We start from the raw sequence: 55,790 nt of genomic DNA, 5'->3' as shown, positions 1-55,790 counted from the left end.
CAGTGTTCCAGATCGGCCGCCCGGCGTACCCGCTCCGACAGCCGCGCCCACCGGTTGCCCCGCTCACCGCGGCAGAGCGCGGCGTTCCAGGTCTCCGCGTCGTGCATCATCGGCGCCAGCAGCCAAGGCAGTGACGCGCCCACGAGCAGGTGGTCGCAGTCCTTCCGGTCGGCCAGCAGCTGGTCGGCGAGCCAGCGCGCCTCGTCCTCGTCGTGCATCGCCCGTTTCTGCTCCTCCAGCACGCGCCCCGCCCTGCTGTCGACCATCACCAGCCGCGTACGGCCGAAGTCGCGCCGGTAGCTCCACCGCACCCTCGCCGGGTCGGCGTCCGCGTCGGCGGCGAACCGGCGCAGCACCTCCGTCCCGTCCGGGGCGTCGCGGACCGCCGCGTACAGGGGGTCGGCGTCCAGTTCGTCGGGGGAGAGGTTGCCCAGGTGCTGGTGGACCCAGTACGACATCAGCCCGCTGAGGATCCGTTCGCGCCACCAGCCTTCCCGGCGCATGTCGGCCACCCAGGAGGCGCTGGTGTTCCAGTCGTCGATCACGTCGTGGTCGTCGAAGATCATGCAGCTGGGGACGGTGGACAGCAGCCAGCGCACGCCCGGATCGAGCCAGGACTCGTAGTAGAGGTGGGTGTACTCCTCGTAGTCCGCGACCTGCGCCCCCGGTGCCTCGCGGAGGTCCCGGCGCGTAGCCAGCCAGCGGCGGGTGTCCTTCGACGTCTCGTCCGCGTACACCTGGTCGCCCAGGAGGAGCAGCACGTCGGGACGTTCGGCGCCGGGGTCTTCCGCCAGGCGGGTGGCCAGGGTGTCGAGGGCGTCCGGGCCGACCGGGTCGTGTCCGCCCGCGGGAGGCGCCGCCCAGCGGCAGGACCCGAACGAGACGCGCACCTCGTCGGCGCCCGGCCGGGGCGTGCTGATGGTGCTGGCCGGGTAGCGGCGGCGGCCGGGAGCGGTCGGGGGCCACACCGGGTGGCCGTCGAGCAGGACCTCGTACGGGGTGGTGGAGCCGGGGGTCAGGCCGGTGACGGGGACCAGCGCGTAGTGGTGTCCGGCGACCTGGAAGGTCCGGGTGCGCCCTCCGGCGCCGTCCTCGCACCGCACCTCGGCCGTGCAGGGCCGGTCGGCCTCGACCCAGACGGTCGCCCGGTCGCCCCGGTCCCAGTCGACATGCCGCAGGAGTGGTCCCAACCGCAGTCCGGCTGTCATGCCCGGCCTCCTCCTTCGACTCCGTGGACGCCGCCTCCGCCGACCCGCCCGTTACTTCCGTACGGTACGGGGCGGCGGAGGGGGAAGGAACCTGGCGGGCGGCTCAGCAGCCGTTGAGCACGGACTGCAGGGCGCCCTTCTCGGCGGAGTCCACGCTCAGGTTCCAGTGGTGCTTCACGTGCACCCACATCCGGGCGTACGTGCAGCGGTACGCGGTGCGTGACGGCATCCACTCGGCGGGGTCGAGGTCGCCCTTGGCCTGGTTCACGTTGTCGGTGACCGCGATGAGCTGCGGGCGGGAGAGGTCGTTGGCGAAGGCCTGGCGCTGCGAGGTGCTCCAGCCGCTGGCGCCGGAGCGCCAGGCCTCGGAGAGGGCGACGACGTGGTCGATGTCGACGTCCGACGCCGCGTACCAGGTGGCGCCGTCGTACGGGGAGTACCAACTCCCGCTGACCGCCGCGCAGCCGGAGTCCTGGACGACGTTGACGCCGTCGCGCTTGAGGACCACTTCGCGGGTGTTGCAACTGCCCGACTGGGTGATCCAGTGCGGGAACAGGTCACGGCTGTAGCCGCTGGAGGAACCTTCCGCCCTCACCGGGAGCTGGCCCAGGTACGTGCGGGCGGTGGCGGCGCTGACGGGGGTGGGCGGGGCGGCCTGGGCGGCGGGGGCGGTGGCCAGGACGCCGGTGGCGGTGAGGGCGGCGGATGCGGCGAGGACGGCTATTCGACGCGCGTAGACACCGGACATGGGTAACTCCCTTGTGATGTGGGGGCGGTGGCCGCTGCCCGGTCGGGCTGCTCGGCCATCGTGGCGGCGCCAGGTTGCCCCGGGGGATGCGCCGGGTTACAGAGTGACGACATGTGCACGTCACATCAAGGGTTGTGCCCGGTTTCTGACGTCCCGGCACCTGCCTTGCCCGGCTTTAGGGTTGACGTGTGCTGCTGCCCGTCAATGTCACGTTCGCGGCTGTTCTCGCCGTCCTGCTCGCCGTCGCCGCCACCGTCGCGGCGCTCGCCCACCTCCGGCCCCCGCGCGAGATCGTCACCGCCGGAGTGCGGGCGGCCGCGCAACTCGCCGCCGTGTCACTGGTCATCGGGTGGGTCGTCCGCTCCGTGCCGCTGCTGCTCGCCTTCCTGCTGCTCATGTATGCCGTCGCCGTCCGCACCGCCGGGCGCCGTGTCACGGCCAACGGCACCTGGTGGTGGGCGGCCGTGCCCATCGCCGCCGGGGTCGTCCCCGTCGTCGGCGCGCTGCTGCTGACCGGGCTCGTCCCGCCGAAGGGCATCGCGCTGGTCCCCGTGACCGGCATCCTCATCGGCGGGGCGCTCACCGCGACGGTGCTCGGCGGGCGGCGCGCCCTGGACGAGCTCGGCACCCGGCACGGCGAGGTGGAGGCGGGGCTCGCGCTCGGGCTGCCGGAGCGCGACGCACGGCTGGAGGTGGCCAGGGAGGCGGCGGCGGACGCCCTGCTGCCGGGCCTCGACCAGACCAGGACGGTGGGGCTGGTCACGCTGCCGGGCGCGTTCGTCGGGATGCTGCTGGGCGGGGCGTCGCCGCTGGAGGCCGGGGCGGTGCAGCTGTTCGTGCTGGTGGGGCTGATGGCCGTGCAGGGCGTGGCGGTCGCGGCGGTGCTGGAGCTGGTCGCGCGGGGCAGGCTGCACCGGCGCGAGGGGCGGCCACGCCGATCACGTACCCTGGACGGAGCAGAAGGGGAGTAGCTCTTCGCCGGAACGTCGACATACTGCTGGGCCTCGCGCCCGGCCGGCGCCCGGAGGCACGCCGTACGGCGCGCCAGCGAGACCTTCGGCAACAGCAGTGCCATGCCCCCATCCATGGTGCCGCCGTGCCGGAGCGAGCGACCCCCGAACGCCTCCTCTCGGTACGGCGGGACCCGACCGATCGAGGAATCCAATCCCGTGCTCAGCCTCACGATCATGGCGATCACCTTCGGCGTCGTCTTCCTCGCCGAGCTTCCCGACAAGACCGCTCTCGCCGGCCTCATGCTGGGCACCCGGTACCGCGCGTCCTACGTCTTCGCCGGTGTCGCCGCCGCCTTCGCCGTCCACGTCGCGCTCGCGGTGGCCGCGGGCAGCGTCCTGACCCTCCTTCCGCAGCGGCTGCTCCAGGCGCTGGTCGGCGTGCTGTTCCTGGCGGGCGCGGCCCTCCTGCTGCTGAAGAAGGGCGACGAGGACGAGGAGAACATCAAGGCCCCGGCCGACCAGTCCTTCTGGAAGGTCTCCGGGGCGGGTTTCATGCTGATCCTGGTCGCGGAGTTCGGCGACCTGACACAGATCATGACCGCGAACCTCGCCGCCCGCTACGACAACCCGCTCTCCGTGGGCCTCGGCGCCGTGCTCGCACTGTGGGCGGTCGCCGGTATCGGCATCCTGGGCGGCCGGACGCTCATGAAGTACGTGCCGCTGCGGCTGATCACCAGGATCGCCGCCTGCCTGATGCTGGCGCTGGCGGGCTTCAGCCTCTACGAGGCGCTGGCGGCGTGACGCCTAGGCGGTGATGTGGAGGTGGATCGCGCCACCGGCGCCGTCCGCCTCCACGCGCACGTGCGTCAGGTCCGGTACGTGTACGTCGGGGTCGAACGCGCCCGCGCGCGGTCCGACGCCCACCACCCGCATGCCCGCGGCGCGCCCGGCCCGGACACCGGCCTCGGAGTCCTCGAACACCACGCACTCCGCCGGGTCGAAGCCCAGCTCGGCCGCGCCCTTCAGGAACCCTTCCGGGTCGGGCTTGCTGGCGCCCACCCGCTCGGCGGTCACGCGCACCTCCGGCACGCGCAGCCCGGCCGCCCCCATGCGGGCCCGGGTGAGCGGTTCGTCGGCCGAGGTGACCAGGGCGTGGGGCAGTGCGGCGATGGCGGCCAGGAAGGCGGGTGCCCCGTCGATCGGTACGACGCCGTCCAGGTCGGCGGTCTCCTCGGCGAGCATCACGCGGTTGTCGGCGTGGTTCTCCTCCATGGGGCGGTCCGGGAGGAGGACGGCCATGGTGGCGTACCCCTGGCGGCCATGGACCACCTTGAGGGCCTCCGCCGGGTCGAGCCCGTGCCGTATCGCCCAGCGGCGCCAGCAGCGCTCCACCACGGCGTCGGAGTTCACGAGCGTGCCGTCCATGTCGAGCAGGAGGGCCCGGGCGGTCAGGACGGTGGGGGCGGCCGGCATCGGCGAATCTCCACGGGGAGAGGGAGGTGGGGGTACGAAGTGGCCCGCCCGCCGGTCAGGGTATACGGGCGGGACCACTTTGTTCCTCCACGATACAAAATGGATCCCTCAAGCGCCAGTCCCTCCCCGGGGCGGGCGGCGGCCTTGCGCCGGGGGCGGACGGGCGGTGCCGCTGAGGCGGCGGAAGGGCGGTGACCGGTGGGGTGGTCGACGGGGGAGTGCGCGGCCGGTGGGGGCGGCGGGATGCGGGTGCGCGCGCGGGACGCGGACGCAGGGCGGTGGTCGGGCGCGGTGCGGTGCGGTGCGGGGGTTCGCGCGGCCGGGGCCGGGGCCGGGGGTTCGGGGCGGGTGGGGCCGGGAGCGGCCCCGTGCCCCGTGTCTTGGTCCGGCGTCGCCGGGTGACCGCCCGACCCCGCCGGGCCCGAGGGCCCGGAGGCCGTGTGGTCAGCGGCCCGACGTCTCGGACTCCAGCCACTGGCGGGTCTCCGGCCCGTACACGCCCCAGCCGTCGCGCCAGAGGTCGCGGGCCTCCTGGTACTGGCCCACGCCCCACTCCACGTCCTGGTTGTAGCGCCCGTGCATCGGCCCGTCGTACAGGCCGGCCTGCCGCAGCCTGTGCTGGAGCTCCGTGACCTCCGGGCCCCGGTCGCCGCGCCGCAGCGTGGCCTGCTCCTCGGGGGACGGCTCCGGGCTCGGCACCCGGCTCACGCCGGGCGAGGGCGACGGCCCCACCGACGGGCCCTTCGAGGGGGCCGAGGGCGTCGACGCCGTCACCGTCGCCGTACCCGGCACGGCGACGGCCAGGGACGCGGAAACGGTCACCGAGGCGGACGGAGCGGCCGACGGCGAGGTCGAGGCGGACACGGAGGCCGACGCCGGGACCGACGGGGTCCCCGACTGGGACGGCGACGCCGGCCCGGACGCCCGCTGAGGGCCTTCCGGCTCCCCGCTCGGCCAGCCCGGCGTGCTCGGCGCCAGGTCGGGCAGCACCCGGTCCACCTCGCCGTCCCCGCCGAACATCCCGCCCGCGAAGCCCGCCACGCCCACGACGGCGACGACCGCCGCCATGGCGCCCACGACGGCGTACGGCCGGCGCGCACGGCTCCGGGACCGCGCCGCCGCCCGGAGCTGCGCCCGGGTGCCGGCCCGTGCGCCGTGCGGCGGCCCCACCGTCTCCAGCGGCACCAGCTCCGGCTCCAGCGGTACGTAGAGCGGCATCGTGGACGGCGGTGGCGGCGCGGCGTGCGGCGGCGGCATCGTGGACGGCGGTGGCGGCGCGGCGTGCGGCGGCGGGGTGGACGGCGGCGCGGTGTGCGTCGGCACGGCGGAGACGGCCGGCTCCGGCCCCCAGCCGGCCTCCGCGTCGTGCAGGTTCACGTACGGACGTATCCCCAGCGTCTCCTCCGTGGAGGCGCATCCGCAGTCGCCGTCGCACTCAGGACAGACCTGTCCCGTCAATGTGGGCCCCTCCCCTTGAACTGCGAGCGATTATGCAGCCCCCCGGGCCCCCCGGAGGACCACACTCCGTTCCCTCCTGCCCGCTCGGCGGGCCGTATCAGGACGAAGCGCCCAGGATGGGATGTGGAAACGAGGGGTACGCGTCCGACCCGCCGCCCGCCCGCGCGATGACGGCGCGCGAGATGACGAGGGAGAAACCATGGCGCAGGAAGCGACCACCCCGGCCACCGGCCCCGCCCCCGGACAGGGACAGAACCGGCGTACCGTCCTGGTCGCCATCGGCGCCCTGCTGCTCGGCATGCTCCTGGCGGCACTCGACCAGACCATCGTTTCCACCGCCCTGCCGACGATCGTCAGCGAACTGGGCGGCATGGACCACCTGTCCTGGGTCGTCACCGCCTACATGCTCGCCTCGACCGCCGGCACGCCCCTGTGGGGGAAGCTCGGCGACCAGTACGGCCGCAAGAAGCTCTTCCAGACCGCCATCGTCATCTTCCTCATCGGCTCCGCGCTGTGCGGCATCGCGCAGAACATGCCGCAACTCATCGCCTTCCGCGCCGTCCAGGGCCTCGGCGGCGGCGGCCTGATGGTGCTGTCCATGGCGATCGTCGGCGACCTCGTCTCCCCGCGCGAGCGCGGCAAGTACCAGGGCCTGTTCGGCGCCGTCTTCGGCGCCACCAGCATCCTCGGGCCGCTCCTGGGCGGGCTGTTCACCGAGCACCTCTCCTGGCGCTGGGTGTTCTACATCAACCTGCCCATCGGCGTCGTCGCGCTCTTCGTCATCGCCGCGGTGCTCCACATCCCCGTGCGCGCCACCCGCCACACCATCGACTACCTGGGCACCTTCCTCATCGCCGCCGTCGCCACCTGCCTCGTCCTCGTGGCGTCCCTCGGCGGCACCACCTGGGCCTGGGGCTCGGCGCAGATCATCGGCCTCGCCGCCCTCGGCGCCGTGCTGCTCGTCTGGTTCGTGTACGCCGAACGGCGGGCCGCCGAGCCCGTACTGCCGCTGAAGCTGTTCCGGGTCCGCACCTTCACCCTCGTGTCGGTCATCAGCTTCGTCATCGGCTTCGCGATGTTCGGCGCGATGACCTACCTGCCGACGTTCCTCCAGGTCGTCAGGGGAGTCACCCCGACCATGTCCGGGGTGCACATGCTGCCGATGGTGCTCGGCATGCTGATCACCTCCACCGGCTCCGGCCAGATCGTCAGCCGCACCGGCCGCTGGAAGGTGTTCCCCGTCGTCGGCACCGCCGTCACCGCCGTCGGTCTGCTCCTCCTGCACCGGATGAAGGTGTCCAGCTCCGACTGGGAGATGAGCCTGTACTTCTTCGTCTTCGGCGCGGGACTCGGCCTCGTCATGCAGGTCCTGGTGCTGGTGGTGCAGAACGCCGTCCCGTACGAGGACCTCGGCGTCGCCACGTCCGGCGCCACCTTCTTCCGCTCCATCGGCGCGTCCTTCGGCGTGGCCGTCTTCGGCACCGTCTTCACCAACCGGCTCACCGGCAAACTGGGCGAGGCCCTCGCCGGCCGGGAGCCGCCGCCGGGAGCCGGGGCCGAGCAACTCGCCGCCGACCCCCGCGCCATCGCCGCTCTGCCGCCCGGACTGCGGCCTGCCGTACTGGAGGCGTACGCGACCTCCATCACGGACGTCTTCCTGTACGCCGCGCCGGTCGTCGCCCTCGCCTTCCTCATCGCCCTGCTCCTGAAGGAGGACCGGCTGCGCGGCGCGGTCACCGCCCCCGACCCCAGCCAGACCGTCGCCTCCAACCCCGTCGAACGCTCCTCGTACGACGAGTGCGCCCGCGCGCTGTCGGTGCTCGGGTCCCGCGAGGGGCGCAAGGAGGTCTACGAGAGGATCACCGCCCGCGCCGGGCTCGACCTGCTCCCCGCCGCCAGCTGGCTGCTGCTGCGGGTCCGCCGCCACGGCACGGTGGAGCCCGGGCGGCTCGCCGACACCACGCCCGTACCGCTGAGGTTCATCACCCAGGCGGCCCGGCAGCTGGAGGAACGGCGTCTGGTGCGCCGCGAGGGCGTCCAGCTGATGCTGACCGATCAGGGCGTGGAGGTGGCCGTGCGACTCGCGCACGCCCGGGAGGAGTCGCTCGCGGAACTGCTCGGCGACTGGTGGGGGCCGGAACGTCCGACCGACCTGGTGCAGTTGGTCGAGGAGCTGACGGCCGAGCTGTGCGGCTCCCAGCAGGAACGGCCGCGTTCCGTGGAGGTGCGCCGGAACCACTCGCTCTAGCGGGCGGTCCCGTCGGTGGCCCGGTCGTCGGTCCGCAGCTCCTTGCCGTACCAGATCTCCATGTACGGGCCCTCGCAGTACGCCGGGATCTCGCGGTACCCACTGCGGACGTACAGGGCGCGCGCCTCCACCAGGTCCAGGCGGGTGTTGAGCACCATGTGCCGGGCGCCCAGCCCGACGGCGGCCGTCTCCAGGGCGTCCATCAGGAGGGCGGCGCCGCCGGTGCCGCGGAAGGCGTGCCGGACGAAGACCCGGGTGAGTTCGGCCCGTTCGCCGTCGAGCATCAGCACCCCGCCGCAGGCGGCTGGCTTCCCGCCCTTGTGTCCGACCACGAACTCGCCGGTGGGCGGGGAGAGCCGCTCCAGCCGGTCGTTGAGGATTCCCTCGTCGATCTCCTCCGCCCTGATGGGCCGCCGGTAGTAGCGGCTCGCCACGTCGTAGTAGTAGTCGACCCGGAGGGCGGTGGCGTCGGGTGTGTCGTAACGCTCGGGGAGGACGGTCCATTCGGTGCTCATGGGGCGTCTCTATCCGAAGGGCCCGTCGTTTGGCCAACGTGTTTGCGGCAACACGGGCGTCGAACAGACACGAAGAGAGCCCGACCCCTGGATCGAGGGAAGACAGTCATGTCCACTGTCCTGATCGTCGTCGCCCTGGTCGTCGTCTTCGCCGCCGTGGTCGCCGCGGTCCTGTATGCCGGACCCGGCAGGGGAGCCGGCCGGCGCGGGCGCGGATTGAAGCGGCGTTTCGGCCCCGAGTACGAGCGGACCGTCGCCCGGCACGACGGCGACACCAAGGCCGCGGAACGAGAACTCGCCGAACGCGTCCGGCTCCACGGCGACCTGCGGCCGCGTCCGCTGTCCCCTGAGGCCCGCGAACAGTACGTGGCCCTCTGGGCCGGCCTTCAGGAGCAGTTCGTCGACGCGCCGCGCCAGGCCGTCTCCGAGGCGGACCGGCTGCTGGGCAAGCTGGCCGAGGACCGCGGTTTCCCGGCGGCCTCCGCCTACGAGGAGCAGGTCGCCGCTCTGTCCGTGCACCACGCCGACCACGTCGACGGCTACCGCCGAGTGCACCGCACCGCCCACATGGACGGCCGCGACCAGACCGCTGGCACCGAGGAACTGCGTGCCGCGATGGTCGACGCGCGGCGGCTCTTCGAGGAGCTCGTCACCGAGCACGCCGAGGACCACGCCCGCCACGCCCCGCGCCGCCGGGCCGACCGCGGCAACCGGCTCCACGCGCCGTGGCCGAAGGGAAGTGGTGCCTGATGGCCCCGCAGACGCCGGCCCCGCAGCACGACAACGGTGACCCGAACGCCGACCCGTACGGGGCGAAGACCGGCACCACACCCGGTGCCGGTCCGGGCGCCACGCCCGGTACGTCGTACCGGGTCGCCCCGCTGAACGAAGCCGCCGCGAGGCCGGGGGCATCCGCGCCGGCCACCGGCCCGGGCACCGGCCACGGGCTCGGCGCCCCGACCGGGGCGCCCGCCCCCGGCGACCGGGGTACGGCCCCCGGCGCGCCCCCCGGCACCGGCGCCGCGACCGGAGACGGGGCTCCCGGCAGGCCGGGCACCGCGCGGGAACCCGGCGCACAGGCCGGAACAGCCGCCACGCACGAACCGCACGCACCCGGCGTGCCCGGCGCATCCGGCGTGCCGGGCACGCCGGTCACCGCTCACACCGCCGGAGACCGCACCGGGAACGGTGGGTCCGCCGGGCCCGGGACCGGGGCCACCGGGTCCGAGTCCGGGTCCGGTGCTCGCGGGGCCGCGACCGGGACGGGCGACGTGGCCGGGGTCTCCGCGCCGCTGGTGCCGGACGGGGCCCGTGAGGACCTCGCCCGGCGCATGCAGCAGGCGCTCACCGGGTTCGTCGACAGCCCGCACCAGTCCGTGAAGGAGGCCGCGGCGGTGCTGGACGCGGCCGCCGACGAGCTCACTGCCGCCCTGGCCGACCACCGCCGCGCCCTGCGCGCCGACTGGGACGAGGAAGGGCGCGCGGACGGCGAGGAGCCGGACACGGAGCGGCTGCGTGTCACGCTGCAGGCGTACCGTGCCATGGCCGAGCGCCTGTTGCGGGTGTGACGGCGGCCGGTCAGGCCGCCACTCGGGCCAGCAGCATCCCGTCGTAACCCTTGCCGCCGACCGTCTGGAGCGCCGTCGCGTCCAGTCGCGGGTCCCGCGCGACGAGGTCGTACAGCTCACGCGTGGCGATCACCGCCGGGTCCGTCGAGGACTCGTCGGTGATCGCGCCGCCGCGCACCACGTTGTCGACGACGATCAGGCTGCCCGGCCGGGTGAGCCGCAGCGCCCACTCCACGTACCGGGGGTTGTTCGGCTTGTCGGCGTCGATGAAGACCAGGTCGAACGGGCCGGCGTCTTCCTCGGCCAGCTTCGGCAGCGTGTCCAGGGCCGCGCCCGTCCGCACCTCGGCCACCTCGGCCAGTCCCGCGCGGGCGAGGTTCGCGCGGGCGACGCCCGCGCGGTCCGGGTCGTACTCCAGCGAGATCAGCCTGCCGTCCTGCGGGAGCGCGCGGGCCAGCCACATGGTGCTGTAACCGGCGAGCGTGCCGATCTCCAGGACCGTACGGGCGCCCTGCACACGGGCCAGCAGATGCAGGAACTTGCCCTGGGGCGGCGACACGCCGATCGCCGGCAGCCCCGCCGCGTCACTGTCGGCGAGCGCTGCGGTCAGCGCTTCGTCGGCGGGCGCCAGCATGTCGGTGAGGTAGTCGTCCACGGCGGTCCAGCGTTCTTGGCTCATGCGACCGAACGTACGCGACACCCTCGCCCGCCGAACCGCACGTCCAGGACGTGTTCACCGGCGCCGAGCGAGGGCGGCGATGCGGCCGGGCACCGGCGCGCGGTGCCGGCACATCCGGGTCTCAGGATGCGGGTGGCCCGTGGGGCGACAGCGACCTGGACCCCGACGGCGCCCAGGGCGTCCACGGCGCCCAGGGCGTCCACGGTGCCCAGGGCGTCCACGGCGCCCACGGAGGCGCGAGGGTCCGCGAAGGCCCCGGTGAGCGGGGCTCACCGGGGCCTTCGTCGTCATGCGGGGACGGCTCAGTACCAGCCGTTGGACTGCCAGAAGTTCCACGCGCCGCACGGGCTGCCGTAGCGGTCGTTCATGTAGTCCAGGCCCCACTCGATCTGCGTGGCGGGGTTGGTCTTCCAGTCCGATCCGGCCGACGACATCTTCGAGGCCGGCAGGGCCTGCACCAGGCCGTAGGCGCCGGACGAGGCGTTCGTGGCGGTCGGGTTCCAGCCGGACTCGTGCTCCACGATCTTGCTGAAGCACTGGTACTGGCCCGCCGGGACCATCTTCTTCGCGATGTCCTGCGCGGAGGCGGCCGAGGCCGGAGCGGTGGTGCCCAGCACGGCGCCGGTGGCACCGAGCAGCACGGCGGCGCCGGCGGCGACGGACTTGGGACGGGCGGAGAAACGGCTGACGAACGAGCGGAACACGTAAGCGACCTAACGTCGGGGACATGGGGAGCCGCACGGGCAGGCCGGAACCACGCCAGGGGCGGGGGAACGGGGCTGCCAGGGGCGCTGCGATGCGAGCTGCGCCCGGCGACATCACCAGAGAAGCAGGGCGGTTCGGCCGCGGCAAGGACCCCCGTTACTACGCGGGGCCGGAGACGGGCTCATCGTCGCTCCCTGCCCCGGCGGCGATCAGTGCACGTCGGCACGGGGGACACCGGGCCCCCCGGCTGTCCGTTTCAGCCCACTATCTTCCGTCGTATGTGACCTACGTCCTGTGGGGCGCCTCACCCTCACGGGCTGCTTTCAGGCCTTCTCGGTGCCTTCGAATGTGACCTGGGCCTCGAAGGCCGCCCTATGGGTTGCCCGGCGCAAGGCCCTCAGCACTGTCGATCCAATGGTCATCACCAGGACCACGGTGAGGACGGCCCGCCCCAGGTCCCAGCCGAGCGAGGTCGCCGCGCAGTACGCCAGGAACCTGACCAGGTTCTCGTACACCGGGTCACCGGGGTGGAAGGAGATCCCGCTGCCCATGCCCTGCAGGGTGACCCACCCCTGGAGGTTCATCACGGTCCCGTACGCGAACGCCGCCACCGCCCCGTACAGCGACAGCATCAGCAGCTCGCCCCGGCCCCGCAGCGCCACCGGCCCCGGCAACAGGCCCGCGCCCATGGTGAACCAGCCCATCGACAGCATCTGGAACGGCATCCACGGGCCCACCCCACCGGTCAGCAGCGCCGACGCGAACATCGTCACCGCGCCCAGCACGAAACCGAACCCGGGGCCGAGGACCCGGCCGCTCAGCACCATCAGGAAGAACATCGGCTCCAGGCCCGCCGTGCCCGCGCCCAGCGGGCGCAGCGCCGCCCCGACCGCGGCCAGCACGCCCAGCATCGCCACCGCCTTGGCGTCCATGCCGCAGTCGGCGATCGTCGCCACCACCACGGCCACCAGCAGCGGCAGCACCACGGCCAGCAGCCACGGCGCGTCCTGGGAGCGGCCGGCCAGGACGGACGTACCGTCCGCCAGGAGCGGCCAGCCGAAGGCGACCACCCCTATGGCGCTGATCAGTACGAGCGCGGCCACCGAGCGGGGCCCCAGACGCACCGGACGGACGGCGCTCACAGGGCCGCCTCCACCTGCGGGACGGTCAGCCACGGCTGCGGCGCCAGGATCTTCGCCACCTGCGGGGCGAAGGCGGGGGAGGAGACGACCACCTCATGGGTCGGCCCGTCCGCGACGACCTCCCCGTCGGCGAGGACGACCACCCGGTGCGCCAGCTCGGCCGCCAGCTCCACGTCGTGCGTCGCCATGACGATGGCGTGCCCGTCGGCGGCCAGACCCCTGAGGACACCGACCAGCCGGCCCTTCGCGGCGTAGTCCAGCCCCCGGGTCGGCTCGTCGAGGAGCAGCAGCGGAGGCCGTGCGGTCAGCACCACCGACAGGGCCAGGGCGAGCCGCTGCCCCTCCGACAGGTCCCGGGGATGGGTGTCGTCCCCCACACCGGGCAGCAACTCCGACACCAGCGCCCGGCAGGCCCCGGGCGCGGCGCCCGCGTCGGCGTCGGCCACCGCGCACTCGGCCGCCACGGTGTCGGCGTACAGCAGGTCGCGCGGTTCCTGCGGGACCAGCCCGACGTGCCGGATCAGCTCACGCGGCGCCGTACGGTGCGGCGCCCGGCCGCCCACGAGGACGCTGCCCGACGCCGGTCCGACCAGCCCGACCAGCGCCCCGAGCAGGGTGGACTTGCCGGCCCCGTTGCGCCCCATGAGCGCCACGGTCTCCCCGGCGCACACCCCGACGCCCACGTCCCGCAGCGCCTCGACCTTGCCGCGCCGCACGGAGAGGCCGCGGGTCTCGGCCACCGTCGGCCCGGCACCCCGCTCGGGCGGCGCGGCCGCACCGCGCACGAGGCGGCTCAGCACCGCCCGCACACCTGACGGGGCCACCCGGGCGCCCCCCACGGCGGCCGGCCCACCGCCCGCGGGCGCGGCGGGAGCGGGAGCGGCGGCGGGAGCGGGAGCGGCGGCGGGCGGAACGGCGGCGGGAGCGGGAGCGAGCCCCGCCAGCCGGTCCCGCAGCCCGCCCGCACGGCGCCGGGCGTCACGGACCGACAGCGGCAGCGGGTCCCAGCCCGCCAGCCGCCCCAGGGCGACCACCGGCGGGTGCACGGGGGACACCGCCATGACATCGGCGGGAGGACCGACGACGACCGGGGCGCCGGGCGCCGGCAGGAGAGCGACCCGGTCGGCGTACTGCACCACCCGCTCCAGGCGGTGCTCCGCCAGCAGGACCGTGGTGCCCAGGTCGTGGACGAGCCGCTGGAGGACCGCGAGGACCTCCTCCGCCGCCGCCGGATCGAGCGCCGACGTCGGCTCGTCGAGCACCAGCACCTTCGGGTGCGGGGTCAGCACGGAGCCGATCGCCACCCGCTGCCGCTGGCCGCCCGAGAGCGTGGCGATCGGACGGTCCCGCAGGGCGGCGAGGCCCAGCAGGTCCAGCGTCTCCTCCACCCGGCGCCGCATCACCGCGGGCGCGAGCCCCAGCGACTCCATGCCGTACGCCAGCTCGTCCTCCACCGTGTCCGTGACGAAGTGCGCGAGCGGGTCCTGGCCCACGGTGCCGACCACGTCCGCCAGCTCACGCGGCCTGTGGGTGCGGGTGTCGCGGCCGTCGACGGTGACCCGGCCGCGCAGGACGCCGCCCGTGAAGTGCGGCACCAGGCCCGACACCGCGTTCAGCAGGGTCGACTTGCCCACCCCGGACGGACCCACCAGCAGCACCAGTTCACCCTCCGGAACGGTGAGGTCGACGCCGTCCAGCGTGGGCGCCCCGGCGCCGGCGTACGTCACCGTCACGTTCTCGAACCGGATCACACGGACTCCTTCGGCAGTGGGGCCACGAACGCGGGCAGCAGGCCCACAAGAACGGAGAGCGCCGGCCACAGCGGCAGCTCGGGCGCGGCGAGCGGGACGACACCCGGGTGGAGCGCCGCCGCGTCGGCGGCGACCATCAGCACGGCGACCACCACGCCCGAAGCCGCCACCAGCCAGGACCTCGCGTCCCACCGGTCGGGCCGGTAGCGGGTGCGCACCGAACGGCGACCGCCCAGCCGCAGCCCCGCCAGCGCCATGGCCACCCCCACCGCGACGAGCGGCACCGCGTACGAGCCCCCCGCGGCGGTCAGCAGGCCGTAGGCGCCGACGCACACGCCCAGCAGCCCGCCCAGCGTCAGGACGGTGGTGGTGTGCCGTACCGCGCGCGGCACCGGCGCCGTCCGCCCGTACCCCCGCGCGTCCATCGACGCGGCGACCGCCACCGACCGCTCCAGCGCGCCCTCCAGCACCGGCAGCCCCACCTGGAGCACCGCCTTCACCCCGCCCGTCGGCCGTCCCCGCAGCCGCCGGGCGGTCCGCAACCGCGCCACGTCGGCGACCATGTTCGGCGCGAACGTCATCGCGACGACCACCGCGACCCCGACCTCGTACAGCGCGCCGGGCAGCGACTTCAGCAGCCGCGCCGGGTTGGCGAGCGCGTTGGCGGCGCCCACGCAGATCAGCAGCGTGGCCAGCTTCGCCCCGTCGTACAGCGCGAACACCAGTTGCTCGGCCGTCACCCGGCCCCCGATCCGCACGCCCCGCGCCCAGTCGGGCAGCGGCACTTCGGGGAGCGTGACCAGCACGCGCGTACCGGGAATGGGGGAACCGAGGAACACCGAGAAGACCAGCCGGATCACCAGGACCGCCAGGCCCAGCTTCACGAACGCCCCGTACGAGCGGGCCCACGGCGCGTCGGTGCGGCGGGCCGCCACCACGTACCCGGCGACACCGACCAGCAGGCACAGCAGCAGGGGGTTGGTCGTACGGGACGCGGCGGCGGCCAGGCCCAGGGCCCACAGCCACCAGGCGCCCGCGTGCACGGCGTTGGAGCGGTTCGCCTCGGGAGCGCGCGGGTTCAGCGGGTTCATCGGCGACGGCGGCGGGCCTGCCACACGGCGGCGGCGCCCAGGACCGTGACGGCGGCCACTCCGGCGACCACCCCGACGGACGGCCCCGGTTCGGGGTCCGTGACGGGGCGGGACCCGGACGAAGGTGCCGGGGACGGTGCCGGGGACGTGGCCGGGCCCGGTCCGCCGGGAGCCGACGACACCCGCTCCCCGCAGCCCGTCCTCGGGTAGCCGGCGATCGCGCACAGCAGCGCCTGGCTGTCGTACCGCAGCGGCTTCGCCACCGCCGCGAGGGCCTCCGCGCCGGTCGCGTCGGTCCGTACCCGCGCGCACGCCGTCCGCGGCGCGGGCGGCGGGCCGGTGCCCTCGGCCGCGTCCGCGACCGTACCGAAGTCGATGACGACGGCGACCCGCTTGGTGCCGTCCTCCGCGGGTGTCGCCCCGCAGATCGCGGCGAAATCGGGTGCCCGGCGAGGCTGTTGGGCGTCCTGCGAATCGGCGCTCACGGCGAACCGGTAACCGTTGACGTCACCGTCGGCGGGCCGGGCGGTGGCCGGCCCCAGCGTGGCGTACGTCCACCCGCCGCCCCCGCTCTCCCAGAACGACCAGTAGCGGTAGCCGGCCGCCCCGGCCGTCCCGGGGAGGCCGAGCAGCACGGCGCAGACCGTGAGGAGCAGGACCGGGAACCGTGCGCGCGTCACGGCTGCCGGTTCCGCTTGCGGCCGCTGAGCAGGAAGCCGATGCCCGCGCCGGCCACCAGGAGGATGGCGACGGCCGGCCAGACGTCGAAGCCCGGGTCCTCCTCCTCGGTCCTGTCCTCCGGCCTCTCCTCCAGGGGCAGCGACTTCGGCGCCGGTCCGGTCGCGTTGAGCCGCTGTACGAGGTCGACGCCGCCGAAGTCGCGGGCGTCCGCGCCCACCGCGTGGGCGGCGAGGACGAGCTGGGCGTAGGCGGCGGGGCCGCTCTCCTCGGCCCAGGCCGCGGAGTTCCGCTTCAGCCACTCCAGGGCGCGGGTCGCCGTGTCGATGTGCCCGGCCGCGCCGAGGGCGATGACGGCGTCGGCCGTGTTGCCGAAGTCCGGCCGGGGCGCGGTGGTGGCGGCGCCCGGCATCGGCGGCAGATCGAGGTGGCCGGTGCCCGCCAGGGTGCCGACCAGATGGGCGGCGCCGTTGCGGGCGGCACGCTCCACACTCGGTTTGTCCCCTGCCGCGCAGGTCGGCTTCTGCTCCGGCCTCGCCCCCCGCGTCTGGAGGTCCTTGCCGAGCCCGGCGAGCACGGCGGCGGCGGTGGCGTCGTCGTTCGCGACGAGCGCGCCGGTCTTCGCGTCGGGCTGGTAGGCGAAGGCGCCCGCGCCCGCCTTGGCGTCGCAGGGGATCGCGAGGCCGAGCAGCGTGTCGTAGGGCGTCTTGCCGCCGCTGGACCGGATGTCGCCGGGCCGGTGGCCGGTCGCGGCGAGGGCGCTGACGACGATCGACGTGGAGTTGGCGTCGCTGGGCGCGCCGGGGTTGTAGCCCCAGCCGCCGTCCTCGTTCTGCACGCCCTTCAGCCAGGCGGCGCCCGCGCCCATGGCCTTGCTGACCGGGTCGGTGCCGGGCTCGGCGGCCTCCGGCTTGTCGACGCCGGACAGGGCCTGGACGGCGACGGCGGTGGCGTTGGTGTCCAGCGGTGTCTTCGGGTCGCAGGTCCTGGCCGGATCGGGGCGGTAGGAGGCGAAGCCGCCGCTGTCGCACTGCTGGTCCAGCAGCCAGTCCACCGCCTTGCGGTTCGGTTCGACGCCCGCCACCTGCTGGGCCATGAAGGCGAGCGACTGCCGCCACACACCGTCGTAGGCCGGGTCCTTGGTGCCGTACAGACCGGCCGGGACGACGGGGGAGGGGGCCGGTGACGGCGCCGCGTGGGCGGCCGGGGAACCGCCGGACAGCAGGACGGCGGCCGCGGCGAGCGCGGCGGCGCCGTGGCGTACGCGAACGGTGGTCATGGCTTGGGGCGGCCTCTCCTGCGGGGGCCGGGCACCGGCACGCGAAAAGGCACCAGGCTCCGGCCCCGTATTCCTCGACGGTGCCGGCCACCGGGCGCTGGGTCCCGATGACGCGAGCCGAACACGTGCTCGTGCGGGGCATTCCGGCTCACCGCCGGACGGCGGTCTCACGGCTGCGTGGTCAGCGCCGGATTCGCACCGGCTTCCCCCCGTACGGGCATGATGACGACGCGCTCACTCTACCGGCGGGTCAGGACGGCTCACACGCGACGTACGTCACGGGGCCGCTGCCCGGGTATGGCCCCGGCGCGCCCCGGTGAGCGGCTCGCCGGACGCGATCTCCCGGTCGGGCAGGGCGGGCCGCGCGGGGGGTGCGGCGGACCCGCCGGGCGGCGCGGACCGACCGGAGCGGGCGATGCGCGGAGCGGGGCGAGGGGCCGGGACGGACGCCGACGAGGGGCCCTGGCGGCGGTGGAGGGGCCCCGGGGAGGCGGCCGCCCCGCCCGGCGAAGCGCCGAATGAGCGGCGAAGGGACGGCACGCGGAGCCCGTCGTCGCGCGGGCCGGCCCTTCCTCTGCGAAGCTCGATCCTGATCACGGGGGCATGGGGCCCGCGTGCACAGCGGATTGGGGTATTCGTGCGCAAGGCGATTGCGGTGTCCCCTGCTCGAGCGAAGTCGGGAGGTTGGGGGAGGGCGGCCGCGGCCGCCGGTGTGGTGCTGCTGGTCGCGGGCTGCGGCGGCGGTTCCGACAAGGAGACGGGGACCCCCGCGCCCCCGTCCGGCGCCACGGCCCCGGTGGGGGCGGGTGCGGAGGCCGAGGCCGGTGGCGGCCCGGACGCCGCCGCGGTGACCGAGGAGATCTCGGCCGCGGCCACGGCTGCGGGCTTCACCGAGGAGCCCTCCGACGAGGACGTGCCCCCGGCCCTCAAGCCCTGCATGGTCTCCTGGCAGGTCGACGACGAGAAGGTCACCGACTCCGAGAAGTCCTACGACGACACGGTCGCGGCGCTCGCCAGGAGCGGCTGGAAGGAGTCGCAGAAGTTCGACCACAAGGGCTCGGTCATCACGTCGCTGGACAAGGGCGGCTGGACGGTGAAGGCGAGCCACCACGGTCAGGGCGGCTTTCTGACGGTCTCGTTCGTCGCCACCGACAACGGACCGGAATGCGAGAAGCTCTTCAAGGAAGACCTGGAGAAGAACAAGAACGCGCGGTAACCGTCCGCCGCGCCGACCGGTCAGACCGAGCCGGACGCCCCGGCCCCGGCCGCGTCTCCGTACCCCGCCCCGTCTCCGTGCCCGGCCTCGCTTCCGGCCCCGGCAGCGGCGCCGGGCGTGTCCGGGGACGTCAGGTCGATCAGGCGGCACACCGTCTCGATGTCGGTCCGCACCTGGGCGATCGACGCCCGTCCGGACAGCCAGGTGATCAGTGCCGAGTGCCAGGTGTGCTCGATCACCCGCACGGCGGAGAGCTGCTGCGGCGTCGGGCGCTCCAGCCCCGTCGCCTCCAGGATGATCGCCGTCGTCTGCCGCGAGACGGTGTCCACCTCCGGGCTCACGCCGCGGTCCGCGAACGTCAGTGCCCGCACCATCGCGTCCGCGAGGTGCGGCTCGCGCTGGAGGGCGCGGAAGGCGCGCATCAGGGTCTCGGCGACCCGCTCCGAGGCGGCCTCACCGGCCGGGGGCCGCTTGCGCAGCGTCGTGTGCAGGTGGTCCAGCTGGTCCTGCATGGTGGCGACCAGCAGATGGATCTTGGACGGGAAGTACCGGTACAGCGTGCCCAGGGCGACCCCCGCCGCCTCGGCGACCTCGCGCATCTGGACCGCGTCGAAGCCGCCCCGGCCGGCCAGCTGCGCGCTGGCGTGGAGGATTCGGCGGCGGCGCGCCTCCTGGCGCTCGGTGAGCGGTGGCGACGCCGGTCTGACTTCCGCTGTCATGGGTCCCGTTCCGTTGTTCCGTTCCATGGCGTGCCGGTGTGCGGGCGTGCTGGTGTGCGGGCCGCCCGGTCGGCGTGCGGACGGGCCGGTACCGCCGGGCGCCCGCCGTGTCGTGAATCACCCGGAGCGGCCCTCACAGCGGCGCTACCTGCCGGTAGATTCGAAGCTCCTTGAACCACCAAGTCTGAAACTTGTTCTAGATTAGCGCGACCGGTTACGCTCCGGCGAAACGCAAGGCAGAAGGGGGCCGCGAGTGACCGCTGAGGCCATAGAGGCAGGCCCCCGCGGCGGTGGCACCGAGGGCGGTGACGCCCCGCTGCGCATCGCGCTCCTCACGTACAAGGGCAACCCGTTCTGCGGCGGGCAGGGCGTCTACGTACGCCACCTCTCCCGCGAACTGGCCCGCCTCGGGCACAGCGTCGAGGTGATCGGCTCCCAGCCCTACCCCGTACTCGACGAGGGCGTGCCGCTCACCGAGCTGGCCAGCCTCGACCTGTACCGGCAGCCCGACCCCTTCCGCACGCCCCGGCGCGACGAGTACCGCGACTGGGTCGACGCCCTCGAGGTCGCGACCATGTGGACCGGCGGCTTCCCGGAGCCGCTCACCTTCTCGCTGCGTGCCCGCCGCCACCTGGCCGCCCGCCGCGGCGACTTCGACGTCGTCCACGACAACCAGACCCTCGGCTACGGGCTCCTCGGCGACATCGGCGCCCCCCTCGTCACCACCATCCACCACCCCATCACGGTGGACCGGCGGCTGGAGCTGGACGCCGCCACCGACTGGAAGCGCCGCGCCTCCGTCCGCCGCTGGTACGCCTTCACGCGCATGCAGAAGCGGGTCGCCCGCCGCCTGCCGTCCGTGCTCACCGTCTCCGGCACCTCCCGTGACGAGATCGTCGAGCACCTCGGCGTACGGCGGGACCGCGTCCGCGTCGTCCACATCGGCGCCGACACCGACCTGTGGTCGCCCGACCCGGCCGTCCCCGAGGTGCCCGGCCGGATCGTCACCACCTCCAGCGCCGACGTCCCGCTCAAGGGCCTCGTCCACCTCGTCGAGGCCCTCGCCAAGCTCCGCACCGAGAACCCGGACGCCCACCTCGTCGTCGTCGGCAAGCGCGCCGGGGACGGGCCGGTCGCCCAGGCCATCGAGCGGTACGGGCTCGACGGCGCCGTCCGGTTCGTCAAGGGCGTCACCGACGCCGAACTCGTCGACCTCTACCGGGGCGCCCAGGTGGCGTGCGTCCCCTCGCTGTACGAGGGGTTCTCCCTGCCCGCCGCCGAGGCGATGGCCACCGGCACCGCGCTGGTCGCCACCACCGGCGGCGCCATCCCCGAGGTCGCCGGCCCCGACGGCGAGACCTGCCTGGCCGTCCCGCCCGGTGACGCGGGCGCCCTCGCGGCCGGCCTCGGCCGACTGCTCGGCGACGCCGGACTGCGCGCCCGGCTCGGCGCGGCGGGCCGCGCACGGGTACTGGACAGGTTCACCTGGGCCCGCGCCGCCCAGGGCACGGCGGAGCTGTACCGCGAGGCGATCGCGGCACGCGGAGCCCGCCGATGACCTGGCAGTCCCCCCGTACAACACCCTCCCCCCACCTCCGTGAAAGCAGGCCGTCCCCGTGCTGACCGTCGACTTCACCCGCTTCCCGCTCGCCCCCGGCGACCGCGTCCTCGACCTGGGCTGCGGTGCCGGGCGGCACGCCTTCGAGTGCTACCGGCGCGGGGCCCGGGTCGTCGCCCTCGACCGGAACGCCGAGGAGATCCGCGAGGTCGCCAAGTGGTTCGCCGCCATGAAGGAGGCCGGTGAGGCGCCCGCCGGGGCGACCGCCACCGCCATGGAGGGCGACGCCCTCAACCTGCCCTTCCCCGACGAGTCGTTCGACGTCGTGATCATCTCCGAGGTGATGGAGCACATCCCGGACGACAAGGGCGTCCTCGCCGAGATGGTCCGCGTCCTCAAGCCGGGCGGCCGCATCGCCGTCACCGTCCCCCGCTACGGCCCCGAGAAGGTCTGCTGGACCCTCTCCGACGCGTACCACGAGGTCGAGGGCGGCCACATCCGCATCTACAAGGCCGACGAACTGCTCGCCAGGATCCGTGAGGCCGGACTCAAGCCGTACGGCACCCACCACGCGCACGCGCTGCACTCGCCGTACTGGTGGCTGAAGTGCGCCTTCGGCGTCGACAACGACAAGGCGCTGCCCGTGCGGGCGTACCACAAGCTGCTGGTCTGGGACATCATGAAGAAGCCCCTCGCCACCCGCCTCGCCGAGCAGGCCCTCAACCCGGTCATGGGCAAGAGCTTCGTGGCGTACGCGACCAAGCCCCACCTCCCCAAGGCCGAGGCGTGACGAGTCCCGAGCGCACCGAACACCTGGTCCTGCCCGGAGTCCTCACCGCCGAGCAGGCCGCCGAGACCGTCGCCGGCATCCTCGCCGCCCAGCGCGAGGACGGCGCCATCCCCTGGTTCCGCGGCCACCACCTCGACCCGTGGGACCACACCGAGGCCGCCATGGCCCTGGACACGGCCGGCGAGCACGACGCCGCCGCCCGCGCCTACGAGTGGCTCGCCCGCCACCAGAACGGGGACGGCTCCTGGTACGCCGCCTACCACGACGGCGACCACCGCCAGGTCACCGACCACGGCCGGGAGAGCAACTTCTGCGCCTACGTGGCGGTGGGCGTCTGGCACCACTACCTCGCCACCGGCGACGACACCTTCCTCGACCGGATGTGGCCCGTCGTCTACGCGGCCGTCGAGTTCGTACTCCGCCTCCAGCAGCCCGGCGGCCAGATCGGCTGGAAGCGCGAGCCCGACGGCACCCCCGTCACCGACGCGCTGCTCACCGGCTCCTCCTCCATCCACCAGGCGCTGCGCTGCGCCCTGGCGATCGCCGAGGAACGCGAGGAGCCCCAGCCGGACTGGGAACTGGCCGCCGGCGCGCTCGCCCACGCCATCCGCCACCACCCGGAGCGGTTCCTCGACAAGAACCGCTACTCGATGGACTGGTACTACCCGGTCCTCGGCGGCGCGGTCACCGGCGCGGCGGCCAAGGAGCGGATCGAGAGCGCCTGGGACGACTTCGTGGTCCCCGGCCTCGGCGTGCGCTGCGTCCTGCCCAACCCCTGGGTCACCGGCGGCGAGAGCTGCGAGCTGGCGCTCACCCTCTGGGCGATGGGCGAGTCCGACCGCGCACTGGAGATCCTCCAGTCCATCGCCCACCTCCGCGCCCCGGGAGGCATGTACTGGACGGGTTACGTCTTCGAGGGCAACCGCGCGGTCTGGCCCGAGGAACTCACCACCTGGACGGCCGGCTCCCTGCTCCTGGCGGTGGCCGCGCTCGGCGGGGACGAGGCGACCACGGCCGTCTTCTGCGGCGACAGGCTGCCGCGGGGCCTGGCACCGGACTGCTGTCGGTGACCTGAACCGGTCGGTGCCCGGATTCACCAACCTTGGTGGGGGGTACCCGAGTTGACCGACTGGGAAATGTCCGGGGGATTCGTGCGCAACCATCCGGCTGTCCCGGTCGTCCCATCCGACAGAGAACCCAGCGTCAGGGGAACACAATGAAACGACGCACCATCGCTCTCGCGACACTCCTGCTCACGGGCGCCGGCCTCGGAATGCTGACGGTGCCGGCCGGCGCGGCCTCCGGGTCCGCCCCGCGGGCCGCCACCGCCTGCCCCACCGGCTGGGGCAGCGCACAGAAGACCGACGCCAGCGCGGCGACCGCCTCCCTGGTGGACATCAGGACCGGACGGCACGACTGCTTCGACCGCATGGTCCTCGACATCCCGGACGCCGGCAGCGGCAAGATCGGCTACCAGGTCCGGTACGTGGACCGGGTGTACCAGGACGGGTCCGGACACCACGTCCCGGTCGCCGGCGGGGCCGCACTGGAGGTGCGCGTCGCCGCGCCCAGTTACGACCCGCAGGGCGGGGCGACGTACCGGGGCAAGGTGGCCCAGCCGCTGCCCGGTGTGGACCTCACGGGCTACCGGACCTTCAAGGACACGCGGTTCGTCGGCAGTTTCGAGGGCGACACCCAGATCGGCCTCGGCGTCCGCGCCCGGCTGCCCTTCCGGGTCCTCCAGCTGCCCGACCGCCTCGTGGTGGACGTGGCCCACACGTGGGGCACCGCCGCCCGCTGACCCGGTGTCCCGGTGCGCGGACACCCCCGGACCCCCGGGGCCGGACGGCCTGCCGGGGATCCGGGGGCGGCTGTTTTCCCGTACCCGCGCGTCTTTCCCGTACCCGCGCGTCTCAGTACCGGCTCAGTACCGGCGAAGGCGGGCGGCGAGGGCGTGACCGAGGAAGAGGTACACGAGGGCGGCGAGACCGTAGCCCGCCACCACGCGCAGCCAGGCCGCGTCGAAGGTGAACAGGTCGTGGGACCAGCCGGCGAGCCAGCGGGCCGCGTCCTGGACGAACCGCACCAAGTCGTTGGCCCGGTTGGCGTCGAAGAGGTACATCAGGATCCACAGGCCGATGATGGCGGCCATGACATCGGCGATGACCGCGATCACGGTCGCCGCCTGCGCGCTGCCGTTCCGGTTGCGGGGAGACATGCGCTACGGATTGCCGCTGCGCCGCGCCCGAAACCCGTACCGCGCCGCCCCGGTGGCACGCGCCGCGCGTGACCGGGGCCTGGCGTGACCGCGGGCGGAGGCCGGGCGTGACCGCGACCGGGGGTTGGGCGGCCGGGAGTTGGGCCCGCCCCGTACCCGGAGCAGCCGGAGGACCGGAGCGGCCGGAGGACCGGAGCGGCCGGAGCGCCGGGGCGGACAGGGCGGTGACGGTACGCCGACGGCCCCCCGCCCGGAAGAGCGAGGGGCCGTACGCGTACGGGTCCGGAGACGCTAGCCGCGCTGGATGCCCGTCGTGTCCTGGAGCACGCCTCGGCGGCCGTCCTGCGTCTGCGCCACCAGGCCCTGGCCGCGCTGCTCGACGGCCAGGTACCAGGTACCGGGCGCCAGCTCCGCGATCGGCGTCGGGGAGCCGTCCTCCGCGTACAGCGGGCGGGCCACCGGCACGGCGAACCAGAACGGCGAGAAGTCCGGGGCGGGCGCGGCCTGCTGGGCCTGCCCGCCCTGGGACGGCTGGCCCGGACCCTGCGCGTGCGGGACCGGCTGGCCGGCCTGCGAGGGCTGCGGCTGGCCCGGCTGCCCGGCCTGGCCGCCCGGGTAGCCGTAACCACCCTCGGGCTGCCCGCCGTACGGCGGCTGCTGCGCGCCGGGGTAGCCGTAGCCGCCCTGCGGGTGTCCACCGTACGGCTGCGGCTGCTGCGGACGCGGCGCGCCCAGCAGCGGGGCCTTGAGGGCCGGGACGAGCGGAGCGGCGACGGCGGCCGCGGCGAGCGCGATCGTCGCCAGCAGGCCCAGGATCATGCCCGCGCCGGCGTCGGCGTCCATGTCGATGATGGTCCAGAAAGCGGTCCACAGCGCGAAGACGCAGAAGGCCACACCGAACTGGCCCAGGTCGATTCCCGCGACCTTGCGGCCGGGCATCCCGCGCCCGACCACGATCAGCGCCGCCCCGATGACACCGGAGAGGAACATGCTCATCAGGAGGCCCAGACCGTCCCAGGCGTTGCGCTTCTCGAAGCCTGAGCAGTCGACCCCTGTGGGGCAGTCGAAACTGGTGAGGCTGAGGAACGAGGCGATGAACAGCACCACCGCTGCTCCGATCACCACGCCATCGCCTCGAGTGAGGGAGCGGATGTTCACGTGTAAGAGTCCTTCGTCGGTTCGTCTCGTCGGGGTGGCGCGGTGCACGGGGGTGGCCGGCCCCATCGTACGGATGCGGTACGGGTCCGGGTCCAGGGTGAGCCAGGACCCCCGGCAGGCTACCGCCCGCCGGCCCTAGCCCCGCAGGTAGGTACGGACGCCCGCCGCGATTCCCTGAGCCGCTCTCTGCCGCCATGCCGCGTCCGTCAGCGATGCGACGTCCTTCGGGTCACGCATATTGCCGCATTCGACGAAGACTTTGGGCACGGTCGACAGATTCAGCCCTCCGAGGTCCTTGCGCACGTCCAAACCCGTGCCTCCGCCGAGGTAGTTGGCCGGGGCGCTGCCGGTCGCCCGTGCGAACTCCCGCGCGACGCTCTCCCCGAGAGCGCGCGACGGCCCGACGATCTTCGAGGTGTCGGCCGCGCCGCCCTTGACCACGGCGGGCAGGATCACATGGAAGCCCCGGTTGCCGACCGCCGAGCCGTCCGCGTGGACGGAGACCACGGCGTCCGCCCCGGCCGTGTTCCCGATGCGGGCCCGCTCGTCGATGCAGGGGCCGTACGGGCGGTCGGCGTCCTGGGTGAGGACCACGGTCGCGCCCTGCTCCTGGAGAAGGGTGCGAAGACGGCGTGAGACATCCAGGGTGAACGCGGCCTCCGTGTAACCGGAGTTGGTGGACGTCCCGGTGGTGTCGCATTCCTTGCGGTTCGTACCGATGTCCACGAGCCGGTTGATCTCCCGGGGGTGCTTGAAGTTGCCCGGGTTGTGACCCGGATCGATCACGACGGTCCGTCCGGCGAGCGGCGCCGCGACGGACGACGCCGCGACGGACGGTCCCGGGGCGGCGGGGGAGGGCGCGGACGCGGAAGGGCCGGGGGCGGGCCGCGCCGTCGGTGGCGCGCTCTCCGCCGCACCGCTCATCGCCCCCCAGGCCAGCCAGCCGGCCAGCGCGGCCGACGCCGACACGGCGAGAGCGAGGGTGAGGGCGAGCTTCGAACGGCGGGGCGGGCGCGGGGCCGGCGGACTGTCGTCGTGGTGCACACCCGTGATGCTAGGACCTGCCGGGCCGTCAGGTCAGAAACCCGGGCCCGTGCGCCGCAGCACGCGCAGGGAGTCCGTCACCGACACCTCGGTGAACGCGCCCGACTCCAGGGCCCGCAGGTAGACGCGGTACGGGGCCTGGCCGCCGTCCGCCGGGTCGGGGAACACGTCGTGCACGACCAGCAGTCCGCCCTCGGCCACGCGCGGCGCCCAGCCCTCGTAGTCGGCCGTCGCGTGCTCGTCGGTGTGGCCGCCGTCGATGAACACCAGGCCCACCTCGCCCGCCCACACCCGCGCGACCTGCGGCGAACGGCCGACGACCGCGATCACGTACTCCTCCAGCCCCGCCCTGTGCAGGGTGCGGCGGAACGTCGGCAGCGTGTCCATCAGCCCGACCTCCGGGTCCACCACCGCCGGGTCGTGGTACTCCCAGCCCGGCTGCTGCTCCTCGCTGCCGCGGTGGTGGTCGACGGTCACGGCCACGGTGCCCGCGGCACGCGCCGCGTCGGCGAGCAGGATCGTGGAGCGCCCGCAGTACGTACCGACCTCCAGCAGCGGCAGTCCCAGCCGCCCGGCCTCGGCGGCCGCCGCGTGGAGCGCCAGACCCTCACCTACCGGCATGAACCCCTTGGCGGCCTCGAAGGCGGCGAGCGTCTCCGGCTCGGGCGCGGCGGGCGCGGCGGGCACAGCCATGGGTGGTTCCTCCTGCTCGGACGTCCGTACTGGACGGTCACATCGTAGGCGGCCGGTCCGCCCGCGCCGTGGCCGGGACTTCCGGCGTAGGCCCATATACGCATGTACGGAGCACACCGCGACTGCGACCATGACATCCATGCCGCAGCCCCGTACCGACGCCGACCGCGACCGCACGGCCACCGACTCCTCCCGCCCCGCCCCCCGTACCTGGCTGGTCCTCCTCGCCGCCTGCGCCGGCCAGTTCCTGGTGGTCCTCGACGTCTCCGTGGTGAACGTGGCCCTGCCGTCGATGCGCGCGGACCTCGGCCTGTCGGCGGTCGGGCTCCAGTGGGTGCTCAACGCGTACTCGATCGCCTTCGCCGGGTTCATGCTGCTCGGCGGGCGGGCGGCGGACCTGTTCGGGCGCAAGCGCATGTTCCTGGTCGGGCTGGGGCTGTTCACCGCCGCCTCCATGGCCGGCGGGCTCGCCGGGGAGGGATGGCAGCTGCTCGCCGCCCGCGCCGTACAGGGGCTCGGCGCGGCGGTCCTCGCGCCCGCGACGCTCACCATCGTGACCGGCACCGTCCCGCCCGGACCCGCGCGCACCCGGGCGATCGCGACCTGGTCGGCGGTCGGCGCCGGCGGCGGGGCGGCCGGCGGACTGGTCGGCGGGGTCCTCACCGACCTGCTCTCCTGGCGCTGGGTGCTGCTGATCAACGTGCCGGTCGGCGTCCTGGTGCTGGCCGGCGCCGTGGTGTGGATACACGAGAGCCGGACGGAGGGCGGGCGGCGGCTCGACCTGCCCGGCGCGGTGCTCGTCACCGGTGGGCTCGCGGCGGTGGCGTACGGCATCGTGCAGACCGAGGAGGCCGGCTGGGAGGCACCGGCGACCCTGCTGCCGCTGCTCGGCGGAGTGGCGCTGCTGGCGGCCTTCGTGGCCGTCGAGGCCCGGGCGAAGGCCCCGCTCATGCCGCTCAGGGTGTTCCGTTCCGGGGCTGTGACGTCGGCCAACGTGTCGATGGTGGTGAACGGCTCGGCGTCGTTCGCCATGTGGTTCTTCATGACCGTGTACGCCCAGAACGTGCTCGGGTACACACCGCTGGAGGCGGGCCTCGCCCTGGTACCGAGTTCGATCAGTGTCATCGTCGGCTCGAAACTGGCGCCCCGGCTGATGGTGACCACCGGGGCGCGCAACCTCGCGGTGCTCGGGACGCTGATCGCCGCCACCGGATTCGGGTGGCAGTCCCTGATGGACGCGCACGGTTCGTACGTCACGACCATCCTCGGTCCCGGCGTCCTGATGATGGCCGGTATGGGCCTGTCCATCACCCCGCTCGCCTCCCTCGCCACGTCCGGCGCCGCCCCGGGCGACGCCGGCCTGGTGTCGGGCCTGGTCAACACGTCCCGCACGATGGGCGGCGCGCTGGGCCTGGCGGTCCTGTCGACGGTCGCCGCGTCGCGCACGGCGGGCGGAACGGGGCCGGAGGCGCTGACGGCCGGGTACGCGCTGGCCTTCCGCACCGGCGCGGGCATCCTCCTCGGGGGCGCCGTCCTGATGCTGCTGTGGCTGCCGCGCCGCGCCGAGCCGTAGGGACCGGTTGTCCCTGGTCACGCCGGACCCCCTGCCCCATCCGGCCTCCGTGCCGCATACTGGCGGGAAATGACGAACCGATCCGCGCCCCGGCGCCACCTCGCCACCAGTCCCTTCAAAGCCCCCGTCGCCGCACCGATCAAGCACTTCGCGGTGGGCGACCGGGTATCCCACGACCGGCACGGCCTCGGCACGGTCATCGCCGTCGAGGACCAGATCGCCACTCTCGTCGACTTCGGGTCCCAGAAGGCCCGCATCGTCAGCCCCTACAAGGGCATGGACAAGCTCTGACCGCCCGCCCCGCCCGCCCCGCCCGCCCCGTCCACTCCGACTGATCCGTCACAGCGACGGCGCCGCCCGCCGCGGAGCCGGTCCCGCCCGGGGCCGCCCGCCGCGGCCAGCCGTTCCCCGTCGCGTCCCGCGCCGCCCTGCCGCCTGCCGCCGGGGCGGCCGCTGCCGTTCGGTGGCCCCGCGGCCTCTCCGAGCCCGCCTCCTCGCGGCCGGCGGCCCCGGGCCCGGCGGGAAGCCGTGACGATGGTCACCAGTCCCTCCGGGAAGCCGTGACGACGGTCACCAGCCCTGCCAGGACAGCCGTGAGGACGGTCACCAGCCCCTGTGGGCCGCCCCGCACGGCCTCACCCGCGCGAGACGCCGGGTACGCGGCGACGGCCCGGAGGCGTCGCCCAGCCCGGCCGGAGCACCGGAACTGACGCAGGGTCGGAAACAGCGGATCCCGCCCCCATGTGCGGGGGCGGTGACGTGCTCCGCCCCTGCGGGCGGCCACCTCCCCGTGCCGGGCGGGCCGTACCGACCGGCCCGCCCGGTACGCCGGCGGGTGCCGCCCGGCGGGCGGCGACCACCGGAGCGGACGGGTACGGGGACGCGGACGCGACGGGGACGCGGGCCGGCGAGGCGCCGGCGCCCGCGCCGACACCCGACGCACGGCGAAGGGGGCCGCCCCGGGGGTTCTCCCCGGGGCGGCCCCCTTCAGGCTCTCGTCCCGTCAGGCCGCGCTGTGGTGCGGGTCCCTGCGGTGACGGCCGTGCGGCTGCGTCGACAGGTCCTCCGTCGACGCCGCACCCCCTCGGTGCTTTCCGGAGCCACCGGCGTCCCCCTGCGGTCGCCCGTGGGTCGTGTCGGTGCTGGCTTCAGACATCTGGGAAGTCACCCCGTAGTGATCGCTGACATGTTGCGGCCCGAGAGTCTATCCGCGGGCTGTGCGGCCGGTGAGTGGCGCCTGCTGCAACGGCACCGGCTTGCACACACCAGGAGTCGCCGAGGGCTCGGGCAGTTCCCCACCTGCGTATTCCGGTTGTGCCGATTCTGTGGCCGGATGCGGTACGAGCCCTTCCGGCGCCGCCCCCGGGCTCCCGGACTCCGCCTCCCCGGCCCCCGGCTTCCCCGGCCCCGGCTCCCCGCGCCCCGCCTCCCCGGCCCGCTCGGCGCCCGCCCGTGCCGCCTCCACCCGCGCCACGTCCACCCGCGCCAGGCCGCACGGCACCGTCCCGGTCGCGTACGGCAGCCGCAGCACCCCGTCCCGGCTCCACAGCCCCGCCCCCGCCAGCCACCCCCGGGGCGCCGGCAACTGGTGCAGCCGTCGTCCCGCCGGCCGCCACAGCCCCACCCAGCTGCCCGCCGCCGCGTCGATCCGCAACGCCACGGCACAGGTCTCCGGAGTGAGCGTCTGTCCCGGCTGTATCGCGAACGGCGTGACCGCCGCGTCGGGGAGCCGCAGGCACTCCGGGAAGCGGACGGGCATCATGCTGCCCAGCACCCCCCAGCCCAGCCGGTGGTGGCCCGGTGACGGCGCGTCGGAACGGATGAGCAGCAGCCCGCTGTCCGGATCCGCCAGCAGCACCCGGTCCTCGCTGCCCTCCGTGATCTGCAACAACGGAGTCACCTCGCCGCCCCGCTCCAGGTCGACGGCGACCGCCTTGACCGGCCCGCCCTCGTCCTGCCGCCGGTCCAGCGCCAGCATCCGGCCCGTACGGTCCAGCCACGCCCCGCCCGCGCAGCGGCCCTCGACCTCGGCGACGTGCTCGGGGCCGCCGCGTCCGCCCGCCACCACCCAGACGCCCGTCGAGTGCTCCCCGGGCGTCAGCGCGTAGGCACAGGCCCCGTCCGGAGACGGCGGCAGCAACCGCAGCGCCGGCGACTCGACCGCGCCCAGCGGCAGTTCGCCGGTCCGCGGCCCCGTCGGGTACAGCAGCGAGAAGACGTACCGCCCACCCGTCCGGCGTGCGATCAGCACCCGCCCGTCCACCAGTGGAAGCACCTGCGCGTGCGGGTCCTCGGGCTGAGCGGCGGGGAGGGGGACCGCGTACGGCTCCGGCCCGTCCAGCGTCCAGCGCTCCGGGAACAGCGCCTCGCCGTCACCCGCCAGCCGCGCCGCGTAGGCGCCGTTCGCCGCGATGGTGAAACCCGGACGCGACACCGCGCCGTCGTCCTCCGCGGCGGTCTCGATGGCACAGACTGTCATCGACTCGTCACCTCCGGCGACCGAAGCTAGTTTTCGCACTCCCAGCCGAACAACGAGAGCCTCCGCACTTCACCTATAAGGGTGGCGATGTCCTGATTCGCCTGAGAAAGGGGGTGCAGTTGTGCTGGCGGAGCCGCCGGGGGCCCGCCGTGCCGCCGCCCTCCGCGGGCCCGCGCCATCGCGCCGTCCGTGCCCCGCCGGAGCCGCTCCCGCGCGGCGGCGGCACGGGTATGGGGCGGGAGGGCAGGCCAGGTAGCCTTTGCTCCGTGCCCCGTCTGTCTGAAGTCATCGCCGAGCTCGACGCCCTCTGGCCGCCCGAGCGGGCGGAACAGTGGGACGCCGTCGGCACCGTCTGCGGCGACCCCGGCGCGGAGGTCACGCGTGTCCTGTTCGCGGTCGACCCCGTACAGGAGATCGCCGACGAGGCGCTCGCGCTCGGCGCCGACCTGATCGTCACCCACCACCCGCTCTACCTGCGCGGTACGACGACGGTGGCGGCCGACCACTTCAAGGGCCGGGTCGTCCACACGCTGATCAGGAACGACATCGCACTGCACGTCGCGCACACCAACGCCGACACCGCCGACCCCGGCGTCTCCGACGCCCTCGCCGGCGCCCTCGGCCTGCGCGTCACCGGGCCCCTCGTCCCCGAGAACGGCCTCGGGCGGATCTGTGAGGTGGAGCCGCCCGAGACGCTGCGCGAGTTCGCCGCCCGCGCCGCGAAGCGGCTGCCCGCCACCGCGCAGGGCATCCGCGTCGCGGGCGACCTCGACGCCACCGTCCGTACCGTCGCCGTCAGCGGCGGCTCCGGCGACAGCCTCTTCGACGCCGTGCGCGCGGCGGGCGTGGACGCCTTCCTCACCGCCGACCTGCGCCACCACCCGGCCTCCGAGGCCACCCAACACTCACCGCTGGGGCTGGTCGACGCCGCCCACTGGGCCACCGAGTGGCCCTGGTGCGAGCTGGCCGCCGCCCAGCTCGACGAGATTTCCGACCGCCACGGCTGGGACCTGCGGGTCCACGTCTCGAAGACGGTCACCGACCCGTGGTCCCACCACTCTTCTTCTGGAGCCCCCAACTGAACGCCGCGCCCGCCGACCAGATCCGACTCCTCGACGTCCAGTCCCTCGACGTACGCCTGTCGCAGCTCGCCCACAAGCGCAAGTCCCTGCCCGAGCACGCCGAGATCGAGTCGCTGAACAAGGACCTCATCCAGCTGCGGGACCTGCTCGTCGCCGCGCAGACCGAGGAGAGCGACTGCGCCCGCGAGCAGACCAAGGCGGAGCAGGACGTCGACCAGGTGCGCCAGCGCGCCGTCCGCGACCAGCAGCGGCTGGACTCCGGGGCGGTCTCTTCCCCCAGGGACCTGGAGAACCTCCAGAAGGAGCTCGTCTCGCTGGCCAAGCGCCAGGGTGATCTGGAGGACGTCGTCCTGGAGGTCATGGAGCGCCGCGAGTCCGCCCAGGAGCGGGTCGCCGAGCTGACCGAGCGGTTCTCCTCCGTCCAGGGCAAGGTCGACGACGCCGTCGCCCGGCGGGACGCCGCGACGCAGGAGCTGGACGGCGAGGCCGCGTCCGTCGCCAAGGAGCGCGAGCTGGTCGCCGGTTCCGTACCGGCCGACCTGATGAAGCTCTACGAGAAGATCCGCGAGCAGCAGGGCGGCGTCGGCGCGGCGCGGCTGTTCCAGCGCCGCTGCGAGGGCTGCCACATCGAGCTCAACATCACCGAGGTGAACGACGTCCGCGCGGCGGCGCCCGACACCGTCCTGCGGTGCGAGAACTGCCGCCGCATCCTGGTGCGTACGTCGGAGTCGGGCCTGTAATGACTGCCGTGCGGGAACTGATCGTCGAGGCCGACGGCGGCTCCCGGGGGAACCCCGGGCCCGCCGGTTACGGGGCGGTGGTCCTGGACCCGGTGTCGGGGGAGCCGCTGGTGGAGGCCGCCGAGTACATCGGCGTCGCCACCAACAACGTCGCCGAGTACAAGGGCCTGGTCGCCGGGCTGAAGGCGGCGCGGGAGCTGGCGCCCGGCGCGACGGTCCGGGTCCGGATGGACTCCAAGCTGGTGGTCGAGCAGATGTCGGGGCGCTGGAAGATCAAACACCCGGACATGAAGCCGCTGGCGGCACAGGCGGCCCGGATCTTCCCGCCGTCGCAGGTCACGTACGAGTGGATCCCGCGCGAGCGGAACAAGCACGCCGACCGGCTCGCCAACGAGGCGATGGACGCCGGCAAGCGCGGCGAGCAGTGGCGGCCGTCCGCGTCGACGGCGGCTCTGGAGGCCGGTGCCCGCCCCGGCTCGGGCGCCCTCGACACGGGCGGCGCCCGCGTGGCCGGCGACGCGGCGGCGGGCGCGGCGAAGGCCCGCGCGGCGCTCGCCGGAACGGTCGGCGGGGCCGCGGCCACAGGCACGGCCGCGGCGGGGGCGGGGGCGGGGGCCGGTGCCCCGGCGGCCCACACGGCTCGCGTCGCGGCGCACGGGGCGCCTGCGCGCACGGAGTCCTCGTACGCCGCGCCCGCACAGGCCGCGTACGCCGCGCCCGCGCAGACCGCGCCTGCGACACCTGGGCCTGACGCGCCTGCGCGCAGGGAGCCCGGACAGACCGGGTTCGCACAGGCCGCGTACGCCGCGCCCGCGCAGGCCGCGTCCGCACCCTCCGCGCCCGCGCAGACCGCGCCCGCAGCGCTCGGCCGGGGCGCGTCCGGCGGGGCCGACCCGCTCGGTGGTGCGGGGGTCGCCGCGCCCGCGAGCCGGACCGCGCCCGCCGCCCCGCCCGTCGGCTGGGCGGCCGCGGCGGACCTCGGGGCGCCGGCCACGTTCGTGCTGCTCCGGCACGGCGAGACCGCGCTCACCCCGGAGAAGCGTTTCTCGGGCAGCGGCGGCGGAGACCCCGACCTCTCCCCGGTGGGCCGGCGGCAGGCCGACGCGGTCGCGGCCGCCCTCGCGGCGCGCGGCACGGTCCAGGAGATCGTCTCGTCCCCGCTCGCCCGGTGCCGGCAGACCGCCGCGACGGTCGCGGCCCGCCTCGGGCTGGAGGTCCGCGTCGAGGACGAGCTCCGTGAGACGGACTTCGGTGCCTGGGAGGGCCTGACCTTCGCCGAGGTGCGGGAGCGGTACCCGGACGACATGGCCGCCTGGCTCGCGTCGCCCGAGGCGGCCCCCACGGGCGGTGAGTCCTTCGCGTCGGTCGCGCGCCGGGTCGCGGCGGCCCGCGACCGGCTGACCGCCCGCCACGCGGGCCGTACCGTCCTGCTGGTCACGCACGTCACGCCCATCAAGACGCTGGTCCGACTAGCCCTGGGCGCGCCGCCGGAGTCCCTGTTCCGGATGGAGCTGTCCGCGGCCTCGATCTCGGCGGTGGCGTACTACAGGGACGGCAACGCCTCGGTCCGTCTGCTGAACGACACCTCCCACCTCCGCTGAGCGTCATGGGCTGGCGACACACCCACGACGTCGAGGAGTTCCGCCGGGAGGCGGGCCCGTACCTCGAAGCGGACCCGGCCCGCAACACCGCGCTGCTCACCGTGAGCGAGACGGTGCTGCGATACGGGCCGCGCCCGTACGGGGACGACGGTGGCGACGCCCGGTTCGGCTGGTGGCGCCGTACCCCGGCCGGACCCGTCGAGGGCGCGTTCGTCTGGACGCCGCCGAAGGACCCGCTGTTCGGGCCCATGCCGGACGAGGCGGCCCGGCGGCTCGCCCGCGTCCTGCGCGGTACGGCGGACGTGCGGGGCGTCAAGGGCGGCGACGGGCCCGCGCAGGCGTTCGCCGCCGAGTGGACCGGCGGGGACGCGTACGCCTGGCGCGTCGTCGTGCGCAGCCGGCTGTTCCGGCTCGGCGACCTCGCCCCGCCCCGGCCCGCGCCACCGGGCACCGCGCGGCGGGCCACGGCCGAGGACGTACCGCTCGTCGCCGCCTGGATGCGCGCCTTCGCGGCCGACATCGGCGACGATCCGGCCGCCGACCAAACCGGCAACGCCGCCCGGCGCGTCGCGCACGGCGGGCTCTACCTGTGGGAGACCGGCGGCAGGCCCGTCTCGATGGCGGCCCACTCGCCGCTCGTCGCCGGGCAGTCCCGCGTCTCACCCGTGTACACGCCGCCCGCGTCGCGCGGCCGGGGCTACGCGGGGGCCGCCACCGCTGCCGTCAGCCGCGCGGCGCGGGAGGCCGGAGCCCGGCAGGTGCTGCTGTTCGCCGATGTCGCCGATCCCACCAGCACCGCGCTCTACCAGCGCCTCGGCTACCACCCGGTGGCCGACCACGTCGACGTCGAGATCCACTGACCCGGAAGCCGAGCACGAGACGGGGCCGCTCCCGCGCGCCGGTCAGGCCCGCCGCCGGCCCGGGCCGCACCGCGCACCGCCCGGGGCGTGACGCGCCGGGCGTCAGCCGCGCAACGCCGACGCCTCCCGGGCCAGTGACTCCACGCGCACCCAGTCCCGGCCCGCGAGCGCGTCGCCCGGCAGCATCCACGTACCGCCGACGCACCCCACGTTCCCCAGCGCCAGGTACGAGGGCGCCGACGCGAGGGAGATCCCGCCCGTCGGGCAGAACCGGGCCTGCGGCAGCGGACCGGCCAGTGACTTCAGGTAGGCGGTGCCGCCCGCCGCCTCCGCCGGGAAGAACTTCATCTCGCGCACCCCACGTTCCAGCAGCGCCACGACCTCGGAGACCGTCGAGACGCCCGGGAGGAACGGCACGCCCGAGGCCTCCATCGCGTCCAGCAGCCCGGCCGTCCAGCCGGGGCTCACCAGGAACCGCGCCCCCGCCTCCACCGCGGCCACGACGCCTCGTGCCGAGACGACCGTGCCCGCCCCGACCACCGCGCCCGGCACCTCTCCGGCGATCGCCCGGATCGCGTCGAGCGCCGCCGGTGTCCGCAGCGTCACCTCGATCGCCGGAAGCCCGCCCGCCACCAGCGCACGTGCCAGCGGTACGGCGTCGGTGGCGTCCTCGATCACGACGACGGGCAGGACGGGGGCGTGGTCCAGCACGGAGGGGACGCGAGTCACCCGCCCATCGTGCCCGGGTGCCGCATCACCCGCAACAAGCGTTGCGAAGCGTGCAACGGTCAGTGGATCTCGTCCACCAGTACGTCCAGCTTCCCGGCCGCCGGCGTCTCCACCCCGTACCCGAGGTCCCGCAGCGCCTCCACCAGCTCACCCGGCCCGGAGGGCTCCGCACCCGCCTCCAGCAGGCTCCGCACGATCCGCCCCTTGGTCGCCTTGTTGAAGTGGCTGACCACCTTCCGCGTCGGGGCGTGCAGGACCCGCACCGTCGCCGTCCGCGCCGCCACCTCGCCCTTCGGCCGCCACGCCGTCGCGTACGCCGCCGACCGCAGGTCCAGCACCAGGCCGTCCCCGGCCGCCTCCGGCAGGACCTCCGCCATCGGCGCACGCCAGAAGGCCCCGAGCGCCCCGAGGCCCGGCAGCTTCACGCCCATCGAGCAGCGGTACGACGGGATCCGGTCGTCCACCCGCACCGCACCCCACAGCCCCGAGAACACCAGCAGCGACGCGCGCGCCCGGTCCCGCGCGGCGGCGTCCAGCGTGGCCAGCCCCAGCGCGTCGTAGAGCACGCCCGTGTAGATCTCCCCGGCCGGCCGCGCGCCCGCCGACCGCAGCCCGGCGTTCTTCGCCACCTCGCCGCGCAGCCCCACGCTCAGCCCGAGGACCTCCCGCGCCTTCTCCTCGTCACCGGCGCACAGATCCACCAGCTCCTCCAGCACGGCGGCCCGCGCGGCCGCCAGCCCCGGCAGCGACAGCGACCCCGGCTCCAGCGGGGCGCCGCTCCCCGACGCGGCCTTACCTTCCGAGGGCGGCAACAGCACGAGCACGGTGGTTCTCCTTCAGTACGTACGGAACGGGGATGCGGCCCCGCGCCAGCGTACAAAGGGCCGGGGCGCGGGAAGCACGGCGGCGTGAGAGCGCCACGGCGCGGGAAGCGCCACGGCGCAGGAGGTGCCTCCCGGCGCCTCGCGCCCTACGCTCGACCCATGCCCCGCCGCCAGATGCGTGTGACCGGCGCGGCCCAGGCGCCCCTGCGGGCCGCCCTGCGCGCGCTGCGTACCGAGCTCGACGTCCCCGACGCCTTCCCGCCCGCCGTCCTCGCCGAGGCCGAGGCCGCCGCGAAGGACCCCCGCCTGCCCGGCCGCGACGCCACCGACCTGCCCTTCCTCACCATCGACCCGCCCGGCTCCACCGACCTCGACCAGGCCATGCACCTCACACGCCGCGTCGGCGGCGGCTACCGCGTCCACTACGCCATCGCCGACGTCGCCGCCTTCGTCACCCCGGGCGGCGCCATCGACACCGAGGCCCATCGCCGCGTGCAGACCCTCTACTTCCCCGACGGCCGGATCCCCCTCCACCCCGCCGTCATCTCCGAGGGCGCCGCCAGCCTCCTGCCGGACCGGACCGTCCCCGCCCTGCTGTGGCGCGTCGACCTCGACGCCGACGGCCGCCGCGTCGCCACCGACGTCCACCGCGCCCTCGTCCGCAGCCGCGCCCGGCTGGACTACGAAGGCGTCCAGCGACAGCTCGACACGGGCACCGCCGAAGAGCCGCTCACCCTGCTGCGCGAGATCGGCACCCTGCGGGAACGCCTGGAGACCGAGCGCGGCGGGATCTCCCTCAACGTCCCCGAACAGGAGATCGTCGAACAGGAGGGAACCTACGCCCTGGAATACCGCGCACCCCGCCCCGCCGACGGCTGGAACGCGCAGATCTCCCTGCTCACCGGCATGGCGGCCGCCGACCTGATGACCGCCGCCGGCACCGGCGTCCTGCGCACCCTGCCGACCGCCCCGGACGGTGCCGTCGCCCGCCTCCGCCGCTCCGCCAGGGCCCTCGGCGTCGAGTGGCCGCACCACGTCTCGTACGCCACCCTGGTCCGCACCCTCGACCCCAGCGACACCCGCCACGCCGCCTTCCTCCAGGACTGCACCACCCTCCTGCGCGGCGCCGGCTACACCGTCTTCACCGACGGCGACATCCCCGACCCCGCCGTCCACGCCGCCGTCGCCGACGAGTACACGCACTGCACCGCCCCGCTGCGCCGCCTCGTGGACCGGTACGCCGGCGAACTGTGCGTGGCCGCCGTCGCCGGTGAGGAGCCCCCGGAGTGGGTACGGGCGGCCCTGCCCGCCCTCCCGCAGCGCATGGCGGAGGGCTCACGCCGGGCGGGCGGTGTCGAGCGCGGATGCGTCGACATCGTGGAGGCGGCCCTGCTCAAGGACCGGGTGGGCGAGATCTTCGACGCGTACGTCGTCGACGTCCACGACCGGGACCCGGCGGTCGGCACCGTCCACCTGGACGACCCGGCGGTGGTGGCCCGCGTCGAGGGCGGCACGGAGCCGCTCCCGCTGGGCGAGCGGCTGCGCGTACGGCTCACCCAGGCGGATCCGGGACGGGCGAAGGCGCTGTTCGCGCCCGCGTGACAGCGGCCACGAAGGCCCGCGCGTCGTCGGCGTGACAGCGCACCACCCGCACCGCACACCGCTGCCCGAGCAGCCGTACGGCGGTGACGGGCTCGTCCAGCTCGATGGTGACGGACGTCTGCGAGGCGACCGCCAGATCGAGTACCCCTTCCTCCTTCGGGTGCGAGAACAGCGACTCACGCCGTACCGCGCCGATCCGCTCCAGCGGTATCACCACATCCACGTGCGCCCCCTGCCGCACCCGCAGCGCGTCCGCTCCCAGCAGATGCGGCCGGGTCACGGACGCGGCGTGCAGCCCCAGCACGAACAGCACCGTGTAGACGTCCAGCACCAGGAAGACGGCGTGGACGACCGGCCAGGACGCCAGCAGGTACGACATGCCGACCGTCTCCACCACGCAGACGAAGGCGAACCCGTACATGTACGCCGCCTGGTCCCGCGCGTGCCCGAACGCCCGGACGCCCGCCCGCCCGGCCCCGTGCGGCCGCCGCGCCACCCACCGCACCAGGCTCACCGGCAACCGAAGCTCGTGCCCCACCAGCCGGACGACCGGCTCCGGCACCAAGAGGCGCACCGCCTCACGCCGGCCGGCCCCCTCACGCCGCAGCCGCACGTACAGCAGGGCCTCCGCGCCCAGCAGGGCGGCGATCGCGACCTCCGCCCCCACCACCACGGCGCCGGGTATCCGCACCCCCGCCACCAGGCACACGGCAAGCACCACCTCGGCGGGCAGCAGGGCATACGCCGCACCCCGCACCCCCCGCCTCACCGCGCGCCCCGCTCATGCGCGATCCGCAGCGCACGGCGGACGACCGCCGCCTGCGCGGCCGAGAAGTCCGCGAAGAACACCGTGCCGGACCAGCCGTCCAGGTCGCCCGGGCCGTCCGGCACCACGTCGTCCGGCAGCAGCCCGGCCAGCGCCCGCGCGGTCTCCTCCACCCGTACGTCGTCGGCCGCCGCGTCCGCGAGCGCGTCGAGCGCCGCGTACACCTCGTACGCCCGCTCCATCGCGCCCGGTGCCCGGGCCATCTCCCGCAGGGAACCCAACAACCGGTCCCTCTCCGCCTCCGGCACCACCGTCTCCAGCAGGGCGAGCATCTCCCGGTCCCGGGCGGCCATCGCCGGCTCCGGTCCCGGCAGGGCGGCCGAGGCCCTCGCCATGTCCCCGAACAGCTCGGCCAGCCCCGGCGACACCGGCCCCTCGGCGGGCATCCGCCCCGCCCGGGCCTGTCCCAGCAGCACCCCCAGCCGCTCCCGGCGGGCCCCGATCTCCTCCTGCTGGCGCGCCAGGTCGGCGTCCAGCTCCTCCAGTACGTCGACGATTTCCCGCCCGGCGTCATCGGCCAGCACGTCCCGTACCTCGTCCAGCCCGAGCCCCAGCTCGGTCAGCCGTCTGATCCGCGCGAGCAGCACGGCGTCGCGCAGCGTGTAGTCCCGGTAGCCGTTGGCCCGCCGCCGGGGCTCGGGCAGCAACCCGAGATGGTGGTAGTGGCGTACCGCCCGCGTGGTGATGCCGACGAGGCCGGCGATCTCTCCGATCCGCATGACGCCAGTAGAAACGTTGACGCTGCGGCAAGGTCAACCGCAATCCCGCGGCCGCCCTCGATCATGTGCCACGATCGAGGGAACGACTCCCATCTCACGGACAGGCGGCCCGGTGATGTCCCAGTCTGACGAGCGACCGAGGAAGGGGCGTGACATGACTGCCATGGCACATGAACCGCTCACGCAGGCAGATGTCCTGCTGGAGGGCTTCCTGGCGTTGGAGACGCCGGAGGGCTTCCGAGCCGAGCTGATCGAGGGGGAGATCGTCGTGACGCCGCCGCCGGACGGGGACCACGAGGACTGCAACAGTCTGATCGTCAAGCAAGTGATCAGGCGCTCCCGCACCGACATGGACGTCTCAGGCAACAAGGGCCTCAAGCTGCCGAGCGGGGGCAACTGCCCCAGGAGCCACGTCATCCCGGACGTCACCTTCGCGCCCGCCGAGCTGAGGCTCTTCCGGGGCGCGGAGTCCTGGATGCCGTGTGAGGGCGTGGCACTCGTCGTCGAGGTCACCTCCACCCGGCCGCAGCGGGACCGCGAGACCAAGCAGCGGTGCTACGCCCGAGGGGGGATCCCTCTGTACCTGCTGGTCGACTGCGAGGCGTCCTCGGTGACCCTGTTCAGTGACCCGGAGCGCGAGGACTACCGCCAGGTGGTCACGGTCCCGTTCGGCAAGCCGCTCCCTCTGCCGGAGCCGTTCGGCTTCGACCTGGAGACCGCCGACTTCCTCTGAAGCCGCCTGGCTTCCTCCCCGGCCGGCGGTGTCCGATACGACGGGTACGATGGGCGACACGGCAGACGAGCCGGGCGGACGGCCGCGTGGAGACCCTTCGGGGATCTTCCCGAGGAACGTCCGGGCTCCACAGGGCAGGGTGGTGGCTAACGGCCACCCGGGGTGACCCGCGGGACAGTGCCACAGAAAACAGACCGCCGGGGACCTGGGTCCTCGGTAAGGGTGAAACGGTGGTGTAAGAGACCACCAGTGCCCAGGGTGACCTGGGCAGCTAGGTAAACCCCACCCGGAGCAAGGTCAAAAGGGGACACCTCCGGTGTCCCTGCGCGGACGCATGAGGGCTGCCCGCCCGAGTCCGCGGGTAGACCGCACGAGACCGGTGGCAACGCCGGTCCTAGATGGATGGCCGTCGCCCCGACGACCGCGAGGTCCCGGGGCACAGAACCCGGCGTACAGCCCGACTCGTCTGCCCTTTTGTCTCTGACCGGCGAAACCACGGGTCAGGGACGTTTTTGCGTGAGTGACGGGCTTCGCCCCACATGTCTGTCCCGTTCGAACCGGTTCCCGCTCACCGGTCTGCACGGCATGCCGGGCACCTGAGCGGCACCGCCCGGGTGGAGGTGCTGCCTGGCTGACGGCGTTCGTACGGCCGACCGTCCGCCGCGGAGCCGTTCCTCGTACGGGCAGGGCCCCGGATGAGGTCGCGGAAGGCTTCGGTCAGGCGGGCGCGGGGGAGACGGGACGGCGGTTCGCGCACTCGCCGGGGCGAGGGGCTGACGCACCACCGATGGCGCAAGGTCCGCGACGAGCCGGGTACGGGGGTGTACGGCTGGGGCGTCGCCGTTCCCGTGACCGTACCGAAGGAGACACCGTGACCATCCCCGTGGAGCAGCTCACCGACCCCGCCGTACGCGCCTTCGTCGCCGCCGTCAACGCGGGCGACCGTGCCGCGTTCGCCGCCGCGCTCTCGCCCGGCGCCACCATGTCCGACGACGGCTCCGACCGGGACTTGGACCAGTGGGCCGAGAAGGAGATCTTCACCTCGGGCGGGCACATGGACGTCGAGTCGGAGCAGGCGGACGGCCGCGCGCTCGTCGTCCGCTACCGCAACGACACCTGGGGCGAGATGCGGACCGCGTGGCGGTTCGTGGTGGGCGGCGACGGGAAGGTGAGCCGCTTCGAGACGGGCCAGGCGTGACCGGTCCCCGGCGTGGTCGCCGGGCCGGGCCGGGCCGCCGGGGGGGGGCGGGTGCGCGGTGCCGAGGTGTCCGGGTGCGGCCGGTGCCGGGGTGGCCGGGGCGCCGGAGTCACCGGGTGCCGGGGCGACCGGGTGCCGGAGTTGCCGGACGCGGCCGGGGGTGTCAGCCGCGTCCGATGTAGGGCATCGCCGTGGCCATGACCGTCGCGAACTGGACGTTGGCCTCCAGCGGCAGCGCCGCCATGTGCGCGACCGTGCGGGCCACGTCCGCCGCGTCCATGACCGGTTCGGGCGCCAGTTGACCGTTCGCCTGGAGGATGCCCGCCTGCATGCGCTCGGTCATCTCGGTGGCCGCGTTGCCGATGTCGATCTGGCCGCACGCGATGCGGTGGGGGCGGCCGTCCAGGGACAGTGACTTCGTCAGGCCGGTCATGGCGTGCTTGGTCGCCGTGTACGCGATCGAGTGCGGCCGCGGCACGTGGGCCGAGATGGAGCCGTTGTTGATGATCCGGCCGCCCTGCGGCGACTGCTCCTTCATCTGCCGGTACGCCGCCTGCGCGCACAGGAACGCGCCGGTGAGGTTGACGTCGACGACCGCGCGCCACGTCTCGTGGTCCAGGTCCTCGACGGGCGTGCCGCCCCCGGCGAAGGTGCCCGCGTTGTTGAACAGCAGGTCGACGCGGCCGAAGCGGTCCCGGACGGCGTCGAACAGGGCCGTCACCGCCCCGGGCGACGTGACGTCGGTCGGGACGCAGAGGGCGTCCGCCTCCGCCAGGGCCGCCGTCTCCTGAAGGGGCTCGGCCCGGCGGCCCGCCAGGGCCAGGGACCAGCCGTCCTCCGCCAGCGCAAGCGCCACGCTCCGGCCGATGCCCGAGCCGGCCCCTGTCACCACCGCGATCCTCCGTACAGCGCTCATGGGGCCGCAGCGTACGGGAGAGTCCGGCACGCGGAACTCATACGGCCGACATGTGGATGTTGTGTACCCGACAACCGGTACGGCTGGGATGCCCCTGACACACACCACCAGGGGAGGGTCCATGACGCCCGCACACCGTGCCGGCACCCGGCAGGAAGCCCAGCACGCGCCCGAACTCCGAGCCGCCGCCCGCCACTTCGGCCGCCGCGGCTTCCTCACTGCCACCGGGGCCGCCGCCGCGCTCGCCTTCTCGGTGAACCTGCCGGGCACCGCCCACGCCGCCGAGGCCGACGCCCGCCGCATCACCGAGGACCCGTTCACCCTCGGCGTGGCCTCGGGCGACCCGCTCCCCGGCTCCGTCCTGCTCTGGACGCGCCTCGCGCCCCGCCCGTACGAACCCGGCAGCGGCATGCCCAGGGCGCGCGTCCAGGTCCGCTGGGAGCTGGCCCACGACGCCCGGTTCACCCGCGTCGTCAGACGCGGGCAGGCCACCGCCCACCCGGAGTTCGACCACAGCGTCCACGCCGAGGTGACCGGCCTCGACGCGGACCGCGTCTACCACTACCGCTTCCGCGCCGGCACCTGGATCAGCCCCGCCGGCCGCACCCGCACCGCCCCCCGTCCCGGCGCCCGCGTGGGCGAGCTGAAGCTTGCCGCCGTCTCCTGCCAGGCGTACCACGACGGGTACTTCACGGCGTACCGGCACCTCGCCGACGAGGACCTCGACGCCGTCTTCCACCTCGGCGACTACCTGTACGAGTACGCCGTCAACGCCACCGGCGGCGCACGGAACCTCACCGACCGCCGGCTCCCCGCCCACTTCAACCGCGAGACCGTCACGCTGGAGGACTACCGGCTGCGCTACGGTCTGTACAAGACCGACGCCGAGCTCCGGGCCGCGCACGCCGCACACCCCTTCGTGGTCACCTGGGACGACCACGAGACGGAGAACAACTACGCGGGCGGCACACCGGAGAACGACGTGCCGCCCGAGGAGTTCCTGCTGCGCCGTGCCGCCGCGTACCGCGCCTACTGGGAGAACCAGCCCCTGCGCGCCCCGCAGCGGCCGACCGGCCCGGACATGCGGCTGTACCGGCGGCTGAGGTTCGGCCGGCTCGCGCAGTTCGACATCCTCGACACCCGCCAGTACCGCTCCGACCAGGCCTACGGCGACGGCTGGCAGACGCCGGGCCCCGAGTCCGAGGACCCCTCACGCACCATGATCGGCGCCGCGCAGGAGCGCTGGCTGCTGGACGGGTGGAAGGACACGACCGCCACCTGGAACGTCGTCCCCCAGCAGGTCACCTTCGCCCAGCGGCGCAACCTCCCCACCTCGGACTTCAAGCTCTCCATGGACGCCTGGGACGGCTACCCCGCCTCCCGCCGGCGGGTTCTGGACGGCGCGGCGGCCGCCGGGGTGGAGAACCTCGTCGTCCTGACCGGCGACGTCCACGTCGGATACGCCTTCGACCTGAAGGCCGACTTCGACGACCCGGCGTCGCGGACCGTCGGCACCGAGATCGTCGCCACGTCCATCGCCAGCGGCAAGGACGGCGCCGACAAACCCGCCAACTGGGACAACCTCACCCGCGCCAACCCCCACCTGAAGTTCTACAACGGGCGGCGCGGCTATGTGACGGTCACCCTGACCGGCGAGCGGGCCCGCGCCGACTACCGGACGGTGGCCGCCGTGACGACGCCGGGCGCGCCGGTCACCACGGCCGCCTCGTTCGTGACCGAAGCCGGCGACCCGGGCCTCAGACCCGTGTGACCGGCTCGTCGGCCGGGTGCTCGTCGGCCGGGTAGCGGACGCCGATGCGGTCCCGCACCGCGTCGAGCGTCCGCATCACGGCGAGGGTCCCGTCCAGCGGGACCAGCGGCGACTCCGTCTCGCCCGCCCGCAGGCAGCGCATCACCTCCGCCGCCTCGTGCTGGAGGCTGTCGCGCCGCCCGGCCACCGTGAACTCCTCCGGCTCACGCCCCTCCCGGTGCAGGACGAACCCCTCCGGGTAGAAGAAGCCGCGCGGGAACTCGATGCGGCCCTTGGTCCCGGACACCGACGCGGTCAGCGGCGTGTCCGCCACGAGCGAGCACGACAGCGACGCCGTCGCCCCCGAGTCCCAGCCGAGCAGCATCCCCGTGTTCAGGTCCACGCCCTCCGGCGACAGCAGCGCGTCCGCCTGGACGCGGTCCGGTTCGCCCAGCAGCAGCTGCGCGAACGACACCGGGTAGACGCCGAGGTCGAGCAGCGCGCCGCCACCCACCGCCGGGTCCCGCAGCCGGTGCCCGGGGTCGGCGGGCCCCACCAGCCCGAAGTCCGCGTGGACGGACCGGATCTCACCGACCGCCCCGTCCCGCACCAGCTCCACCAGCCGCCGGACGACCGGCCCGCAGTACATCCACATGGCCTCCATCAGGAACAGCCCGCGCTCCCGGGCGAGCGCCACCAGCTCCTCCGCCTCACGCGCGTTCAGCGTGAACGGCTTCTCGCACAGCACCGCCCGGCCCGCCTCCAGGCACAGCCCGGCCGCCTCCCGGTGCGCCGAGTGCGGCGTCGCCACGTACACGACGTCCACGCCGCCGTCCGCCGCCAGGTCCGCCCAGCTCCCGTACGCCCTCGGTATCCCGAACCGCTCGGCGAACGCCTCCGCCGACGCGGCGGCACGGGACGCCACGGCCACCACCTCGGCGTCCGGCATCTGCAACAGATCGGTGGTGAACGACGCCGCGATGCCCCCGGTCGCCAGCACGCCCCACCGCACGGTCCCGCCCATACCCAGCTCCTCAAATTGAGGTTTCAACGACTGCTGACGAGCTGAGAGCATAGGCGCGGCCCCCACGACCAGGAGATGAGATGCCGGAAAGCGGCCCGAGTACGCCAGGACACATACCGACCGAGCGCCCGAAGGCCACCGAGCAGGCCCCGGAGACCCCCGGCACCGGCACCGCCTCCGGTACCGGCACCGGCACGCCCGCTGCCGCGAGGCGGGCGGGTCTGCTCGTCACGCTCGTGCTGGGCGGGCTCACCGCGCTGCCGCCGCTGTCCATGGACATGTACCTCCCGGCCCTGCCGGAGGTCACCCAGGCCCTGCACGCGCCCGCGGCGACCGTCCAGCTCACGCTGACCGCCTGCCTCGCCGGCATGGCGCTCGGCCAGCTGGTGGTCGGTCCCATGAGCGACAGGTGGGGGCGCCGCCGCCCCCTGCTCATCGGCATGCTCGTGTACATCGCCGCCACCGCCGTCTGCGCCCTGGCGCCCAGTCCCGAACTGCTCATCGCGTTCCGGCTGCTCCAGGGGCTCGCGGGCGCCGCCGGCATCGTGATCGCCCGAGCGGTGGTGCGTGACCTGTACGACGGTGTCGAGATGGCCCGGTTCTTCTCCACCCTCATGCTGATCTCCGGGGTCGCCCCGATCATCGCCCCGCTCATCGGTGCCCAGATCCTCCGGGTCACCGACTGGCGCGGCGTCTTCCACGCCCTCACCGTGGTCGGCGTACTGCTCACCCTCGTCGTCTGGAAGTGGCTCGGTGAGACGCTGCCGCCCGCCCGGCGGCACGGCGGCGGGGTGGGCGAAGCGCTGCGGACGATGCGCGGACTCCTCGCCGACCGGGTGTTCTCCGGGTACATGCTCGCGGGCGGGCTCGCCTTCGCCGCCCTCTTCGCGTACATATCGGCCAGCCCGTTCGTGGTGCAGGAGATCTACGGTGCCTCGCCGCAGACCTTCAGCCTGCTGTTCGGCATCAACTCGGTCGGGCTCGTCGCGGTCGGCCAGATCAACGGCAAACTGCTGGTGGGCCGCGTCAGCATGGACAAGGCGCTCGGCTTCGGCCTCGCGGTGATCACCGTGGCGTCCGCCGCGCTGCTGCTGATGACCAGTGGGGTCTTCGGCGAGGTGGGGCTCGTGCCGGTGGCGGCCGGGCTGTTCGTCCTGATGTCGGCGATGGGCCTGGCGATGCCCAACACCAACGCCCAGGCCCTGATGCGCACCCCGCACGCGGCCGGGTCGGCCTCCGCGCTGCTGGGCACGTCCTCGTTCCTGATCGGCGCGGTGGCCTCTCCGCTCGTCGGCATCGCGGGCGAGGCGACGGCGGTACCGATGGCCGTGGTCCAGCTGGCGTGCGCGCTGGGCGCCGTGGCCTGCTTCCTTGGCCTGTGCCGCCCGTGGCGGCAGCGGCGGCCGGACCGTCAGCCGCGCCCCGCGTAACCGTCCCCCCCGGCCGACGGGCGGCCGGCGCGGCAACCGCCGTACGCCCGAGCCGTTCGCGCGTCGAGGGGCGGGGGCGTTCCCGGCCGCCGGCGGAGCGTGCCGCCGGTCCGCCTACCATGGATCGGTGAACGCCTCCCTCCCCACCGCGGAAGCCCTGCGCGGCGCCCTCGCCGGGCTGCTCGACGGGCTCCCGCCGACGCAGGCGGCACAGGCCGTCGACCGGCTCATCTCCCACTACCGCGGGACGGTCCCCACCGGCGCTCCCGTGCTGCGGGACCGGTCCGACGTCGCGGCCTACGCCGCCTACCGCATGCCCGCGACGTTCGAGGCGGTACGGGCGGCGCTGGACGCGCTGAGGGAGGCCGCCCCGGAGTGGGCGCCGGACACGCACACCGACATCGGGGGCGGAACGGGCGCCGCGAGCTGGGCCGTCGCCGAGGCGTGGGACTCCTCGGCGCGCACCACCGTGCTGGACTGGGCCGAACCGGCGCTGGAGCTGGGCCGCGAGCTCGCGGCGGCGTCCGGGATCGCGGCCCTGGAGACCGCCGCGTGGCAGCGTTCTCGCATCGGTGCGGCACTCCGCGTCGAGAGCACCGACCTCGTCACCGTGTCGTACGTCCTCAACGAGCTCACCGACCAGGACCGCGCCGACCTCGTCACCGAGGCCGCCCGCGCCGCCCGGGCCGTCGTGATCGTCGAACCCGGCACCCCCGACGGCTACGCGAGGATCATCGCCGCCCGCGACCAGTTGATCGCGGCCGGGCTGACGGTCGCCGCGCCCTGCCCGCACAGCGGCGCCTGCCCCATCGAGCCGGGCACCGACTGGTGCCACTTCGCCACCCGGGTCAGCCGCTCCTCGCTCCACCGCCAGGTGAAGGGCGGCTCCCTCGCGTACGAGGACGAGAAGTTCGCCTATGTCGTGGCGACCCGGTTCCCCGTGACCCCCGCCCCGGCCCGGATCACCCGCAAGCCCCAGATCCGCAAGGGCCAGGTCCTGCTGGACCTGTGCACCGAGGACGACGGGCTGCGCCGCGAGACGGTCACCAAGCGGCACGGCGCCCTCTACAGGGCCGCCCGCGACGCCGCCTGGGCGGACGAGTGGCCGCCCCGCTGACGGGGTGACAGCGCGCGACCACGCGGGTGACGTCGTGCCCGTGGCGGCTGCCCGGAGCGCTCCGGCGGAGTTGAGGTGGGCTCGTTCCCGCTCCGTCCACTCCCTGGAGGTTCCATGCCCCGCACCCACACCCGCTCCCGCGCCCGGCTTCTCACCGGCGGCGTCGTGGCCGCCACCACCGCGGTGCTCGCCACCACCGCGCTGACGTTCACCGCCGTGGCGGCACCGAAGCCCACGCCGAAGGACGCGCCGAAGGACTCCGTGAAGGTGCTCGACTGGCTGGCGGTGAAGCAGTCCGACGGCAAGCCGGAGCGCGTGCGTGTCGGCGCCGACTGGACCGTGCACTCCCACCTGTACACCAACAAGAAGGGGAAGCCCGGCAAGAAGATCGGTGACGCGTCGGCGCACTGCAGCGCCGTCGACGTGACGCGCCACGGGTACGTCGCCCTGTGCCACCGGGTGCTGCGCACCGACGACGGCAGCATCAGCCTGAGCGACACCATCGACCGCTTCGGCCGCCATCCGCACGGGGGCCGCTCGGCGGTCACCGGTGGTACGGGGAAGTACGTGGAGGCCGAGGGTCAGGCCGAGCTCACCTTCCACGGGGACATCGCCCGGTACCGCATCCTGCTCGACGACTGACCACGCGGACCGCGGACCCCTACCCGTACCCGCGCCCCGTACCCGCGGGTACGGGTACGGGGCCGTACCGGGTACGGGCCGGGTACGGAAGGGCCGGGCCGTGCGCGCCCGGCCCCCGCCCGGCCGTCAGGCGCGCAGCTCCTGCGTACAGCACTTCACGCTGCCACCGCCCTTGAGCAGCTCGCCCAGGTCCATGCCGATCGGCTCGAACCCCCGCTCGCGCAGCGGCCGGAGCAGCCCCACCGCGGCCTGCGGCAGCAGTACGTGTCTGCCGTCGCTCACCGCGTTCAGCCCGAGCGCCGCGGCGTCCTCCTCCTCGGCGATCAGCGCGTCGGGGAACAGCCGGCGCAGCACCGAGCGGCTGCCGGGGGAGAACGCGCCGGGGTAGTACATGATCTCGTCGGCCGCGTCGTCCAGGACACACAGCGCCGTGTCCAGGTGGTAGTAGCGGGGGTCCACCAGGTCCAGGCCGATCACCGGCCGCCCGAAGAACTCCTGTGCCTCGTCGTGCGACAGCGGACTGGAGCGGAACCCGCGCCCCGCCAGGACGTACGTCGAGGTGACCGCGAAGTCGCCCTCGCCCTCGTTGACGTGGTCCGGTTCGCGCACGTCGGTGAACCCGTGCGCACGGAACCACGCGCGGTGCACCGCGGCCTCGGCGGCGCGCTCGGCGAAGGCGAACCGGGCACCGAGCACCCGGCCCTCGATGACGGTGGCGCCGTTGGCGGCGAACACCATGTCGGGCAGGTCGGGCCGGGGCTCCAGCAGCTCGACGGTGTGGCCGAGCGACAGGTACCGGTCGCGCAGGTCTTCCCACTGGGTCAGGGCGAGCGACAGGTCGACCGGTTTCGCGGGGTCCATCCAGGGGTTGATGGAGTACGTCACCCTGAAGTGCGCGGGTGGGCACATCAGGTAGCGGCGAGGTGTTGCGTCACGAGGCAAGGAAGGCTCCTCACGGACGGCAGGCGCACGATCTGTGCGTGGATGCCATGGTGCGCCGTGCGGAGCCCTCGCGCAGTGGACCGTACGGGTGAGTTCACGCCGGCGCTCACCGAGCGCCGTGTGCCGTACGCCCCTCCTTCAGTTTCCGCAGCAACTCCCGCTTCTGCGCGGCCGGGTCGACACCCCGGCCGACACCTCCGCCGCCACTGCCGCGCAGGGCCGCGCGGGAGAGCTTCCGGCGGGTGCCGCCTACGCCCAGCATGCTTCCTGCTCCACCACGGGTCATGGGTGGGCTCCCTTCGGTTCGGTTCGGTTCGTGGCCGTCTCTCTGACGTACTCAGAGTGAACGAGACGTATCGTCTTGTCAAGAGACGATACGTCTCGCCTCGCACCGCTGCTAGATTGAGGAGCATGGCTGACACCAAGGCACCCGACTCCACCCGCCGCAGCGAGCGCTCCCGCCGCGCCATCTACGACGCCGCCCTCGCCCTCGTCGGAGAGGTCGGCTACGCCAGGACCACCATCGAGGGCATCGCCGCCCGCGCCGGGGTCGGCAAGCAGACCATCTACCGCTGGTGGCCCTCCAAGGCGGCCGTCCTCCTGGAGGCCTTCGTCGACCTCGGGGTCCAGGCCAACGAGGCGCTCGGCGGCGACGCGGACACGGAGATCCCGGACACCGGCGACCTCGAGGCCGACCTGAAGTTCGTGCTGCGGGCCACGGTCGACGAGCTGAACGACCCCAGGCACGACGCCCCGTCCCGGGCCCTGGCCGCCGAGGGTGTGGTCAACCCCGAGCTCGGCGCCCGGTTCGTCGAGCAGTTGCTGGAACCCCAGCTCCAGCTGTACGTCAAGCGGCTGTCCGCCGCCCGCGAGGCCGGCCAGGTCCGCCGGGAGATCGACCCGCGCATCGCCCTGGAGCTCTTCGTCGGCCCGCTCGCCCACCGGTGGCTGCTCCGCACCGCGCCGCTGACCCACGCGTACGCGGACAGTCTCGTGGAATACGCCCTGCACGGCCTCGCCCCCCGGTGAGCCCCGGTCGCGCGGGCCGGGTGCGCGCCGCGTGGAGCTCCTCACGCCCCGCCGCCTCCGAAGGGGGGCGAACCGCCTCGTAACCGTGCGAACCGACCCGTTCCGCGGTGGTGGAGGACGGGCCACCGCGGTCGGGTTGCGGACTTGCGGTCACCGAAGGCGCAGGATGGTGGGACCATGGCAGGGACCGCAGGGCTCGGCAGAGGTGTGAGGGGATAGATGGGCGACGGTATCGGCCGCTACCGCGGCACGGAGAACAAACTCGCGCAGTGGCTGCGCCGGCGTCCGAAGAAGGGCGCCGTCGAGACCCCGAGCCGCGAGGATCTGCTCCGGGCCGTCGCCGCCGCAGGCCTGCCGCTCGCCCCCGCCGCGTATCCCGTCGGCTACCGATGTTCCTGCGAGCGCATCGGCTGTCCCACCCCGGCCCGCCATCCCGTCTCCTTCGCCTGGCAGACGCAGTCCACCACCGACCGCGCGCAGATCGAGCGGTGGGCGCAGGACCAGCCGCAGGCCAACTTCATCACCGCGACCGGCATGGTCCACGACGTCCTCGACGTTCCGCTGGAGGCCGGTCGCGCCGCGTTGGAGCGGCTGCTCGGCGAGGGCGTCGACGTCGGTCCGGTCGCCGAGGCCGGGGACGGCCGGATGCTGTTCTTCACCGCCACCCGCGGCACCCCCGAGGACGAGGACGAGTGGTGGCCGTGCGAGCTGGACTGCCACCCCGAGACCATGGACGAGCACCCGGGACTGCGCTGGCACTGCCGCGGCTCCTATGTCCTGGTGCCCCCGGCCCGTCTCGCCGGCGAGCTGGGCGTGAACTGGGTACGCGGCCCGGAGAACCCGCTGCCGGACCCGCTGACGCTGCTGGAGGCGCTCACCGACGCCTGCGCGCGTCACGCCGACCAGTACGACGGGCAGGACGACCACCACTCGGTGGCCTGGCCGCTCAGCCGGTGAACGGCGTCCCTGGCCCGCGCTGACGCACGGCGTCACTGCCCGCGCTCACGCCGCACAGGGCGCCAGGGGCCGCATCCGCGCCGCCGCACAGGGCACCATGGGCCGCGTCCGCGCTGACGTGCGGCTTCCCGAGCCGCTCGGCGCCGAGGGGCGTCACGAACCCGTCGCGGCGATCACGCCCTGGAGCCGGGCCACGATCGTGACCTGGTCCGACTCCGCGCCGGCCGGCTTCACCAGCACCGCCTGGCTGGACACCCACTCCTTGGTGAGGGTGCTCGTGACCTCGCCCGTCATCAGCGCCCGCACCTCGGGGCTGACCTTCGGCCGGTAGCCCTTGGCAGCCACCTGCCGGTCGTAGAACCGTGTCGCGAAGAAGACCAGGGCGCCGCCGTCCTGCGTCGTCAGGCCCAGCGGCGCGTAGTCGGCGGTGTCCAGCGGCTGGTCCACGTACTGCGTGGCCAGCCCCGGCCGCTTGGCGATCTGCGCTCGCTCCTCGCGCCACGCCGACGTGTGCGGCCCGGCGGCGAAGTGGGCCGGCTTACCGGTCTGGAGGTACGAGGTGTACTCCTCGCTCAGGTCCTTCGGCGCCACCGCCAGCGCGGTGGAGTCCGGCGCGACCGGCTCCGCCCATCCCTCCTGGTCCGTCCGGAACTTCGGTACCCCGCCGGCGGGCAGGATCTGCAGGTAGGCGACCTCCCACAGCTGCTCGGGCCCGTTGCGCACGAAGACCAGCACCCAGCGGGTGTCGTCCGCGCCGCTGTCCGTGTCCCGATTGGAGTCCGTGTCAGCGACGAACCAGCGCGGCCAGCCCGCCTTCTTCGGTATGGCGAACCGCGCGTCGGTGAGCCGCAGGGGCCGGTGGGCGGGGTTGCCGCCCGGGCTGGTGACACTCCGGGACTTCAACCCCGCCTGGTTGATCGCTCCCAGCGCGCCGGTGACCCGCCCCGCGTCGAGAGCCGGGTCGAAGGCCTTGTCGGCCGCGTTGTACGCGTCGGTGAACGCCGTGAGGGCTTCCGCCGCCTCGGTCCTCGTCGCCGCCGGGACGACCTCCAGCTCACCGTGCACCGTCACGCACCCGCTCGCCGTCAGCGCCAGTACCGTCGCCACCGTCGTCGCCGCGAGCCCCGCCGCCCGACCCCGACCCAGCCTTCTCATCGGTTGCCTTCTGCTCCTCGACCCCCACTGACCGTCCGAACCCTACCGGGGCCGGGGACAGCCCGAGCGCCGGGACCGGATACGGTGCCCGCACCGCCGCCTCCGGGCCCCGGGCCCCGCGCCCCACCCGCGTGCTTCAATGCCCGGGTGAACACTGCATACGACGTGGTCGCCGTCTTCTGCGGGGGCGACGGTCGCCACGGCAACCTCCTCGGTGTCGTGCGCGACGGGCGGTCCCACCCCGACGAGGCGTCCCGGCAGGCGTTCGCCAAGCGGCTGGGGTTCAGCGAGACCGTGTTCGTCGACGACCCCGACCGCGGGGTCGTCGACATCTACACGCCCGGCGTGCGCCTGCCGTTCGCCGGGCACCCGCTCGTGGGTACCGCCTGGCTGCTCGACCTGGAGGTGTTGAACCCGCCGGCGGGCGAGGTCTGGACACGGAACGACGGCGAGTTCACCTGGATCACGGCCCGCGCCGAGTGGGCACCGGAACGGACGGTGCGCCGGTACGCGTCGGCCCGCGAGGTGGACGCGCTGGACGTGCCGCCGCCGGGGGAGTGGGTCTACGCGTGGGCGTGGGAGGACGAGGCGGCCGGCCGGGTGCGGGCGCGGGCGTTCCCGGGGCGCGGCGACGGCATCGAGGAGGACGAGGCGACCGGCGCCGCCGCCCTGCTGCTCACCGCCCGTCTGGGCAGGGCGCTGAACATCACGCAGGGCCGGGGGTCGCAGTTGCTGACGGCCCCCGGCCCCGACGGCACGATCGAGCTCGGCGGCCGGGTGCGCGAGGTCAGGCGCTGAGCCCCGGGCGGCGCCCGGGCGGGGAGGCGGTGGTCACGCGCTCAGCGGGAACTCGGCGCCCAGCTCGCGGAAGACCGCGCCGTTGAAGTCGAAGGCGCGCCTGCACTCGTCGACGATCCGCTGCTTCTCCAGGTCGTCCGCCTCGACCCGGTCCAGCAGCTCGCGGTAACCCCGCTTGAACGCGGCCGGGTTGGGGATCTGCTCGAAGACGTAGAACCGCACGCCGTCGCCCTTGCGGGCGAAGCCCCACGTCCGCTCGGCCTTGTCCCGGATGATCTGGCCGCCGGACAGGTCGCCCAGGTACCGCGTGTAGTGGTGCGCCACGTACCCGGCGGGCCAGGTCCGGGCGCACTCCTCGACGCGGGCGGCGTACGCGGCGGTGGCCGGCAGCGGCGTGAGGGCCGCGCGCCACCCGGCGCCGCGCAGGTGCGCGAGGTCCCGCTCCAGCTCCGGGGTGCGGAACAGCTCCGGCTGGATGAACGGCCCGGCCACCGGGTCGTCCCGCAGTGCGTCGGCGGCGTCTTCCAGGGCCCGGTACACGAACCACAGCTGCTCGGTGTAGCGGGCGTAGGCGTCCATGCCGAGCCGCCCGCCGAGCAGGTCGCTCATGAAGGTCGAGTTCTCCGCTTCGGTGTGCTGCTGGTGCGATGCGGTGCGGATGAGCGTCGAGAACGGGGTGGCGGTGCCGCGTGCGTCCAAGGCGGGCCTCCGGGGACCGGTGGGGACGGGACGTGGCGGCCGGGACCGCCACTACCGTCGATCTTCCTGCTCAGGCAAACCTCAGTCAACCGGTTCCCGACGACCTGTCGGTAAAAGACTACCCGCCCGCCGCGTCAGGGCAACGTCAGGATTTCGGCACCCGTCTCCGTGACCACGAGCGTGTGCTCGAACTGCGCGGTCCGCTTGCGGTCCTTCGTGACGACGGTCCAGCCGTCGTCCCACATGTCGTACTCGTGGGTGCCCAGCGTCAGCATCGGCTCGATGGTGAACGTCATGCCGGGCTGGATGACCGTGGTGGCGTGCGGGGAGTCGTAGTGCGGGATGATCAGACCGGAGTGGAACGACGAGTTGATCCCGTGCCCGGTGAAGTCCCGCACCACCCCGTAGCCGAAGCGCTTGGCGTACGACTCGATGACCCGGCCGATGACGTTGATCTGGCGCCCCGGCTTGACCGCCTTGATGGCGCGGTTGAGCGACTCGCGGGTCCGCTCGACGAGCAGCCGGGACTCCTCGTCCACGTCGCCGCACAGGTAGGTGGCGTTGTTGTCGCCGTGGACGCCGTTGATGTACGCCGTCACGTCGAGGTTCACGATGTCGCCGTCGCGCAGGACGGTGGAGTCGGGGATGCCGTGGCAGATGACCTCGTTGACCGAGGAGCACAGGGACTTCGGGAAGCCCCGGTAGCCGAGCGTCGACGGGTAGGCGCCGTGGTCGCACATGTACTCGTGCGCGACCCGGTCCAGCTCGTCCGTGGTCACACCCGGCGCGATGCGCTTGGCGGCCTCCTCCATCGCCTGCGCGGCGATGCGGCCCGCGATACGCATCCGCTCGATGGTGTCGGCGTCCTGCACCTCCGGGCCGGTGTACGGCGCCGGGGCGGGCTTGCCCACGTACTCGGGGCGGCGGATGGATCCGGGGACGGAACGGGCGGGGGAGAGTTCCCCTGGTACGAGCAGCGACTGGCCAGACATGCCAGCGAGTCTAACCAGGCGTCGCGGGGGCACCCTTGCGACAGAGGAAGGAGCCGAGATGGCCCTGTTCAAGAAGCGCACTGTCGGGAAGCCGGGCGAGTGGTACTACTGCCTGAAGCACGGAAGGGTCGAGGAGGGCCCGGAGTGCCGCGCCGCGGACCGCTTCGGGCCGTACGCGACGCGTGAGGAGGCGTCCCACGCCATGGAGACCGCTCGGGAGCGCAACCTCCAGTGGGAGACCGACCCCAAATGGCACGACGCCAAGGACACCCCCGAGGACGGCACGCCCTGACGGCCCCCGGCGGGCCCACGGGGCGGGAAGGCCCCGGCTCCTCCGCAGGGGCGGGCAGCCACCCGGAAGTCCCTCCGGCGAACCGCTGAGGCCCCGGCCGGCGGCGGACCGCTCCGGACTCGGCAGCCCCGGCCCCCGTCGCGGTCACCGCTTCCCGCCCGGTGACGCGGCGGCGGGCCACGGCGGCCG

55 protein-coding genes, 1 other RNA gene, 1 pseudogene and 1 riboswitch (1 of these 58 only partly in view) are annotated in these 55,790 nt (G+C 74.2%); of the genes and pseudogenes, 28 read left to right on the top strand and 29 right to left on the bottom strand.

All coding sequences use genetic code 11. The features are described from left to right. Both ABD347_RS01270 and ABD347_RS01265 read right to left on the bottom strand, forming a co-directional pair. Positions 1-1,208 carry the 5' portion of an alkaline phosphatase D family protein gene (locus tag ABD347_RS01270; RefSeq protein WP_344355352.1) on the bottom strand. Its footprint begins 472 nt before the window's first position, so 1,208 of the gene's 1,680 nt are visible here — the first part of the coding sequence; its start codon is at positions 1,206-1,208; its stop codon lies off the left edge, out of view. Positions 1,209-1,311: 103 nt separating this feature from the next. Then, on the bottom strand, positions 1,312-1,956 hold the full coding sequence (locus tag ABD347_RS01265) for an HNH endonuclease family protein (protein ID WP_344355350.1): 645 nt from the start codon (positions 1,954-1,956) through the stop codon (positions 1,312-1,314). 188 nt (positions 1,957-2,144) lie between these two features. Here ABD347_RS01265 and ABD347_RS01260 point away from each other — a divergent pair, with 188 nt between their 5' ends. Together ABD347_RS01260 and ABD347_RS01255 are read left to right on the top strand one after the other, a co-directional pair. Beyond that, a complete protein-coding gene (locus ABD347_RS01260; RefSeq protein WP_344355348.1) occupies positions 2,145-2,927 on the top strand; it encodes an ABC transporter permease in 783 nt (260 codons plus the stop codon). 198 nt (positions 2,928-3,125) lie between these two features. Further along, a complete protein-coding gene (locus ABD347_RS01255; protein ID WP_344355345.1) occupies positions 3,126-3,710 on the top strand; it encodes a TMEM165/GDT1 family protein in 585 nt (194 codons plus the stop codon). Positions 3,711-3,713: 3 nt separating this feature from the next. Here the strand turns inward: ABD347_RS01255 and ABD347_RS01250 are convergent, their stop codons facing one another. Then, on the bottom strand, positions 3,714-4,382 hold the full coding sequence (locus ABD347_RS01250) for an HAD-IA family hydrolase (RefSeq protein ID WP_344355342.1): 669 nt from the start codon (positions 4,380-4,382) through the stop codon (positions 3,714-3,716). 444 nt (positions 4,383-4,826) lie between these two features. Further along, positions 4,827-5,759: a peptidoglycan-binding domain-containing protein gene (locus ABD347_RS01245; protein ID WP_344355340.1), complete on the bottom strand. Its 933-nt coding sequence runs from the start codon at positions 5,757-5,759 to the stop codon at positions 4,827-4,829. 280 nt (positions 5,760-6,039) lie between these two features. Here ABD347_RS01245 and ABD347_RS01240 point away from each other — a divergent pair, with 280 nt between their 5' ends. Continuing rightward, complete coding sequence (locus ABD347_RS01240) at positions 6,040-8,088, top strand: MFS transporter (protein WP_344355338.1); 2,049 nt, start codon at positions 6,040-6,042, stop codon at positions 8,086-8,088. Here the strand turns inward: ABD347_RS01240 and ABD347_RS01235 are convergent. Continuing rightward, positions 8,085-8,603 carry a GNAT family N-acetyltransferase gene (locus ABD347_RS01235; RefSeq protein WP_344355336.1) on the bottom strand — a complete coding sequence of 173 codons (519 nt, stop codon included), beginning with the start codon at positions 8,601-8,603 and terminating at the stop codon, positions 8,085-8,087. The genes ABD347_RS01240 and ABD347_RS01235 overlap by 4 nt on opposite strands. A gap of 108 nt (positions 8,604-8,711) precedes the next feature. On the opposite strand from ABD347_RS01235, the gene ABD347_RS01230 reads away from it, so the two are divergent. Together ABD347_RS01230 and ABD347_RS01225 are read left to right on the top strand one after the other, a co-directional pair. Then, complete coding sequence (locus tag ABD347_RS01230) at positions 8,712-9,353, top strand: hypothetical protein (protein ID WP_344355335.1); 642 nt, start codon at positions 8,712-8,714, stop codon at positions 9,351-9,353. Then, complete coding sequence (locus tag ABD347_RS01225; protein WP_344355334.1) at positions 9,353-10,171, top strand: hypothetical protein; 819 nt, start codon at positions 9,353-9,355, stop codon at positions 10,169-10,171. The genes ABD347_RS01230 and ABD347_RS01225 overlap by 1 nt, the downstream gene beginning before the upstream one ends. Positions 10,172-10,181: 10 nt before the next feature. On the opposite strand, the gene ABD347_RS01220 is transcribed toward ABD347_RS01225, so the two are convergent. The 7 genes from ABD347_RS01220 to ABD347_RS01190 form a co-directional block, all read right to left on the bottom strand. Beyond that, on the bottom strand, positions 10,182-10,850 hold the full coding sequence (locus tag ABD347_RS01220) for an O-methyltransferase (protein ID WP_344355332.1): 669 nt from the start codon (positions 10,848-10,850) through the stop codon (positions 10,182-10,184). 302 nt (positions 10,851-11,152) lie between these two features. Continuing rightward, positions 11,153-11,554 (bottom strand): aggregation-promoting factor C-terminal-like domain-containing protein, encoded by a 402-nt coding sequence (locus tag ABD347_RS01215; RefSeq protein ID WP_344355331.1) that lies wholly within the window; start codon positions 11,552-11,554, stop codon positions 11,153-11,155. Between the two features lie 324 nt (positions 11,555-11,878). After that, positions 11,879-12,730 carry an ECF transporter S component gene (locus tag ABD347_RS01210; protein ID WP_425575547.1) on the bottom strand — a complete coding sequence of 284 codons (852 nt, stop codon included), beginning with the start codon at positions 12,728-12,730 and terminating at the stop codon, positions 11,879-11,881. After that, complete coding sequence (locus tag ABD347_RS01205) at positions 12,694-14,448, bottom strand: ABC transporter ATP-binding protein (protein ID WP_344355329.1); 1,755 nt, start codon at positions 14,446-14,448, stop codon at positions 12,694-12,696. The genes ABD347_RS01210 and ABD347_RS01205 overlap by 37 nt, the downstream gene beginning before the upstream one ends. After that, positions 14,445-15,539, bottom strand: a complete 1,095-nt coding sequence (locus ABD347_RS01200) for an energy-coupling factor transporter transmembrane protein EcfT (RefSeq protein ID WP_344355327.1) — start codon at positions 15,537-15,539, stop codon at positions 14,445-14,447. Before ABD347_RS01200 ends, ABD347_RS01205 begins: the two co-directional genes overlap by 4 nt. Continuing rightward, positions 15,536-16,219, bottom strand: a complete 684-nt coding sequence (locus tag ABD347_RS01195) for an SCO2322 family protein (RefSeq protein ID WP_344355325.1) — start codon at positions 16,217-16,219, stop codon at positions 15,536-15,538. Before ABD347_RS01195 ends, ABD347_RS01200 begins: the two co-directional genes overlap by 4 nt. Next, positions 16,216-17,496: an SCO2321 family membrane protein gene (locus ABD347_RS01190; RefSeq protein ID WP_344355322.1), complete on the bottom strand. Its 1,281-nt coding sequence runs from the start codon at positions 17,494-17,496 to the stop codon at positions 16,216-16,218. The genes ABD347_RS01195 and ABD347_RS01190 overlap by 4 nt, the downstream gene beginning before the upstream one ends. 116 nt (positions 17,497-17,612) lie before the next feature. Beyond that, positions 17,613-17,733, bottom strand: a riboswitch (cobalamin riboswitch). Between the two features lie 418 nt (positions 17,734-18,151). On the opposite strand from ABD347_RS01190, the gene ABD347_RS01185 reads away from it, so the two are divergent. Beyond that, complete coding sequence (locus ABD347_RS01185; protein WP_344355319.1) at positions 18,152-18,712, top strand: hypothetical protein; 561 nt, start codon at positions 18,152-18,154, stop codon at positions 18,710-18,712. 20 nt (positions 18,713-18,732) lie between these two features. On the opposite strand, the gene ABD347_RS01180 is transcribed toward ABD347_RS01185, so the two are convergent. After that, positions 18,733-19,431, bottom strand: a complete 699-nt coding sequence (locus ABD347_RS01180; protein ID WP_344355317.1) for a TetR family transcriptional regulator — start codon at positions 19,429-19,431, stop codon at positions 18,733-18,735. A 253-nt stretch (positions 19,432-19,684) separates the two neighbouring features. Between ABD347_RS01180 and ABD347_RS01175 the strand changes: the two genes are divergently transcribed. The 4 genes from ABD347_RS01175 (at position 19,685) to ABD347_RS01160 (ending at position 23,580) form a co-directional block, all read left to right on the top strand. Further along, on the top strand, positions 19,685-20,989 hold the full coding sequence (locus tag ABD347_RS01175) for a glycosyltransferase family 4 protein (RefSeq protein WP_344355314.1): 1,305 nt from the start codon (positions 19,685-19,687) through the stop codon (positions 20,987-20,989). Between the two features lie 58 nt (positions 20,990-21,047). Further along, positions 21,048-21,779 (top strand): class I SAM-dependent methyltransferase, encoded by a 732-nt coding sequence (locus ABD347_RS01170; protein WP_344355312.1) that lies wholly within the window; start codon positions 21,048-21,050, stop codon positions 21,777-21,779. After that, entirely contained in the window at positions 21,776-22,849 is a 1,074-nt protein-coding gene (locus ABD347_RS01165; protein ID WP_344355310.1) for a prenyltransferase, read from the top strand. Before ABD347_RS01170 ends, ABD347_RS01165 begins: the two co-directional genes overlap by 4 nt. Positions 22,850-22,995: 146 nt before the next feature. After that, positions 22,996-23,580, top strand: coding sequence for an AMIN-like domain-containing (lipo)protein (locus tag ABD347_RS01160; protein WP_425575546.1), 585 nt, complete (start codon positions 22,996-22,998; stop codon positions 23,578-23,580). Positions 23,581-23,703: 123 nt separating this feature from the next. On the opposite strand, the gene ABD347_RS01155 is transcribed toward ABD347_RS01160, so the two are convergent. The 4 genes from ABD347_RS01155 to ABD347_RS01140 form a co-directional block, all read right to left on the bottom strand. Continuing rightward, positions 23,704-23,997 (bottom strand): hypothetical protein, encoded by a 294-nt coding sequence (locus ABD347_RS01155; RefSeq protein ID WP_344355308.1) that lies wholly within the window; start codon positions 23,995-23,997, stop codon positions 23,704-23,706. Positions 23,998-24,288: 291 nt separating this feature from the next. Continuing rightward, the gene (locus ABD347_RS01150) at positions 24,289-25,155 is read right to left on the bottom strand and encodes a hypothetical protein (RefSeq protein ID WP_344355307.1); all 867 of its coding nucleotides are present in this window, start codon (positions 25,153-25,155) and stop codon (positions 24,289-24,291) included. 135 nt (positions 25,156-25,290) lie between these two features. Next, positions 25,291-26,199, bottom strand: a complete 909-nt coding sequence (locus ABD347_RS01145; protein ID WP_344355306.1) for an N-acetylmuramoyl-L-alanine amidase — start codon at positions 26,197-26,199, stop codon at positions 25,291-25,293. Between the two features lie 33 nt (positions 26,200-26,232). Beyond that, complete coding sequence (locus ABD347_RS01140) at positions 26,233-26,892, bottom strand: class I SAM-dependent methyltransferase (RefSeq protein ID WP_344355305.1); 660 nt, start codon at positions 26,890-26,892, stop codon at positions 26,233-26,235. A 130-nt stretch (positions 26,893-27,022) separates the two neighbouring features. Here ABD347_RS01140 and ABD347_RS01135 point away from each other — a divergent pair, with 130 nt between their 5' ends. Together ABD347_RS01135 and ABD347_RS01130 are read left to right on the top strand one after the other, a co-directional pair. Continuing rightward, positions 27,023-28,465 carry an MFS transporter gene (locus ABD347_RS01135; RefSeq protein WP_344355303.1) on the top strand — a complete coding sequence of 481 codons (1,443 nt, stop codon included), beginning with the start codon at positions 27,023-27,025 and terminating at the stop codon, positions 28,463-28,465. 69 nt (positions 28,466-28,534) lie between these two features. Further along, positions 28,535-28,756: a hypothetical protein gene (locus ABD347_RS01130; protein ID WP_189548367.1), complete on the top strand. Its 222-nt coding sequence runs from the start codon at positions 28,535-28,537 to the stop codon at positions 28,754-28,756. Positions 28,757-29,669: 913 nt separating this feature from the next. Here ABD347_RS01130 and ABD347_RS01125 read toward each other — a convergent pair. Then, the gene (locus tag ABD347_RS01125) at positions 29,670-30,944 is read right to left on the bottom strand and encodes a hypothetical protein (protein ID WP_344355302.1); all 1,275 of its coding nucleotides are present in this window, start codon (positions 30,942-30,944) and stop codon (positions 29,670-29,672) included. Between the two features lie 266 nt (positions 30,945-31,210). On the opposite strand from ABD347_RS01125, the gene ABD347_RS01120 reads away from it, so the two are divergent. Genes ABD347_RS01120 through ABD347_RS01105 form a run of 4 tightly spaced genes read left to right on the top strand, consistent with a single transcriptional unit; the run spans position 31,211 to position 35,227 of the window. Continuing rightward, the gene (locus ABD347_RS01120; RefSeq protein WP_344355301.1) at positions 31,211-32,026 is read left to right on the top strand and encodes a Nif3-like dinuclear metal center hexameric protein; all 816 of its coding nucleotides are present in this window, start codon (positions 31,211-31,213) and stop codon (positions 32,024-32,026) included. Next, entirely contained in the window at positions 32,023-32,766 is a 744-nt protein-coding gene (locus ABD347_RS01115; protein ID WP_344356325.1) for a zinc ribbon domain-containing protein, read from the top strand. Before ABD347_RS01120 ends, ABD347_RS01115 begins: the two co-directional genes overlap by 4 nt. Continuing rightward, on the top strand, positions 32,766-34,367 hold the full coding sequence (locus tag ABD347_RS01110; protein ID WP_344355300.1) for a bifunctional RNase H/acid phosphatase: 1,602 nt from the start codon (positions 32,766-32,768) through the stop codon (positions 34,365-34,367). Before ABD347_RS01115 ends, ABD347_RS01110 begins: the two co-directional genes overlap by 1 nt. Before the next feature lie 5 nt (positions 34,368-34,372). After that, complete coding sequence (locus tag ABD347_RS01105; protein ID WP_344355299.1) at positions 34,373-35,227, top strand: GNAT family N-acetyltransferase; 855 nt, start codon at positions 34,373-34,375, stop codon at positions 35,225-35,227. Between the two features lie 102 nt (positions 35,228-35,329). Here ABD347_RS01105 and eda read toward each other — a convergent pair whose 3' ends face one another. Both eda and yaaA read right to left on the bottom strand, forming a co-directional pair. Then, a complete protein-coding gene (gene eda / locus ABD347_RS01100) occupies positions 35,330-35,956 on the bottom strand; it encodes a bifunctional 4-hydroxy-2-oxoglutarate aldolase/2-dehydro-3-deoxy-phosphogluconate aldolase (protein ID WP_344355298.1) in 627 nt (208 codons plus the stop codon). 59 nt (positions 35,957-36,015) lie between these two features. Beyond that, positions 36,016-36,780, bottom strand: a complete 765-nt coding sequence (yaaA, locus tag ABD347_RS01095; protein ID WP_344355297.1) for a peroxide stress protein YaaA — start codon at positions 36,778-36,780, stop codon at positions 36,016-36,018. 159 nt (positions 36,781-36,939) lie between these two features. Here yaaA and ABD347_RS01090 point away from each other — a divergent pair, with 159 nt between their 5' ends. Next, positions 36,940-38,382, top strand: a complete 1,443-nt coding sequence (locus ABD347_RS01090; protein WP_344355296.1) for an RNB domain-containing ribonuclease — start codon at positions 36,940-36,942, stop codon at positions 38,380-38,382. Here the strand turns inward: ABD347_RS01090 and ABD347_RS01085 are convergent. Both ABD347_RS01085 and ABD347_RS01080 read right to left on the bottom strand, forming a co-directional pair. Next, a complete protein-coding gene (locus tag ABD347_RS01085) occupies positions 38,333-39,139 on the bottom strand; it encodes a hypothetical protein (RefSeq protein WP_344355295.1) in 807 nt (268 codons plus the stop codon). The two genes, ABD347_RS01090 and ABD347_RS01085, sit on opposite strands and share 50 nt — an antisense overlap. 8 nt (positions 39,140-39,147) lie before the next feature. After that, positions 39,148-39,927, bottom strand: coding sequence for a MerR family transcriptional regulator (locus ABD347_RS01080; protein ID WP_344355294.1), 780 nt, complete (start codon positions 39,925-39,927; stop codon positions 39,148-39,150). 154 nt (positions 39,928-40,081) lie between these two features. Here ABD347_RS01080 and ABD347_RS01075 point away from each other — a divergent pair, with 154 nt between their 5' ends. The 3 genes from ABD347_RS01075 (at position 40,082) to ABD347_RS01065 (ending at position 41,858) form a co-directional block, all read left to right on the top strand. Further along, positions 40,082-40,660: a Uma2 family endonuclease gene (locus ABD347_RS01075; protein ID WP_344355293.1), complete on the top strand. Its 579-nt coding sequence runs from the start codon at positions 40,082-40,084 to the stop codon at positions 40,658-40,660. 66 nt (positions 40,661-40,726) lie between these two features. Next, positions 40,727-41,129: RNase P RNA component class A (gene rnpB / locus ABD347_RS01070), an RNA gene on the top strand. A gap of 402 nt (positions 41,130-41,531) precedes the next feature. Further along, positions 41,532-41,858, top strand: a complete 327-nt coding sequence (locus tag ABD347_RS01065) for a nuclear transport factor 2 family protein (protein ID WP_344355292.1) — start codon at positions 41,532-41,534, stop codon at positions 41,856-41,858. A gap of 163 nt (positions 41,859-42,021) precedes the next feature. On the opposite strand, the gene ABD347_RS01060 is transcribed toward ABD347_RS01065, so the two are convergent. Further along, complete coding sequence (locus ABD347_RS01060; RefSeq protein ID WP_344355291.1) at positions 42,022-42,774, bottom strand: SDR family oxidoreductase; 753 nt, start codon at positions 42,772-42,774, stop codon at positions 42,022-42,024. 121 nt (positions 42,775-42,895) lie between these two features. On the opposite strand from ABD347_RS01060, the gene ABD347_RS01055 reads away from it, so the two are divergent. Continuing rightward, complete coding sequence (locus tag ABD347_RS01055; RefSeq protein WP_344355290.1) at positions 42,896-44,545, top strand: alkaline phosphatase D family protein; 1,650 nt, start codon at positions 42,896-42,898, stop codon at positions 44,543-44,545. On the opposite strand, the gene ABD347_RS01050 is transcribed toward ABD347_RS01055, so the two are convergent. Then, a complete protein-coding gene (locus ABD347_RS01050; protein WP_344355289.1) occupies positions 44,532-45,548 on the bottom strand; it encodes a Gfo/Idh/MocA family protein in 1,017 nt (338 codons plus the stop codon). The genes ABD347_RS01055 and ABD347_RS01050 overlap by 14 nt on opposite strands. 80 nt (positions 45,549-45,628) lie before the next feature. Here ABD347_RS01050 and ABD347_RS01045 point away from each other — a divergent pair, with 80 nt between their 5' ends. The 3 genes from ABD347_RS01045 (at position 45,629) to ABD347_RS01035 (ending at position 48,737) form a co-directional block, all read left to right on the top strand. Continuing rightward, a complete protein-coding gene (locus ABD347_RS01045) occupies positions 45,629-46,978 on the top strand; it encodes a multidrug effflux MFS transporter (protein WP_344355288.1) in 1,350 nt (449 codons plus the stop codon). A gap of 127 nt (positions 46,979-47,105) precedes the next feature. Next, positions 47,106-48,095: a small ribosomal subunit Rsm22 family protein gene (locus ABD347_RS01040; protein ID WP_344355287.1), complete on the top strand. Its 990-nt coding sequence runs from the start codon at positions 47,106-47,108 to the stop codon at positions 48,093-48,095. A gap of 114 nt (positions 48,096-48,209) precedes the next feature. After that, positions 48,210-48,737 (top strand): hypothetical protein, encoded by a 528-nt coding sequence (locus tag ABD347_RS01035; RefSeq protein ID WP_344355286.1) that lies wholly within the window; start codon positions 48,210-48,212, stop codon positions 48,735-48,737. Between the two features lie 126 nt (positions 48,738-48,863). Here the strand turns inward: ABD347_RS01035 and ddaH are convergent. Both ddaH and ABD347_RS01025 read right to left on the bottom strand, forming a co-directional pair. Next, positions 48,864-49,703: pseudogene (gene ddaH / locus ABD347_RS01030) on the bottom strand (dimethylargininase); the annotation flags it as partial. An 82-nt stretch (positions 49,704-49,785) separates the two neighbouring features. Further along, the gene (locus tag ABD347_RS01025) at positions 49,786-49,941 is read right to left on the bottom strand and encodes a DUF6243 family protein (protein ID WP_344355285.1); all 156 of its coding nucleotides are present in this window, start codon (positions 49,939-49,941) and stop codon (positions 49,786-49,788) included. Between the two features lie 149 nt (positions 49,942-50,090). Here ABD347_RS01025 and ABD347_RS01020 point away from each other — a divergent pair, with 149 nt between their 5' ends. Both ABD347_RS01020 and ABD347_RS01015 read left to right on the top strand, forming a co-directional pair. Beyond that, positions 50,091-50,708, top strand: coding sequence for a TetR/AcrR family transcriptional regulator (locus ABD347_RS01020; protein WP_344355284.1), 618 nt, complete (start codon positions 50,091-50,093; stop codon positions 50,706-50,708). Positions 50,709-50,927: 219 nt separating this feature from the next. Continuing rightward, positions 50,928-51,665, top strand: coding sequence for a bifunctional DNA primase/polymerase (locus ABD347_RS01015; protein WP_344355283.1), 738 nt, complete (start codon positions 50,928-50,930; stop codon positions 51,663-51,665). A 153-nt stretch (positions 51,666-51,818) separates the two neighbouring features. On the opposite strand, the gene ABD347_RS01010 is transcribed toward ABD347_RS01015, so the two are convergent. Beyond that, positions 51,819-52,820, bottom strand: coding sequence for an SCO2278 family lipoprotein (locus tag ABD347_RS01010; protein ID WP_344355282.1), 1,002 nt, complete (start codon positions 52,818-52,820; stop codon positions 51,819-51,821). 147 nt (positions 52,821-52,967) lie between these two features. Between ABD347_RS01010 and ABD347_RS01005 the strand changes: the two genes are divergently transcribed. Beyond that, positions 52,968-53,618 (top strand): PhzF family phenazine biosynthesis protein, encoded by a 651-nt coding sequence (locus ABD347_RS01005; RefSeq protein ID WP_344355281.1) that lies wholly within the window; start codon positions 52,968-52,970, stop codon positions 53,616-53,618. 33 nt (positions 53,619-53,651) lie between these two features. Here ABD347_RS01005 and ABD347_RS01000 read toward each other — a convergent pair whose 3' ends face one another. Together ABD347_RS01000 and map are read right to left on the bottom strand one after the other, a co-directional pair. Further along, the gene (locus ABD347_RS01000) at positions 53,652-54,317 is read right to left on the bottom strand and encodes a biliverdin-producing heme oxygenase (protein WP_344355280.1); all 666 of its coding nucleotides are present in this window, start codon (positions 54,315-54,317) and stop codon (positions 53,652-53,654) included. 134 nt (positions 54,318-54,451) lie between these two features. Beyond that, on the bottom strand, positions 54,452-55,309 hold the full coding sequence (map, locus tag ABD347_RS00995) for a type I methionyl aminopeptidase (RefSeq protein WP_344355279.1): 858 nt from the start codon (positions 55,307-55,309) through the stop codon (positions 54,452-54,454). A gap of 58 nt (positions 55,310-55,367) precedes the next feature. Here map and ABD347_RS00990 point away from each other — a divergent pair, with 58 nt between their 5' ends. Continuing rightward, the gene (locus ABD347_RS00990) at positions 55,368-55,601 is read left to right on the top strand and encodes a hypothetical protein (RefSeq protein ID WP_344355278.1); all 234 of its coding nucleotides are present in this window, start codon (positions 55,368-55,370) and stop codon (positions 55,599-55,601) included. Positions 55,602-55,790 lie beyond the last annotated feature (189 nt).

The organism is Streptomyces gobitricini (genome assembly GCF_039532985.1).
Classification (GTDB): domain Bacteria; phylum Actinomycetota; class Actinomycetes; order Streptomycetales; family Streptomycetaceae; genus Streptomyces; species Streptomyces gobitricini.
This window is presented reverse-complemented; position numbering and strand designations above follow the sequence as displayed.

Coding starts and splice junctions, on each gene's coding strand:
- ABD347_RS01265 (WP_344355350.1), bottom strand. CDS start 1,956: ATGTCCGGTGTCTACGCGCGTCGAATAGCCGTCCTCGCCGCATCCGCC.
- ABD347_RS01250 (WP_344355342.1), bottom strand. CDS start 4,382: ATGCCGGCCGCCCCCACCGTCCTGACCGCCCGGGCCCTCCTGCTCGAC.
- ABD347_RS01240 (WP_344355338.1), top strand. CDS start 6,040: ATGGCGCAGGAAGCGACCACCCCGGCCACCGGCCCCGCCCCCGGACAG.
- ABD347_RS01235 (WP_344355336.1), bottom strand. CDS start 8,603: ATGAGCACCGAATGGACCGTCCTCCCCGAGCGTTACGACACACCCGAC.
- ABD347_RS01230 (WP_344355335.1), top strand. CDS start 8,712: ATGTCCACTGTCCTGATCGTCGTCGCCCTGGTCGTCGTCTTCGCCGCC.
- ABD347_RS01225 (WP_344355334.1), top strand. CDS start 9,353: ATGGCCCCGCAGACGCCGGCCCCGCAGCACGACAACGGTGACCCGAAC.
- ABD347_RS01220 (WP_344355332.1), bottom strand. CDS start 10,850: ATGAGCCAAGAACGCTGGACCGCCGTGGACGACTACCTCACCGACATG.
- ABD347_RS01200 (WP_344355327.1), bottom strand. CDS start 15,539: ATGAACCCGCTGAACCCGCGCGCTCCCGAGGCGAACCGCTCCAACGCC.
- ABD347_RS01190 (WP_344355322.1), bottom strand. CDS start 17,496: ATGACCACCGTTCGCGTACGCCACGGCGCCGCCGCGCTCGCCGCGGCC.
- ABD347_RS01180 (WP_344355317.1), bottom strand. CDS start 19,431: ATGACAGCGGAAGTCAGACCGGCGTCGCCACCGCTCACCGAGCGCCAG.
- ABD347_RS01160 (WP_425575546.1), top strand. CDS start 22,996: ATGAAACGACGCACCATCGCTCTCGCGACACTCCTGCTCACGGGCGCC.
- ABD347_RS01155 (WP_344355308.1), bottom strand. CDS start 23,997: ATGTCTCCCCGCAACCGGAACGGCAGCGCGCAGGCGGCGACCGTGATC.
- ABD347_RS01140 (WP_344355305.1), bottom strand. CDS start 26,892: ATGGCTGTGCCCGCCGCGCCCGCCGCGCCCGAGCCGGAGACGCTCGCC.
- ABD347_RS01135 (WP_344355303.1), top strand. CDS start 27,023: ATGACATCCATGCCGCAGCCCCGTACCGACGCCGACCGCGACCGCACG.
- ABD347_RS01130 (WP_189548367.1), top strand. CDS start 28,535: ATGACGAACCGATCCGCGCCCCGGCGCCACCTCGCCACCAGTCCCTTC.
- ABD347_RS01125 (WP_344355302.1), bottom strand. CDS start 30,944: ATGACAGTCTGTGCCATCGAGACCGCCGCGGAGGACGACGGCGCGGTG.
- ABD347_RS01110 (WP_344355300.1), top strand. CDS start 32,766: ATGACTGCCGTGCGGGAACTGATCGTCGAGGCCGACGGCGGCTCCCGG.
- ABD347_RS01105 (WP_344355299.1), top strand. CDS start 34,373: ATGGGCTGGCGACACACCCACGACGTCGAGGAGTTCCGCCGGGAGGCG.
- ABD347_RS01090 (WP_344355296.1), top strand. CDS start 36,940: ATGCCCCGCCGCCAGATGCGTGTGACCGGCGCGGCCCAGGCGCCCCTG.
- ABD347_RS01080 (WP_344355294.1), bottom strand. CDS start 39,927: ATGCGGATCGGAGAGATCGCCGGCCTCGTCGGCATCACCACGCGGGCG.
- ABD347_RS01075 (WP_344355293.1), top strand. CDS start 40,082: ATGACTGCCATGGCACATGAACCGCTCACGCAGGCAGATGTCCTGCTG.
- ABD347_RS01060 (WP_344355291.1), bottom strand. CDS start 42,774: ATGAGCGCTGTACGGAGGATCGCGGTGGTGACAGGGGCCGGCTCGGGC.
- ABD347_RS01055 (WP_344355290.1), top strand. CDS start 42,896: ATGACGCCCGCACACCGTGCCGGCACCCGGCAGGAAGCCCAGCACGCG.
- ABD347_RS01050 (WP_344355289.1), bottom strand. CDS start 45,548: ATGGGCGGGACCGTGCGGTGGGGCGTGCTGGCGACCGGGGGCATCGCG.
- ABD347_RS01045 (WP_344355288.1), top strand. CDS start 45,629: ATGCCGGAAAGCGGCCCGAGTACGCCAGGACACATACCGACCGAGCGC.
- ABD347_RS01035 (WP_344355286.1), top strand. CDS start 48,210: ATGCCCCGCACCCACACCCGCTCCCGCGCCCGGCTTCTCACCGGCGGC.
- ABD347_RS01025 (WP_344355285.1), bottom strand. CDS start 49,941: ATGCTGGGCGTAGGCGGCACCCGCCGGAAGCTCTCCCGCGCGGCCCTG.
- ABD347_RS01020 (WP_344355284.1), top strand. CDS start 50,091: ATGGCTGACACCAAGGCACCCGACTCCACCCGCCGCAGCGAGCGCTCC.
- ABD347_RS01015 (WP_344355283.1), top strand. CDS start 50,928: ATGGGCGACGGTATCGGCCGCTACCGCGGCACGGAGAACAAACTCGCG.
- ABD347_RS01010 (WP_344355282.1), bottom strand. CDS start 52,820: ATGAGAAGGCTGGGTCGGGGTCGGGCGGCGGGGCTCGCGGCGACGACG.
- map (WP_344355279.1), bottom strand. CDS start 55,309: ATGTCTGGCCAGTCGCTGCTCGTACCAGGGGAACTCTCCCCCGCCCGT.
- ABD347_RS00990 (WP_344355278.1), top strand. CDS start 55,368: ATGGCCCTGTTCAAGAAGCGCACTGTCGGGAAGCCGGGCGAGTGGTAC.